Source organism: Undibacterium pigrum (assembly GCF_003201815.1).
In the GTDB taxonomy this organism is placed as follows: Bacteria; Pseudomonadota; Gammaproteobacteria; order Burkholderiales; family Burkholderiaceae_D; genus Undibacterium; species Undibacterium pigrum.
In genome coordinates this window covers 113,763-171,433 of record NZ_QJKB01000011.1, presented here as the reverse complement: position 1 = coordinate 171,433, position 57,671 = coordinate 113,763, and the positions used below count along the sequence as shown (strand labels likewise).

45 protein-coding genes (1 of these 45 only partly in view) are annotated in these 57,671 nt (G+C 51.1%); 21 read left to right on the top strand and 24 right to left on the bottom strand.

Annotated features, from left to right (window positions below):
- Nucleotides 1-7 precede the first annotated feature (7 nt).
- The 5 genes from DFR42_RS24245 to DFR42_RS24225 all read left to right on the top strand — a co-directional run bounded on the left by DFR42_RS24245 (nucleotide 8) and on the right by DFR42_RS24225 (nucleotide 6,784).
- Nucleotides 8-1,897, top strand: a complete 1,890-nt coding sequence (locus DFR42_RS24245) for a CHASE2 domain-containing protein (protein ID WP_110257630.1) — start codon at nucleotides 8-10, stop codon at nucleotides 1,895-1,897.
- Complete coding sequence (locus DFR42_RS24240; RefSeq protein WP_110257629.1) at nucleotides 1,894-3,138, top strand: tetratricopeptide repeat protein; 1,245 nt, start codon at nucleotides 1,894-1,896, stop codon at nucleotides 3,136-3,138. The genes DFR42_RS24245 and DFR42_RS24240 overlap by 4 nt, the downstream gene beginning before the upstream one ends.
- 276 nt (nucleotides 3,139-3,414) lie before the next feature.
- On the top strand, nucleotides 3,415-4,221 hold the full coding sequence (locus DFR42_RS24235; RefSeq protein ID WP_110257628.1) for a Crp/Fnr family transcriptional regulator: 807 nt from the start codon (nucleotides 3,415-3,417) through the stop codon (nucleotides 4,219-4,221).
- Nucleotides 4,222-4,274: 53 nt separating this feature from the next.
- On the top strand, nucleotides 4,275-5,798 hold the full coding sequence (locus DFR42_RS24230; protein ID WP_110257627.1) for an MBOAT family O-acyltransferase: 1,524 nt from the start codon (nucleotides 4,275-4,277) through the stop codon (nucleotides 5,796-5,798).
- An 11-nt stretch (nucleotides 5,799-5,809) separates the two neighbouring features.
- Nucleotides 5,810-6,784, top strand: coding sequence for a hypothetical protein (locus DFR42_RS24225; protein ID WP_110257626.1), 975 nt, complete (start codon nucleotides 5,810-5,812; stop codon nucleotides 6,782-6,784).
- Between the two features lie 50 nt (nucleotides 6,785-6,834).
- Here DFR42_RS24225 and DFR42_RS24220 read toward each other — a convergent pair whose 3' ends face one another.
- Nucleotides 6,835-10,203, bottom strand: coding sequence for a glycosyltransferase family 4 protein (locus DFR42_RS24220; protein WP_110257625.1), 3,369 nt, complete (start codon nucleotides 10,201-10,203; stop codon nucleotides 6,835-6,837).
- 1 nt (nucleotide 10,204) lies between these two features.
- On the bottom strand, nucleotides 10,205-11,575 hold the full coding sequence (locus tag DFR42_RS24215; RefSeq protein WP_110257624.1) for a class I SAM-dependent methyltransferase: 1,371 nt from the start codon (nucleotides 11,573-11,575) through the stop codon (nucleotides 10,205-10,207).
- 330 nt (nucleotides 11,576-11,905) lie between these two features.
- Here DFR42_RS24215 and DFR42_RS24210 point away from each other — a divergent pair, with 330 nt between their 5' ends.
- Genes DFR42_RS24210 through DFR42_RS24200 form a run of 3 tightly spaced genes read left to right on the top strand, consistent with a single transcriptional unit; the run spans nucleotide 11,906 to nucleotide 15,417 of the window.
- Complete coding sequence (locus DFR42_RS24210) at nucleotides 11,906-13,360, top strand: mannose-1-phosphate guanylyltransferase/mannose-6-phosphate isomerase (protein ID WP_110257623.1); 1,455 nt, start codon at nucleotides 11,906-11,908, stop codon at nucleotides 13,358-13,360.
- 21 nt (nucleotides 13,361-13,381) lie between these two features.
- Nucleotides 13,382-14,176: an ABC transporter permease gene (locus DFR42_RS24205; RefSeq protein ID WP_110257622.1), complete on the top strand. Its 795-nt coding sequence runs from the start codon at nucleotides 13,382-13,384 to the stop codon at nucleotides 14,174-14,176.
- The gene (locus tag DFR42_RS24200) at nucleotides 14,173-15,417 is read left to right on the top strand and encodes an ABC transporter ATP-binding protein (RefSeq protein WP_110257621.1); all 1,245 of its coding nucleotides are present in this window, start codon (nucleotides 14,173-14,175) and stop codon (nucleotides 15,415-15,417) included. Before DFR42_RS24205 ends, DFR42_RS24200 begins: the two co-directional genes overlap by 4 nt.
- A 53-nt stretch (nucleotides 15,418-15,470) precedes the next feature.
- Here the strand turns inward: DFR42_RS24200 and DFR42_RS24195 are convergent, their stop codons facing one another.
- From DFR42_RS24195 to DFR42_RS24165, 7 genes are all read right to left on the bottom strand, one after another.
- Nucleotides 15,471-16,607: a glycosyltransferase family 4 protein gene (locus DFR42_RS24195; RefSeq protein ID WP_110257620.1), complete on the bottom strand. Its 1,137-nt coding sequence runs from the start codon at nucleotides 16,605-16,607 to the stop codon at nucleotides 15,471-15,473.
- A gap of 11 nt (nucleotides 16,608-16,618) precedes the next feature.
- Nucleotides 16,619-17,809 carry a glycosyltransferase family 4 protein gene (locus DFR42_RS24190; RefSeq protein WP_110257619.1) on the bottom strand — a complete coding sequence of 397 codons (1,191 nt, stop codon included), beginning with the start codon at nucleotides 17,807-17,809 and terminating at the stop codon, nucleotides 16,619-16,621.
- Nucleotides 17,806-18,711 (bottom strand): GDP-mannose 4,6-dehydratase, encoded by a 906-nt coding sequence (locus DFR42_RS24185; RefSeq protein WP_425450902.1) that lies wholly within the window; start codon nucleotides 18,709-18,711, stop codon nucleotides 17,806-17,808. Before DFR42_RS24185 ends, DFR42_RS24190 begins: the two co-directional genes overlap by 4 nt.
- Nucleotide 18,712: 1 nt before the next feature.
- Nucleotides 18,713-19,750 (bottom strand): GDP-mannose 4,6-dehydratase, encoded by a 1,038-nt coding sequence (gene gmd / locus DFR42_RS24180; RefSeq protein ID WP_110257617.1) that lies wholly within the window; start codon nucleotides 19,748-19,750, stop codon nucleotides 18,713-18,715.
- A 279-nt stretch (nucleotides 19,751-20,029) separates the two neighbouring features.
- Nucleotides 20,030-20,698, bottom strand: a complete 669-nt coding sequence (pyrE, locus tag DFR42_RS24175; RefSeq protein WP_110257616.1) for an orotate phosphoribosyltransferase — start codon at nucleotides 20,696-20,698, stop codon at nucleotides 20,030-20,032.
- A gap of 72 nt (nucleotides 20,699-20,770) precedes the next feature.
- Nucleotides 20,771-23,803, bottom strand: coding sequence for a glycosyltransferase (locus tag DFR42_RS24170; protein WP_110257615.1), 3,033 nt, complete (start codon nucleotides 23,801-23,803; stop codon nucleotides 20,771-20,773).
- A 12-nt stretch (nucleotides 23,804-23,815) separates the two neighbouring features.
- On the bottom strand, nucleotides 23,816-24,199 hold the full coding sequence (locus tag DFR42_RS24165) for a hypothetical protein (protein WP_110257614.1): 384 nt from the start codon (nucleotides 24,197-24,199) through the stop codon (nucleotides 23,816-23,818).
- Between the two features lie 244 nt (nucleotides 24,200-24,443).
- Between DFR42_RS24165 and DFR42_RS24160 the strand changes: the two genes are divergently transcribed.
- Entirely contained in the window at nucleotides 24,444-25,217 is a 774-nt protein-coding gene (locus tag DFR42_RS24160) for an exodeoxyribonuclease III (protein WP_110257613.1), read from the top strand.
- Between the two features lie 69 nt (nucleotides 25,218-25,286).
- On the opposite strand, the gene DFR42_RS24155 is transcribed toward DFR42_RS24160, so the two are convergent.
- The 3 genes from DFR42_RS24155 to DFR42_RS24145 form a co-directional block, all read right to left on the bottom strand.
- Complete coding sequence (locus DFR42_RS24155) at nucleotides 25,287-26,978, bottom strand: bifunctional metallophosphatase/5'-nucleotidase (protein ID WP_170133661.1); 1,692 nt, start codon at nucleotides 26,976-26,978, stop codon at nucleotides 25,287-25,289.
- 77 nt (nucleotides 26,979-27,055) lie between these two features.
- Nucleotides 27,056-30,424, bottom strand: coding sequence for a TonB-dependent receptor (locus tag DFR42_RS24150; RefSeq protein ID WP_245937071.1), 3,369 nt, complete (start codon nucleotides 30,422-30,424; stop codon nucleotides 27,056-27,058).
- A gap of 509 nt (nucleotides 30,425-30,933) precedes the next feature.
- A complete protein-coding gene (locus DFR42_RS24145; protein ID WP_110257646.1) occupies nucleotides 30,934-31,836 on the bottom strand; it encodes a M48 family metallopeptidase in 903 nt (300 codons plus the stop codon).
- Nucleotides 31,837-32,190: 354 nt separating this feature from the next.
- On the opposite strand from DFR42_RS24145, the gene DFR42_RS24140 reads away from it, so the two are divergent.
- A complete protein-coding gene (locus DFR42_RS24140; RefSeq protein ID WP_110257610.1) occupies nucleotides 32,191-33,372 on the top strand; it encodes an acyltransferase family protein in 1,182 nt (393 codons plus the stop codon).
- On the opposite strand, the gene metW is transcribed toward DFR42_RS24140, so the two are convergent.
- From metW to DFR42_RS24090, 10 genes are all read right to left on the bottom strand, one after another.
- Entirely contained in the window at nucleotides 33,322-33,924 is a 603-nt protein-coding gene (gene metW / locus DFR42_RS24135) for a methionine biosynthesis protein MetW (protein ID WP_110257609.1), read from the bottom strand. The genes DFR42_RS24140 and metW overlap by 51 nt on opposite strands.
- Complete coding sequence (gene metX / locus DFR42_RS24130) at nucleotides 33,921-35,096, bottom strand: homoserine O-succinyltransferase MetX (RefSeq protein WP_245937070.1); 1,176 nt, start codon at nucleotides 35,094-35,096, stop codon at nucleotides 33,921-33,923. The genes metW and metX overlap by 4 nt, the downstream gene beginning before the upstream one ends.
- 242 nt (nucleotides 35,097-35,338) lie before the next feature.
- Entirely contained in the window at nucleotides 35,339-37,105 is a 1,767-nt protein-coding gene (ptsP, locus tag DFR42_RS24125; RefSeq protein WP_110257607.1) for a phosphoenolpyruvate--protein phosphotransferase, read from the bottom strand.
- A gap of 280 nt (nucleotides 37,106-37,385) precedes the next feature.
- Nucleotides 37,386-37,655 (bottom strand): HPr family phosphocarrier protein, encoded by a 270-nt coding sequence (locus tag DFR42_RS24120; RefSeq protein ID WP_110257606.1) that lies wholly within the window; start codon nucleotides 37,653-37,655, stop codon nucleotides 37,386-37,388.
- Between the two features lie 129 nt (nucleotides 37,656-37,784).
- Nucleotides 37,785-38,192, bottom strand: coding sequence for a PTS sugar transporter subunit IIA (locus DFR42_RS24115; RefSeq protein ID WP_110257605.1), 408 nt, complete (start codon nucleotides 38,190-38,192; stop codon nucleotides 37,785-37,787).
- An 89-nt stretch (nucleotides 38,193-38,281) separates the two neighbouring features.
- Nucleotides 38,282-39,226 (bottom strand): glutathione synthase, encoded by a 945-nt coding sequence (gene gshB / locus DFR42_RS24110; RefSeq protein ID WP_110257604.1) that lies wholly within the window; start codon nucleotides 39,224-39,226, stop codon nucleotides 38,282-38,284.
- 45 nt (nucleotides 39,227-39,271) lie between these two features.
- Nucleotides 39,272-40,570, bottom strand: a complete 1,299-nt coding sequence (gene gshA / locus DFR42_RS24105; protein ID WP_110257603.1) for a glutamate--cysteine ligase — start codon at nucleotides 40,568-40,570, stop codon at nucleotides 39,272-39,274.
- A gap of 133 nt (nucleotides 40,571-40,703) precedes the next feature.
- Nucleotides 40,704-41,006 (bottom strand): antibiotic biosynthesis monooxygenase family protein, encoded by a 303-nt coding sequence (locus DFR42_RS24100; protein WP_110257602.1) that lies wholly within the window; start codon nucleotides 41,004-41,006, stop codon nucleotides 40,704-40,706.
- Nucleotides 41,007-41,046: 40 nt separating this feature from the next.
- The gene (locus DFR42_RS24095; protein ID WP_211324406.1) at nucleotides 41,047-42,090 is read right to left on the bottom strand and encodes an AI-2E family transporter; all 1,044 of its coding nucleotides are present in this window, start codon (nucleotides 42,088-42,090) and stop codon (nucleotides 41,047-41,049) included.
- On the bottom strand, nucleotides 42,087-42,476 hold the full coding sequence (locus tag DFR42_RS24090) for an MAPEG family protein (protein ID WP_110257601.1): 390 nt from the start codon (nucleotides 42,474-42,476) through the stop codon (nucleotides 42,087-42,089). Before DFR42_RS24090 ends, DFR42_RS24095 begins: the two co-directional genes overlap by 4 nt.
- A 304-nt stretch (nucleotides 42,477-42,780) precedes the next feature.
- Here DFR42_RS24090 and DFR42_RS24085 point away from each other — a divergent pair, with 304 nt between their 5' ends.
- Both DFR42_RS24085 and DFR42_RS24080 read left to right on the top strand, forming a co-directional pair.
- Nucleotides 42,781-43,344, top strand: a complete 564-nt coding sequence (locus DFR42_RS24085) for a glycine zipper 2TM domain-containing protein (protein ID WP_110257600.1) — start codon at nucleotides 42,781-42,783, stop codon at nucleotides 43,342-43,344.
- Nucleotides 43,345-43,764: 420 nt separating this feature from the next.
- Nucleotides 43,765-45,225, top strand: coding sequence for a sensor domain-containing diguanylate cyclase (locus DFR42_RS24080; protein WP_245937069.1), 1,461 nt, complete (start codon nucleotides 43,765-43,767; stop codon nucleotides 45,223-45,225).
- On the opposite strand, the gene DFR42_RS24075 is transcribed toward DFR42_RS24080, so the two are convergent.
- Both DFR42_RS24075 and DFR42_RS24070 read right to left on the bottom strand, forming a co-directional pair.
- The gene (locus DFR42_RS24075; protein WP_110257598.1) at nucleotides 45,210-46,052 is read right to left on the bottom strand and encodes a Rossmann-like and DUF2520 domain-containing protein; all 843 of its coding nucleotides are present in this window, start codon (nucleotides 46,050-46,052) and stop codon (nucleotides 45,210-45,212) included. The two genes, DFR42_RS24080 and DFR42_RS24075, sit on opposite strands and share 16 nt — an antisense overlap.
- Nucleotides 46,053-46,055: 3 nt before the next feature.
- Nucleotides 46,056-46,757: a Crp/Fnr family transcriptional regulator gene (locus DFR42_RS24070; protein WP_110257597.1), complete on the bottom strand. Its 702-nt coding sequence runs from the start codon at nucleotides 46,755-46,757 to the stop codon at nucleotides 46,056-46,058.
- A 304-nt stretch (nucleotides 46,758-47,061) separates the two neighbouring features.
- Here DFR42_RS24070 and DFR42_RS24065 point away from each other — a divergent pair, with 304 nt between their 5' ends.
- The 9 genes from DFR42_RS24065 to DFR42_RS24025 all read left to right on the top strand — a co-directional run.
- Nucleotides 47,062-49,014, top strand: a complete 1,953-nt coding sequence (locus DFR42_RS24065; RefSeq protein WP_110257596.1) for an AMP-dependent synthetase/ligase — start codon at nucleotides 47,062-47,064, stop codon at nucleotides 49,012-49,014.
- A gap of 11 nt (nucleotides 49,015-49,025) precedes the next feature.
- A complete protein-coding gene (locus tag DFR42_RS24060; protein WP_110257595.1) occupies nucleotides 49,026-49,814 on the top strand; it encodes an ABC transporter ATP-binding protein in 789 nt (262 codons plus the stop codon).
- A 177-nt stretch (nucleotides 49,815-49,991) separates the two neighbouring features.
- Nucleotides 49,992-50,888 (top strand): branched-chain amino acid ABC transporter permease, encoded by an 897-nt coding sequence (locus tag DFR42_RS24055; protein ID WP_211324411.1) that lies wholly within the window; start codon nucleotides 49,992-49,994, stop codon nucleotides 50,886-50,888.
- Nucleotides 50,889-50,930: 42 nt separating this feature from the next.
- Nucleotides 50,931-51,989 carry a branched-chain amino acid ABC transporter permease gene (locus DFR42_RS24050; protein ID WP_110257593.1) on the top strand — a complete coding sequence of 353 codons (1,059 nt, stop codon included), beginning with the start codon at nucleotides 50,931-50,933 and terminating at the stop codon, nucleotides 51,987-51,989.
- A 130-nt stretch (nucleotides 51,990-52,119) separates the two neighbouring features.
- Nucleotides 52,120-53,421, top strand: a complete 1,302-nt coding sequence (locus DFR42_RS24045) for an ABC transporter substrate-binding protein (protein WP_110257592.1) — start codon at nucleotides 52,120-52,122, stop codon at nucleotides 53,419-53,421.
- Between the two features lie 75 nt (nucleotides 53,422-53,496).
- Nucleotides 53,497-54,357 (top strand): ABC transporter ATP-binding protein, encoded by an 861-nt coding sequence (locus DFR42_RS24040; protein WP_110257591.1) that lies wholly within the window; start codon nucleotides 53,497-53,499, stop codon nucleotides 54,355-54,357.
- Between the two features lie 169 nt (nucleotides 54,358-54,526).
- Entirely contained in the window at nucleotides 54,527-55,774 is a 1,248-nt protein-coding gene (locus tag DFR42_RS24035; RefSeq protein ID WP_110257590.1) for a phenylacetate--CoA ligase family protein, read from the top strand.
- 423 nt (nucleotides 55,775-56,197) lie between these two features.
- Nucleotides 56,198-56,656, top strand: a complete 459-nt coding sequence (locus DFR42_RS24030) for a (2Fe-2S)-binding protein (RefSeq protein ID WP_110257589.1) — start codon at nucleotides 56,198-56,200, stop codon at nucleotides 56,654-56,656.
- Nucleotides 56,657-56,667: 11 nt separating this feature from the next.
- A protein-coding gene (locus DFR42_RS24025) for a xanthine dehydrogenase family protein molybdopterin-binding subunit (RefSeq protein ID WP_110257588.1) crosses the window boundary here: on the top strand, nucleotides 56,668-57,671 show its start. Its footprint extends 1,243 nt past the window's final position; the window shows 1,004 of its 2,247 coding nt (coding positions 1-1,004); it begins with the start codon at nucleotides 56,668-56,670; its stop codon lies off the right edge, out of view.

The window sequence follows — 57,671 nt, the reverse complement described above, 5'->3', positions numbered from 1 at the left end:
AGCAAACATGAGGCACGCATTCGGGATTTTTTTGCGCACTCAGGCAAAAACTTATTTGTGGTTGCTTATTGCCGCCCTCGCGGTCAGCCTGTGTGCGGTCAATCAATGGTTACCTGAAAGCCAACGCCTGTTCTCAGGCGACGAATGGTTAAGAGACCGCTATGCACAGTTAAAGGCAAAAGACTTGCCGGAAGAGCGCTTGGCCCTGATAGACATTGATGATCATAGCATTTCTGTGCTTGGCGCTACGCCATGGCCCAGGGAGCGGATTGCTGATCTGATAGAGAAACTGATCACCGAGTTCAATGTTCGTGGTGTAGCCCTTGATATCTATTTTGAAAAACAACAGGATACCGTCGGCGACCAACGCCTGGCAATGCTGGCAGCCCATGGTCCGGTAGTGCTGGCACAGGCCTTTGATTTTAATAAGAATAAATTTACCCCGGCCCGCAATGGTCAATTGATTGGCGGCGTACCAGCCAGCACATTTACCCGGGCAGAACTGGATCATATGGCACCGGCGACTGGCTTTATAGCCAATCATACCGGCCTCAGCGATGCCAGATTTATAGGCAACATTGGCTTTGTCCCCGACCCGGATGGAACTTTACGCCGGATTCCGGTTCAGACATGCTTTAACAATCAGGTCTACGACACTTTGTCACGTGTATTGCTGCAATGCTGTTCTGGAAAAAAAACAGCCAGGACATATGCAGGCAACAGCCGTTTCTCTGATGTCGACGAAAACGGTTTCGCACGGGTAGATTACAGCCGGACACTGGCCTCCTACGAAGTTGTTCCTGCACTCAGTGTTTTGCAGGGAACTACGCCGCTGGAGTCCCTGCAAGGTAAATATATCATTATAGGTTCATCATCCCTGAGCCTGGCGGACCGCGTTCCAACACCCTTGCATGCGTCCACCAGCGGTTTTCTGGTGCATGCTCAGGCACTGACGACCATGCTTGATGAACAGGAAGGCAAGCACTACGCAAAATGGCCAGGACGCTGGATTGCGCTGTTATTCAGCATCTTGACTGCGGGAATGGCAGTATTCATGTTTCCTCGCTTTTCGGCCCTGTGGAACACCTTGATGCTGGGAATCGCTTCTTGCACCTGGGTGATACTGGCTTATCTGGTCGTTGATCACGATATGTGGTTCTCCCCGATCAGTCCTTTGGTAGCAAACTTTTTTTTATTGGCTGTAGCGGTACCATTTGGCTGGCAGACAGCTCAGCGCAAATCGCGCAGACTGCTGGGGACCCTGCAGCAGTATGTTGCCAAAGCAGTAGTGCAGGAATTATTACGCAGTGATTTAAAAGACCCGCTGGCACCGCGTCAGTTACATGTCACGACGCTGATTGCTGATATGGAAGGATATACCAGCCAGGTTGAAAATTTGCCCATGGAAGAGGCAGCCAATCTGACACGCGAGTTTCTGGAATGCCTGACCGCACCGGTCCTGGAAAAAGGTGGAACGCTGGATAAATACACCGGTGACGGTCTGGTGGCATTCTGGGGCGCACCCTTGCCAGTCGAAAATCATGCCGATCTGGCGCTGGATGCCGCCATAGAAATAGTAAAAAATGTTAGAAAATTAAGTAACCTGTACGAGTTACAAGGGAGAAAAAAGATTAGAGTCAGAATCGGAATAGAAAGCGGCATTGCCATTGCAGGAGACTTCGGCAGTTCATTCCGCAGCATTTACACAGCCGTTGGCGATAGTGTGAATACCGCCTCACGTCTTGAAGACGCCGCACGACACTTCCCGCATGACATCATCATTGGCAAAGGAACTGTAGATAGCTCTAACAGGCATAACTTCCTTCCGCTAGGTGAGCGCTTACTTAAGGGCAAAGAGAAACCAACCACGATTTATACAGTCGAGGTCATGGTATGAAGAAACAAAGCAAATATATGCGCATCCTGCCCCTGATGCTATTGCTGCTCTTCATCGGCAAAACCCATGCTGGAACGAACACGGAAGAGACCGACAGTGACAGCCTGTATTTGGGAGCCTTGAAAGCGATCAGTGAAAAACGCCATGACGAAGCGAAGGCCATACTCAGCAATTTAATAGAAAAAATCCCACAACATGCAGGCGCCTGGCTGGAACTTGCCATGTTGCAATGCGAGCTGGGGAACAAACCCGAGGCTGACCGGCTGTTTCTGAAGATGAAGCAAAGTTTGCCGCTGACTGAAGAACAATTGCAAAAACTGGATATCCTGCAACCCAAGGAATGCCTGGTGCGCTCCGCAGCAAAACATATATCCGTTTCCATGGAAGTGGGCTACGACACCAATGTCAATCAAGGTGCCAGCAATCCCAGCTTCATCTTTGGTAGTGGTAGCGAACAAAAAGAACTTATCTTATTACCTGAGTATCAACCGAAGGCGGATCGTTTCGCGACTTTGTCGGCAAATATATCCACTGAACTGGCGAAAGATGGGACGCTGGGTTTTGCACAAGTACGCGCCCGCAGTTACGATACCCTGACATCCTATAACACGCTGGCATTTGCGGCTGGCCTTGAGCGCCCCTGGAAATGGCGTGATTACAGCATCAAAGGCACGGCCATGGCCAGCATATTGAGCCTGGGGGGCACGCTGTATCAGAAACAGGAAATAGCGCAACTACGCCTGACACCGCCGGCAAAGCAATCCAGCCCGTGGCGTTTCAGTACCATAGCCGCCTATACCCATGTAGAGTATCCGACGCTGCGTAATTTTGATGGCCACACCTGGGAGCTGCGCGGCCTGGCCAGTTATGAAGCAGAAAAATTTCAGCTACAGGGCAGCATTGCCTATCTGGCGGACCGTGCCCATGCCAATCGCCTGAGTGGTCACCGCGAGGGTTATTACGGCAACCTCAATTTGAGGCGCCAACTCTCGCAGCGCACCGAGATGGAACTGGGCTGGAGCCAGCAAATTTGGCAAAGTGAAGAGATTTATTCGCCCGGTTTGATTGATGTAGCCAGGCGGCAGCAGACCCAAACCCTGAGAACTGCAGTGAACTGGTATGTGACAAATAACCATGCCTTGCAACTGGAATTTCGCGCTACAAATAACAAGGAAAACATTTCCATCCTTCAATACAATAGCAAAACCCTGCAACTCAGCTGGCAATGGCAAAATTTCTGAGTCCGGGTTAAACACTTGGCTAAAGCCCTTGTCATCCGCTGTCATTCCATGCCCCCACATACCGCAGGGATTAGCGCAAATAAGGTGAGGGAAATGAGAGGCGGGTAGAATACGCACAATCTGCACACAAATTGACAGGTGCAGAATATGCCCATAATTTGAATTTATGGCTCGCTGTCACCATCTGTCATTAGCATGGACACAGGATAAATTGAGAACGAATGACCAGTTGCTGCGCAATGGCGCAAAAACCAGTCTTCAAAATTGGATTGACCAATGACGGTATCAAATAATGAAGTTGCTGTTATCCACAACAAGACACCGAGCGCGGAGTCTCCACCACCCACGCCTGGACAACTGCAATTAAATATTCCGATTCAGACCAAGGTCCAGGTCAAGGTTAACCAGATTACGGTTAACTTGCGCAATATCCCCCTGTTGATGGGCCTCAATGATGAAGACATGAACCGGGTCAAGGCCGACATGCGCGTGCGTCATTTCAACAAGCGTGATGTGGTATTGCAAAAAGGCGGTATCGGCGACAGCCTGTTGTTCTTGTTATCCGGACAATTACAAGTTGTTGATGTGACTGAAGATGGGCGCGCCATTGGTTTGCGCATGCTCAAGGAAGGTGACTTCTTTGGTGAAATTGCCATCATCAATGGCACGCCACGCTCTGCCTCGGTGGTGGCCTTGAGCAATGTACTGGTCGGTTTCTTACCCAGCACTACGGCCCTGCATCTGTTTTCGCATTCGCCTGCCATGGCAAACATGATGTTGCGCCATCTGGCAGAAAAAATTCAGCGTGATTCAGAATTCCGTGCCTTGCTGAGCATCAGCAATACCTCCCGGCGCATCTATGCTTTCATTGCCCTGTTTAAAAAAACCATGCCGGGCAATCTCGAAGTCATAGAAAACCTGCCCACCCATCAGGACATCGCCATGATGATCAACACCAGCCGGGAAACCGTCACTCGCGCGCTCTTGCATCTGGCGCAGCAGGGGATAGTCGAAAAAGACTTGCACCGCCTCATCATACGCAAACCCGACGAACTGCAAAAACTGGCTCTGGGCGCAAGCTGAATCACTGCAAGGCCTGATACTGCCTCGCCAACTTACCAGTTCAACAGCTCACCATGCTATTTAATTCATTTGAATTCCTGTTTCTTTTCTTGCCCATTACCCTGGCAGTATGGTGGCTATGCAAAAAAACCGGGGGGCTAAGACTGGCGCTGGGCTGGCTGGTAGTAGCTTCACTGGTCTTTTATGCTGTCTGGGATGTGCGCTATCTGGCCGTACTTCTGGGTTCCATCAGCATCAATTTCTGGCTGGGTGGCCGCATACTGAAGGCAAGGCAAGATCAAAACGACAGCCTGGCCAGCCGCTGGATGAAAGCAGGCATCAGCTTCAATCTGCTGGTGCTCTGTGGCTTCAAATATACTTACTTCCTGCTGGCAAATCTGTTTGCCGTATTTCATGCAGCGCCGCCCATAGACCCTGTGGTTTTGCCGCTGGCCATCTCCTTCGTGACCTTCCAGAAAATCGCTTATCTGGTTGATTGCAGGCGCGGTGATGTGCGCAGACACAATGCCCTCGACTATCTGTTTTTTGTCTCGTTTTTCCCGCAACTCATCGCTGGTCCCATCGTTCATCATAAACCCCTGATTGCGCAAACCCGCGCAGATGAAAATCCGCTTTTCAGGCAAAAAGAAGCACTGATCACTGGTGCCACATTCCTGGCATTGGGCCTGTTCAAAAAAGCCATCCTGGCCGACAGCATGGCACGTTACGCCAGCCCGGTATTTGAACTTGCCAGACAAACCACGCCTGGCGGCGAAGCAGCCTGGCAAGCCATGCTTGCTTATAGCCTGCAATTGTATTTTGATTTCTCAGCCTATTCAGACATGGCCATAGGCCTGGCGCTGATGTTTGGCTTTAAGTTGCCGGTCAATTTTTTCTCACCTTACAAGGCGACTTCCATCATCGATTTCTGGCGGCGCTGGCATATGACCTTGTCGAGTTTCTTACGCGATTATTTGTACATACCACTGGGCGGCAATCGCCATGGCCAGTTCAAACGCTATCGCAATCTCTGGCTGACGATGCTACTGGCTGGCATATGGCATGGCGCGGGCTGGAACTTCTTTTTATGGGGTGCCCTGCATGGCAGCATGCTGTTGATCAATCATTTCTGGCACCATGTATTGCAAGGCAGTGTTGCCTTGCGTGCAGTATGGAATAAATTGCCCGCTGCCCTCACCATCGCCGTCACCTTTATCCTGGTCGCCTTCGCCTGGGTCTTGTTCAGGGCACCAGACCTGACCACTGCGGGGCACATGTATGCAGCCTTGCTGCAACCCGGCTCTGGCGCGCATCTGCCTGCCCTGCCCTGGCAAAATATCGCACACGTGGCCGAAGCCCTGCTGAGCACCTCTGTCGATGCAGGCTGGTTATGGATAGGCATAGGCATGGCCATCGTCTGGTTTTTGCCGAATACCACGCAGCTATTGAAGTACGATCCCAGCCCGAATGTTGCAGTCAGCCAGCTCAGTGACCGCAGGCAAGTGGCACTCGGCATCATCGCCGGTATATGCCTGTGGTTTGCATTGAAATGGATGGCCGTCAGGCCAGCCACAGAATTTTTGTACTTTAATTTTTAAGCGAGCAGAACATGAAAAAATTCTTGCTCGCCATGATGGGCAGTTTCCTGATACTCAGCATACTGTGGATAGTCGGCATCAAATGCCAGCTAGGTGCAGCCACTGCCAGTTCACGCTGGGTCTACGATGCCTATCAGCACAAGATTCACGCCGCGCAAGCAGTCAAATCACCACGAGTCTTGGTCGTCGCGGGTTCGAATGCCATGTTTGGCATAGACTCAGGCATGCTGGAAAATTTCTGGCAAAAACCAGTCGTCAACCTTGCAGTGAATGCAGGCCTGGGCTTGCCTTATATACTCGATGTATCGCGTCGAGTCGCCCGACCTGGTGACATCATACTCATGCCCATGGAATATGCACTTTACCTTGATGCAGGCAAAGCCAATGCACAGGTCATCGACTACGTCATGGCCAGAGACCTCGATTACTGGCGCAGCCTGACACGTCTGCAGCAATTGCAGTACGCCGCCGGGCTGGGGCCAGAACGCTGGCTACATGGCTTGCGTCAACTGCCAGACAGTCCGGTGACCAGCGGTACATATGGAGCCCATCATCTGGATGCACGGGGCGACCAGACCCACTCCAGCCCCGCCGATCGCAGCGCAGGCGATATCGCCGCGCTGAAAGCAGCCAAAGCCTGGGATTACGGCCACAGAGCGGCCACAGAAACCGGTGGCTGGAAGTGGATGGAAAACTATGCGCAATGGGCCAAGGCCAATAACATCTGCGTCATCGCCATGCCCACCGTATTACTGCACCATGCCAAATACGATAGCGATGCGGAGGACCAGCTTTTTTATAACAACTTGCCCGCACGACTCACCCAGCTGGGCCTGGAATATGTGGGGAAACCCAGGGATTTCATGTACGAAGAAAGCTGGTTTTTCGATACCGACCATCACCTGCAAGACTGGGCCAGGGAAAAACATACGGCCAGGCTGATCGCCCTGCTGCAAGCCCGCGAAAAAACTGCTTGTGGCAAGTAAAAAAAACGGCGGATGCTCATCCGCCGTTTTCTTTGACTCTGCTGATATTTTTACAAGCGACCAATCTCCATATCCAGCGCATTCGCAATACCATCTATCGTATTCAATAAACGTCGTGACAAGGCTGGCCATTGCCTGGTTGCTGTCCAGGTTTTGGCCTGTAGCGCCTTCGCCTTCATCTTTTGCGGGTCATGCAAAATTGCCGCAATACCTTCGGCAATCTCTGCCGGCTCTGTGCCTGGCAAGACATGTACCGCATCTTTTACATCATCAAAAATCGAGAGTGGCGTGACTGCCACCGGGCGCCCAGACGCCAGGCCCATGCGCACGGCAGCGCTGGATGACTCCTGCGTTTTTTGATATGGATAGACAATCAGATTAGCCTGCTGCAACCACGACTGGCTGACTTCATCTGTCAAATAATCAGACAGGAAAGTCACATGCGCGTCCAGGCCAGACTCATACATGAGACGACGGCACAAATGATATTCGCCTTCCGACAAACCTACCGGGTAAAGTGAAGTCACCAGCAATAAATGATATTGCTCACCGCCTTCCTGCTCGCGCAATAAACCAAAAGCCTTGATCAATGCCTGTATGCCCTTGTGTGGCAATAGGAAGCCATAGGCGGCAATCACGGTTTTTCCCTGCAAGTGACGTGCATCAACCCTGGCAACGGCATCATCCAGGGTAGGCATCAGACCTTGCGGGAAAAACAGCAGGTTCTCATGCACGCCATAACTCTTGAGCCGGTTCATGTCATCAATCCCATGCACGTACAAGCGATCTGCCAGTCGCAACTGACTGGTGATGGTTTTCAAGGAGATCAGGCCCTCATCACGCGGCACATCTGCCGTGGAATGAAAGAAGACATACACAGCTTTACCTGCATCCTTCACACGGCAAATCAGATCGGCCAGTGCAGTCAGTGAAAAGAAACCAAAATTATATTGAATGACGATGGCATCCAGCTGTTGCTCCTGTATGGCCAAATGGACGTATTCCAGATCTTCATCCATGCTGGCGTCCCAGGCGCGGATGACATTGTCGGCATCACGCGCAGTTCGCTCGGGGATGTGACTGCTCAGATAGACTATCCTGTCAGCAGGAATACCTGCCGTCAGGAAGGCAGAATACGAAGCCACACCACAACGCGCATTCCAGGTACTGACCCAGCCTATACGTGGCTCCTTGCGCAGCAAGGGCTGCTGTTCCAGCGCGGCAATGGCCTGCCGCGATCTATTGGCAACATCAGCCCAGGCATAATTTGCCGAAATATAGGCATGGGCCGCTGTCGTTTTGGCTGCGATCACCTCAGCCGGGCTGGCATATACTTCCTTCATCAAGGTGCTCAGATGGTCAACATCAGGGTCAGCCCAGGCAGAATGCACGGCACTGAAATGCGAAGTCGATTTAGCGAAATGGTAGTCACATAACCATACCCTGCTGTCATCGCAAAAATCCATTTGCCCGCTCCATGCCGTAGCAATCACTGGTAATTTGAGCAGCATGGCTTCAGCCACCGGCAGACCAAAACCTTCGCCACGACTTGGTGCGACCACAGCATGGCATATTTCATACAAACCGCGCATTTGTGCCTGGCTGTAATCATCCATGATGATCTGCACATGGGGGAAATTCGGATCTGCGGCCTGCAAGGCCGCAAGCTGTTGCGCCACTTCATTATGCGGATTGGGGAAAGTCTTGATGACCAGGCTGACATCATCACTATCCCTGAATGCCTGCCCATAAGCCAGCAACAAGGCATCCGGCCCCTTGCGCGGGAAGCAGGAAGACACATGCAGGAAACGGTAAGTTTTCAAGCCATCCAGTAAAGCTGCCGGAACAGGTGCAGCAGCCACTCCCAGCAGATGATCAACACCATTACCCACTGCAGCTATCGGTACACGCACACCATTGTCGCGCAAGACCTTGCCGACGAAACGCGATACCACCAGTACCAGGTCCAGCTTGCGATTGAATTCATTGACAAATTCTTGCGGAAAACCGGTTTCTTCCCAGCCATAAGAATTGACTACCCTGACCCTGGCCTGCATATCATCCAGCGTTGGCGGATAACAATTGCGCAAAGTCACATCCGGCATGACCCAGGTGTTTTTGCTGATATCTTGCATGGCCGCGATATCAGGATTCGCCGCCAGAAATTCTGTAGATGCAGGAAAGTCGCCATGTCCTTCTCGGCTACGCAAACCCAGTTGCATATCAGATGACTCTTGTTGCGATGACAGCGCGCGTGCCAATTCACGGTTCACAATCGCCAGACTATAGCTGGAATCAAAGGGGCCTTCGATCTGCCACAATGGCAGCGACGGTTCACTTGCATTTGCATGAGCAGCCGGCATAGGCACCTCCAGCGTCTGCAAGAATGCCTGCAGATTTGCCTTGATCTGTACACGTGAAAAACGCTGGATATTTTCTCGCTGTCCGGCGATGAGACTGCGACGCAAGGCAGGCTCGCTCAATACCATTTGTACATGGGCCGCACACTGTGCCGGGCTGACATTGTCATCCAGCAGAATGCCAGCCTTGCCCATGGTGTCGGTCACGCCTGCAGTGGCACGCGCAATCACAGGCACATCATGCAGCATGGCTTCTATCAGCGGCATGCCAAAACCTTCGTGCTCACTCAGGCTGACATAGGCATCGGCGCTACGGTAAAGAGCTAGCAAATCTTCTTCAGAAATTTTGCCTGTCATCAGCACTTGCCCATCGAGTTGCATGGCCGTGATGCGTGCGCGCACTTCTTCCTGATACGGCAGGCTGGTCACGCCACCCGCCAGTATCAGGCGTACCGGCTGGCTGGAAAAATGTCGCAGTTCATTGAACATTTCCAGTAATTGCAGCTGATGTTTATGCTCACATAAACGCCCGACAAATAAAATATTATGCGCGCCGCGCAAGTTATTCATCAGACTGGTGTTGTAGGCATGCTGCTGCCAGCGCGTCACATCCACCAGCAAGGGAATGGTTACGACATTGGCATAATTGGCGGCGCGCAGTTCAGAACTATTCAATTCCGAATCACCTATCGCTGCCTGGAAATCCTCTGCCCATAGGCCCAATTGCTGGCGACCGAGAATACTCAATTCTGGCAGACCATTGTCAGGCAAAAACTGGGGTGGAGTAATATTGTGATAGACCAGTACCTTGCGTGCCTTCACATCTTTCAGCCAGGCTGAATTTTCATAACCCAGGCTGTGGTGCACCAGCAAGATATCTTCACTGGAGAGTTGCAGTTCGCTGATGGACAATACTTCATCACGCACTTCATCTTGCACAAGGTCGCAATAAATATGCGATGTATATCCCATTTCCCGCAGCAGACCGCGGGTAAAGAACATGCCATTACTGACGCCATCACCCTTGCCGCAGGAGGGACTGAATTGATGTATCTGCATCTTATTTACGACCTATGACTGCGTAATCCTGAGGACCGAATAACTCCTTGTTGAGCAATGCTTCGACCTCACTGCCACCAGCCAGCATATGATCATCAGGATAAGGATGCAGGCGCAAAATCTCTGCATGAGAAAAGCCGCGCTGCCTTGCCATGAACTCTGCCACTTGCGGGACGATAGGATGCAAATGGGTAGGATCGAAATAGAAGTTACAGGAACCTACCTTGAGATTTTCCGGATTCGGGGTTTCAAAAATAATCACGCCACCAGGACACAGCGCATGGCGTGCCGCATCAAACAAGGCGACCAATTGTTCAAACGGTAAATGCTCTATGATCTGGAAGCCTGTCACTGCACCTACGCTGCCAGCAGGCTGTTCACGCAGATAGGCAATCGCATCGGCATGGCGCACTAGGAAACCTTGGTCCAGGCAAGCATTCACCATGGAGATATTCATGTCTACGCCCATGGCGGGTATGCCTTGCTCATCCAGCAGGTCCAGCCATTCGCCGCGGCCACAGCCTACGTCGATGACCATTTTGCGTTCTTCTTTGGGCTGGCTGCTGATGTGCGACAGATAAGGCAAATACACTTGCAAACGCTGCTTGATATCTTCCCGCGAACCACGGAACAAAGCCTCAAATTCAAGATAAAACTGGTCCTGATCAAAATCAGATGCTGACAAATCTGCCGCCGCTACTTTCCTGACTGGTGCCAGGTCAGACATCTCAGCACGATTCAGGTCTTTTACTTTTGCAGTCATCGCTGGCACCACATCGCTGTCCTGCACACTGGCAGTTTGCAAACCAGCACGCATCATCAGATTCACAGAGCGCAACTGACGTGCTATGTGGAGGCGGTCAAACTGCATGAGACGATTACCTACATCCAGCGCATCGAACTGGTCCATGCGTTGCTGCAGTTTAAGTGCTTCAAATTGGGCGAAGCGCTGTTTCAGCTCCTGATGTTGATGCACCTGGCTGACCAGTTGCCGGTTCAATTCATCAATCTGGCTTTGCAGATTTGCAATATCCACTTCCGTTTGAAAGCGTGTGCGTGGCAAGCGCAGCAAGGCATTACACCAGGCCAGGGCATAACCCAGGCCCGGGATGCGGCGGATTTTTTGCCTTAAACCGGCGGGCGCTACTGCTGGGATGCTATTGACTACCCCCTGACCACTATTTCCTTCAGAGTTTTGCTTCTCTGGCATGGTGTCCTGGGTCGATATTGCTTCAATTACACTGTCCGCTGGCAAATTCTCTTGTTCAGGAACTAATTTCTGCGGGACGGCATTGCGCCTGCTGTGCTGTATCAAGCTGGCCTTGTCAGCCAGTTGCTGCGCTTCGGGCTGGGATTTATTTTTTATCGCCATATAATTCGGTAGTTTTATTCATGATTGGCGGCAAATTATCAGTTTTTAGACCGCTAAAAGGGTTTGAAGTATAAATGATGATGTAAACTGCGACGAATTTATGTAGCCAGCTCATTTCCATGAAACTCCGCTCCAGCGCCATCATGTGCATTGATAAATACCAGATGCGGCCAGATGCGCAGGGGCCCAGCCAGCCAGGTTTTCTAGTGTAGCCTATTCAGTCCTTGTCTACACTGAAGCCGCTCGTGTCAGAGTTTCCTGATTAGATATTACAATTCTATTTATATTTTATAAAATCTGCCCCTGAGGGCAAAAAGAAGAAAGTTATCCATGTTATTACAGCCCGTCATTCTCTCCGGGGGTTCCGGAACCCGGTTGTGGCCGCTATCGCGTGAAAAACACCCGAAACAATTGCTTGCCCTGATAGGTGAAGAAACCATGTTGCAGGCAACTGCGACGCGTGTACGCGATTTTTCAGGAAGCATAGGCGTTGCCCAGAAAATGATCGTGGTCTGCAATGAAGAATACCGCTTCATCACGGCAGAACAATTGCGCGTGGCGGGTTTTACCGATTGCAGCCTGTTGCTGGAACCTACCGGCCGCAATACTGCCCCTGCCCTGACCCTGGCAGCCCTGTCTGCCGTCAGCAACGCTGAGGACGCCGTATTGCTGGTCATGCCGGCAGATCATGTGATTAATGACAAGCAGGGCTTCCACCTGGCCATACAGCAGGGCTTGCAACAAGCCATGGATGGGGCCATGGTCACTTTTGGCATCGTCCCTGACAGGCCGGAGACTGGTTATGGCTATATACAGACTGGCGATGCCTTGCCGGGCACCGCAGTGCTTGAATTGCAAGCCTTTGTAGAAAAGCCGGTACTTGAAGTAGCCCAGCAATATCTCGATGGCGGACGCCATCTGTGGAATAGCGGCATTTTCATGATGCGCGCCACTACCTGGCTGAAAGCCATCGCGCATTTCCACCCTGCCATGTACGCCGCCTGCCAGCAAGCCATGGATAAAGCCAGCATAGACTGCGATTTCGTCCGTGTTGACAAGGAAGCATTCCTGTCCTGCCCGTCCGATTCTATCGATTATGCGGTCATGGAAAAACTGGCCCGTGATCAGGACTTGAATATCCCCGGTTATGTCGTTCCCTTCAACGCGGGCTGGTCTGACGTCGGCGCCTGGGATGCGGTATGGCAAGTCTCGGAGAAAGATGCCAGCGGCAATACCGTCCATGGCGACGTCTTGCTGGAAGATTCGCGCAATTGCCTGGTTATTTCCGACAGCCGTCTGGTTGCCTGTCTGGGGCTGGAAGATGTGATCGTGGTTGAAACGCCGGATGCGGTGCTGGTCACCAACAAGGCCAATACCCAGAATATCAAGCGCGTCGTAACCCGCCTGAAAGACGAAAACTATACCCAGACCGATAACCACCGCAAAGTCTACCGTCCATGGGGCCATTACGACTCTGTTGATAGTGGCGAACACTTCCAGGTCAAACGCATCGTCGTCAAGCCGGGTGGCCGTCTGTCCATGCAAATGCACAACCACAGAGCTGAGCACTGGATCGTGGTAAGTGGCACCGCCCTGGTCACCCGTGGTGAAGAGGTCATGACCCTGGTGGCGAATCAATCTACCTACATCCCGCTGGGCGTCAAGCACAGGCTGGAAAACCCGGGGCAGACTGATCTGGAATTAATCGAAGTACAATCCGGTGCCTATCTTGGCGAAGACGACATCGTCCGTTTTGATGATATCTATGGTCGTGTCGCAGGCTGATCCCCGCAAAGAAAGCAAGTTTTGAAAGCTGTACTCATTTCACTCTGGCATTACCGCCATTTTATTGTATCGTCCATCAAGGCCGAGTTCTCTGGCCGTTTTGCCCGCAGCAAACTGGGGGCATTGTGGATGATTTTGAATCCCCTGGCACAGGCCACTATCTTCGCCATCGTCTTGTCTGAAGTTCTGGTCACCAAAATACCTAATATAGAAAACAAGTCTGCCTACGCGATTTACCTGATGGCTGGCATGTCGGCCTGGGGCCTGTTTGCTGAAATCATGAACCGCTGCACTACCGTGTTTATTGATTATTCAAATACCCTGAAAAAGATCTCTTTCCCCAGATTGTGTCTGCCCCTGATCGTCGGTGGCAGCGCGCTTATCAATCACTTGCTGTTGCTGGCAGCGATTGCTGTGGTTTTCCTGTTCTTTGGTCATATGCCAAGCATCGCCTGGCTGGCCCTGCCATTCGGCATGTTGCTGATCGTCATGCTGGCCTTTGGCCTGGGCATCATACTTGGTTTGCTGAATGTCTTTTCCAGGGATGTGGGCCAGGTCATGGGTATAGTCTTGCAACTGTGGTTCTGGTTCACTCCTGTGGTTTACCTGATGGACAATATGCCACCGCGTTTCATCGCGGTACTCAAGTTGAATCCCATGACGCCTATGGTCAAGATTTACCAGAATGCACTCTTGTACGGGCAATTCCCGGCTCTGGCTGACTTGCTTATCCCCACCCTGATTTCATCAGGCTTGTTCCTGTTCTCTTTCTGGATTTTCCGGCGTGCCAGCGCAGACCTGGTGGATGCATTATGAGTCAAATTGTCTTAAGCGTGAACGGTGTCGGGAAGTGCTATACCAAGTTCAGCGGCTTGTTGTCACGCCTGATGTACTGGGCTGGACTGCCAGTAAAACCGGCCTATGAATATTGGGCAAACCGTGATATCAGCTTCAATGTGCCTGCTGGTCAGGCGGTTGCCATCATAGGTCAGAATGGTGCCGGAAAAAGTACCTTGCTGAAAATGATCACTGGCACAGTCAGACCTACCACTGGTCATATATCTGTTGTTGGCCGCGTCAGCGCCATGCTGGAACTGGGGCTGGGTTTCAACCCTGAATTTTCAGGCAGGCAAAATGCCTATATGGCGGGTGGTCTGATGGGATTGAGTGGCGAGCAGCTGGACCAGCTCATGCCCGGCATAGAAAGCTTTGCTGAAATTGGCGCATTTTTTGACCAGCCCTTGCGGGTATATTCCAGCGGCATGCAAGCCAGGCTGGCCTTTGCGGTTGCCACAGCCGTGCGTCCGGATGTGCTCATCGTTGATGAAATTCTGTCTGTCGGCGACAGCTACTTTCAGCACCGCAGTTTTGACCGCATACGCCAGTTCAAGGAACAAGGTACTTCCATCATCCTGGTCACCCACGGCATGGGAGAAGTACGCAGCCTGTGCGACCATGTCATCCTGATAGACCAGGGCAGCGTACTCAAACAAGGTGCGCCTGACGAAGTCGTGGACTTTTACAATGCCATGATAGCCCGCAAGGAAAATGAAAAGTTCCGCATAGAACAGCACCGCAATGAGCAGGGCTGGCTACAGACCCGTTCTGGCACTGGCATGGCCACCGTCAGCAAGCTGAGCTTGCGCGACCAGGCCAGCGATCAGGTATTGGCAGCAGCGCATGTAGGCCAGAAAATCAAGCTGGTGGCAGAAGTGCTATTGCGTGAAGATATTCCTGAACTGGTGCTGGGACTGATGCTGCGTGACAAACAGGGCAGCATCATCTGGGGTAGTAATACCTGGTATACGAAGCAAGTACAAAATGAATTACGCAAGGGCGATGTCATTGAGTTTGTCCTGCCGTTTGAATGTCCGTTTGGCCCAGGCTCTTACTCTGTCACGACCGCACTGACCAAGGCACAGACCCATCTCGAAGAAAACTATGAATGGTCGGATAACCTGCTGGTGTTTGATGTCATCAACGTCGATCACCCCGAGTTCATCGGCAGTAACTGGCTGAGAGGTGAATTTGAAATCAGGAAATTGCGGGCAAACTAAAACTGCCTGAAGAGACGGACAAGCGCAGACTTATTGCGCTCTTATTTGCGTTCTTATTTACGTTGACGCTTGCGCTGATCTTCGTCAATCACTTCCTGATACAGGCGGGCATAATGGCCCGCCATTTTTTCGGCCGTGAATAAATCCAGGTAGCGCTGACGGGCATTCTTGCCCATCTCAGCGGCCTCTTGCTGATGGGCCAGCAGGTATTCCATGGCTTGCCTGAAGGCAGCCGGATCACTCGGCGGTACGACAAGGCCAGTCTGGCCTGCAACATTGATATACGTCGTCCCAGTGCCTATTTCGCTCGATATCATGGGCTTGCCATACATCGCACCTTCCAGCAGCGAAATACCAAATGCCTCGGAGCGCAAGTGCGAAGGAAATGCCAGCGCAAAACACAAAGTCAGCAAGGCAACCTTGTCCGGCTCTGGCAAAGCACCGAGGAAATGGACATTCTTCAATTGCAGTTTTTCTGCCTGGCGTTTCAATTCAATTTCTTCCGGCCCATCACCCACGATGACGATAGGGATATTGGTGCCAGCAGCTGCTTCCAGCAGGATGTGCAAGCCCTTGTAATAACGCAGCATGCCAACGAACAGGAAGAAATTCTCTCCCACTTTCTGACGCCATTTATCCAGCAACTCTGCTGAAGGAACAGGATAAATACTATTGTCCAGACCATAGGTAATGACCTCGGTCTTGTCCTTGTACAAACCCAGCGTAGGGCTGGTCGCCAGGTAATTGGGCGACGTGGCTACGATGCGGTTCACATCACGCAAAAACTGATGCTTGAGCGGTGCATACAGTTTCAACAGGTATTTTTGCCTGACGATATCTGAATGGTAGGTCACCACGCTGGGTGTCTTGACGCGCCCAAGGAAATGCGCGATATCCATGAAAGGCCAGGGGAAATGATAATGGACCACATCTGCCTGTTTGGCCAGCTCGACAAAGCGGGACAGTGCCGACCAGGAAAAGCCGGTAGACGCAATTTCAAAATTCAAATGTGCCCGGTGTACCTTGTGCCCTTCAAATTCTATCAGCGGGCGGTCAGTATCACGGGTCAGCGTCAGCACTTCATTTTCCACACCCAGGCGTGTCGTGCCCACCGCCATCTGGCGTATGACTTGCTCAACCCCACCAAAGGTGTCGGGGTAATAGGTGCGGTAGAAATGCAGGACTTTCACTGTGCGCGCCCCTATCCGGTCTGAACCATGCGATAAGCGGCGACTGTGTTATGCACACAGGCTTCCCAGCTCAACTCTGCTGCTCTTTGCAAACCACGTGCAATGGCAGTGGCTCGCCACTCTTCATCTTGCAAGGCCTTTTGCAAGCCCTCACGGATACTGTCCACATCACCCGGCTCAACCAGCATGGCGGCACCACCTGCCACTTCAGGCATGGAAGAGCAATTGGATGTCAGCACCGGAACGCCGCTGGCCATGGCCTCGGCAATCGGCAAACCAAAGCCTTCATACCAGGATGGGTAAGTAAACAAACGGCAACCGGCATACAAAAGCGGCAACCAGTGCTGGTCAATAAAGCCCAGATACTTCAGCCAGCCTTCGCTCTGCCCTTTGGCAATCTCATCATGAATATCATCGCTTTGCCAGCCAGCACCACCAGCCAGTACCAGCGGCCAGCGCTGGCGTATATCCTCAGGCAAGGCACGATAAGCCGCCAGTAAATTGCCAAGGTTCTTGCGCGGCTCTATGGTAGAGACAAAAAAACTATAGCCGTTGGGCTGCAAGCCAATTTGCTGCAATACCGGCGCGGTTTCCTCTGCACTATATGGATGAAACAAGTCATCCACACCCAGAGGAATGGCAACTACCTTTTCCGGCCCCAGCTTGAAGTGCTCCATGACTTCCAGGCGCGTTGCCAGCGAATCGGTCAATACCAGATTGGCACGCTCTACTGATTGCGGGATGGAAGCCAGGGCACGTTCTATTCTGGTCTTTGGGTGCCACTGTGGATAACGATAAATGGACAGATCATGCAAGGTCACCAGGCTGGGCAAATTGCATTTGGGGACAAAATAATTGGGGCTATGAAAAATCGCGTTTGACAAGCTGTTCAGGCGTTGTCCGGCCAGCACGGGCATGAGCTTGCCATACCATTGCGAGAAAAAGCGCATGCGGCCCAGTTGCTGGCGCAGTTTTGCCTTGTAACTGAAACGTACAGGCTCAAAGGACTTGAGGCTCAGGGCGGAATAATCACGCGAACCAGACAAATCATAATCTGGCAACGTGCGCCAGAAACCATCTGACAGATATCGTACTGAGTCAATATTTGCCTGTGCTGGCAAGCGTGTTGCCAGCTCCCAGGCATAGCGACCTATACCAGCCAGCGGCTGGTTGATCGCTTCTATTGACAGGACGATATTCATGTGGCGGCCTCATGTCGCAACATCCACGCCAGTGTGTCGCGCAAGGCGATGTGCGGCAAGTCACCTATGCAAGCCTGCAAGCGGCCACCATTGCCCATGAGTTTATGCACATCATTGGCACGCACGAAGGCCGGGTTGACGCGCACCTTGATTTCATAGCCAGCCAGTTCACTGGCCATTTGCAAGACATCACGCAAGCTGTAAGCCGTGCCTGAGCAGATATTGAAAGTCTCGCCGGCAGGTGCTTTTTCCAGCAAGCGGGCATAGGCCACGGCTACATTGCGTACATCAGAAAAATCCCTGGCCACATCAAGATTGCCGAGTTCGATTTCGCTGGCCTGACGGCGGTAGTGATTGATGATTTTCGGCAGCAGGAAATTTTCAGTCTGACCCACGCCGGTGTAATTGAATGGCCGGGTCACGATGATGGGCAGTTTATCCATCCACAGACGCGCCACATGCTCCATCGCCAGCTTGCTGACGGCATAGTCGTTGGCAGGTATGGCTGGCTCGTTCTCGGCCAGCACTTCAGACGTGGAATTGCCATAGATATTGGCACTGCTGGCCACCAGTACGGCGCGTGGCTTCTTATCCAATGCTGCCAGGCTTTCCAGCAAATTGCGTGTCCCGACGATATTGACGCGATAGATTTCATCAACATCACCGTGCATGACCGAGGAGATGGCCGCCAGATGGGCGACGACATCGGGTTGTATCTCTTGCAGTGCGGTGCGTAAAGCCTGTTTGTCGCACAGGTCTACTGCATAGTGGCCCTGACTTTGAATTTCAGAACCGTGGGTAGTGCCGAATACCTGGTATCCGGCCCTGCTCAATTCCTGCGCCAGATAACGCCCTGTAAAACCTTTAATACCTGTTATCAGGGCACGTGGAGTAGTCGACATTTCAGAACGATGCGCCATTCTCATTGCGGCGCAAATCGGCCTCGACCATCATCTGGCACAATTCTTCCAGCGTTGTCTTTGGTTCCCATCCCAGCACATTTTTTGCCTTGGCCGGATCACCGATCAAGAGCTCAACTTCAGCAGGACGGTAGAATTTAGGATTCACGCGTACCAGCAATTTGCCGGTTTTTGCGCAGGTCGCTGTTTCATTCTCGCCTTCGCCCGACCATTGCAGTTGTATGTCAGCGGCCTTGAAAGCCATGGTGACAAAGTCACGTACAGTTTCTGTGCGGTTGGTCGCCAGTACAAAAGTATCTGGCTTGTCCGCCTGCAGCATACGCCACATGCCTTCTACATATTCCTTGGCAAAGCCCCAGTCGCGCTTGGCATCCATATTGCCTAGTTCCAGCACATCGAGTTTGCCCAGCTTGATCTTGGCGACAGAATCAGTAATCTTGCGCGTCACGAATTCGCGGCCACGCAGCGGTGATTCATGATTGAACAAGATGCCGCTGCAGCCAAAGATGCCATAGGATTCACGATAATTGATCGTCATCCAGTGTGCATACAACTTGGCCACGCCGTACGGGCTGCGCGGATAAAATGGGGTAGATTCTATCTGTGGCACAGCTTGCACTTTGCCAAACATTTCAGAAGTCGACGCCTGATAAAAGCGGATCTCAGTATTGACAATGCGGATTGCTTCGAGCAAATTCAGGGCACCAATACCGGTAATTTCAGTTGTGGTCAGTGGCTGTTCAAACGATACACCCACAAAACTTTGTGCTGCCAGGTTGTATACTTCTGTCACACCCGTCGTTTGCAACAGGCGTATGCTCGCTGACAAATCGGTCAGATCATATTCGACCAGATGCAGTGCAGGATGAGTATCTATACCCAATTCTTCTATGCGCCAAAAATTGACTGAACTGGTACGGCGGTAAGTGCCGTAGACGGTATAGCCTTTTTCCAATAGCAATTGAGCCAGATAGGCTCCGTCCTGACCAGTAATACCAGTGATTAACGCTTTTTTACTCATTCAAGAAAACCTCTTCGCAACAGCGAACATTCAAAATTCTTCTTTTAACCAGATATTGGACCGCCAGTTTGAATTTATCTGTGACAGCGGTCACAATCTGTCTACAGTTGAACAGTATACAATGAGTGCTCGCCGCACTGCGGAAAAATAATGAAAGCGCTTGTAAAAGATAGGTTTTTTACAATAGCTTACCGCCACCCCAGTGCTTCAGCATCAGTTCTGCCTGTACGGAGCTGGGCAATACCATTCAAGGCATTGCCGCCTATGCCCTATTCCTGGCTATACCGCCCCATAACGCTGGCGATATTGCTCAACGGCATCTTTATATTGCGACAACTGCTCACCCGCCTCTGCTACCGACAGGTAATCAAATAAATCATTTAGATTGGCAATTGCCGCCACTGGCATGTCATAAGCCAGACCCACTTCCTGTGCGGCAGAATGCGCGGACAGGGCATCATCCTTGCCGGAACGCTCCATACGGTCCAGTGCAATCAATACTGCGCAAGGCGTGGCACCTGCAGCCCGTATCATTTCTACTGATTCACGCACTGAAGTGCCAGCCGAGATCACATCGTCAATAATGACAACCTTGCCAGCCAGTTTGGCACCGACGATACTGCCGCCTTCACCATGGTCCTTGGCTTCCTTGCGATTATAGGCAAAGGGCACGTTGCGTCCCTTGCGGGCCAGCGCTACCGCCGTGGCCGACGCCAGGGTAATACCCTTGTAGGCCGGGCCAAACAGCATATCAAACTCAATGCCGGAATCAATCAGGGTTTGTGCATAAAAATCAGCAATACGACCCAGATTGGCACCGTCATTGAACAGACCGGCATTAAAAAAGTAGGGGGAAGTGCGTCCTGCCTTGGTGACAAAGCTGCCAAATTTCAGCACGCCGGCATCAACCGCAAAATGTATAAATTCCTGCCTCAGATTACTTGCCATATACTTGCCTTAACATTAACTATGAAATAATGACGCGCCATGCTTATCCAAGCATAGCACGCTATAAAATGCCTATTGTGTGAGAATTGTCTGCCACCAGCTGCTTGCCAATTCATTAATATCCATGCTGCCAGTGGCAAGCGTCTTGATCTGTGCAGTATCAAGACTTAATTCCAGTACCGGTATGCCCATTTCAAGCATCAATTGCCGGACAGTGGAACTGCCTTTCTCGCTCGACTGATTCTCAGATGCCACCAGCACCTTGATATACACATCGGCAGGATGCAAATCAATTGCTTCGTCAGGATTTGATAAAGATGGCAACTCCAGCAATTGACAGGCCAGCTCATTGGCATAACGCAGCACGGATTTGGCATCTGACTTATTGTTTGATTTGCTGTCAGACTGCAGCAACTCACAACGCCAGTAAGACGGCGTAGCCACAATCAGCTGCTTCAACACCAGCGCCAATGCCTGCTGCGGCAAAGCTGCGTTCAGGGCATCAAGATCAAACAGAGCGCGGGCGCAGGCAGGCTTGGCCTGGTTGGAGACCATATTGCGCGCCAGTGACATCAAGTCAGCTTCAGCCGCCGGGCCATCCAGTGCAGCGATACGGTTCAGGCTTCGTTCAAAGCGGCTGGCGGGTGCGTTTCTGTGTGCCAGTTCGATAAAATCAAAATACTGCCGTCCTACTTTGTGCGCTACATGATACTCATGCATATACTCGACAGCCCTGGCACCCAGTTCTTTTCTGAGCTGAGAATCAGACCTGAGTTCAACCATACTAGCCAGCAGGGTGGCAACATCCACTTCATCAGCCAGCTTAATCAAGGCGTCCGCAGGCAATTCTGCCATGGCGCCATTGCCATTGATAATCGTCGGTATGCCATAGGCCATGCAATCAAGCACGGTATATGAAGACTCACCACGCGAGAGACCGCGCAGCTGCACGCCTGCATCGGCAGCATGCAAATAGGTCTGGAATAATTCAGGATCGGCAAAACCAGTGATAGTGATGCGATCTGCCAGGCCACGGTCCTTAATATCCTGCAGCAGTTGCATGCCGTATTTGCCGCCATCATTTTTGCCGACAAAGACCAGATGACAGTGATTATTTTTTGCCATCGGCGATTGCAGCCAGGCTTCCAGCACCAGATGGTTCAGCTTGGTTGGCCCCATGAGGCCAAAGGAACACATCAGGAAATCATCTTCCCCCAGGCCCAGACGCTGGCGTGCTGCGCTGCGTTCTGACTGATAAGGCAGTTTGCGCATATGGGGGATACGCGTCCAGTTCTGCGTCGCATTTTCTCCATACCATTGCCTTGCCAGCTTCATGGAAAACTCAGAATGCACGATGACAGCCTGGGCCGCATCCAGCATCTGGTAATTACATGGATACTTCCAGATGATCTGGCTCAGGTCTTCGGTATTTTTTGTTTCCAGCAAAGCTTGCAGGCCATGTGATTCATACAGGGCCTGCGCCCAGATTTGCGGACGTTCAGCCGTCATATCCAGATGCGCCAGCAAACCGCTGAGGAAGAAATCATGCAAGACCACGATACCCGGATAGCGCGCCAGCATATCCAGCATATAAGTGTGATAGGTGGAATTGCCGAGGTTATACAAGACGCGCTGATAACGGTCTGCATGCTGTTCAAACCACTGCCATGAGCGCACAGGGAAATTGGCCGCCAGCCAGGGGTCACCAATTTCTTGCTGGTCGACGATCAGTTCTATGTCGTAATACACAGCCAGTTCGGGCAAGAGTTCGGCACTGAAATCAGCAATGCCAGAACGCTCTGGTGGCAAGGGCGAGAAGTAAGCCAAACGTGGCTTGATCTGGTCTTGCAACTGGCTGACAAATACCGCCTGCTTGCTGCGCTGATATTCATGCTGCGCCTCGAATGCGGTGATGGCAGTTTTTGCCGATGCATCCCAGGAAAATTTCTTCGCCTGCTGCACCCCATGTTCACGCAAACTCTGCAAATAGTTTTCGTCTGTCAGGGCGCTCAGCATCTTGCCGGTAATGGCTTGCTCATCGTAAGGATTGAACAAGGCATCTTCACGGCCTATCACTTCTGGCAGGCTGCTGGTATTGGAAGCAATCACCGGTGCGCCGCAAGACATGGCTTCCAGCGCAGGCAGGCCAAAACCCTCATGCCAGGACGGGAAGACAAACAATGTGCAGGCGTGATACAGCAATGGCAAATCTTCATCGGCGACATAGCCAGTCAGGATCACATCATTGCTGGCCAGGCCAGCATCCGCCGCCAGTTTTTGCAAACGTATACGGTCGGCATCCTGCACACTGCAAACAATCGCCAGTTGATAATTCTTGCGTACATCGCCGGGCAATTTGGCAAAAGAGCGTATCAGTGCTTCGACATTTTTTCGCAAGTCTATGCCACCGGTGTACATGACATACGGGCGTTGCAAACCAAAGCGGTTTTTGATTTCCTGCAAGACCGCGGGATCGGGATCTTGCACATAAAACCTGTCATCGACTGCCGATGAAATATTCACGATGCGTTCAGGTGGCAGATGCAGGCATTCCAGACCTTCGCGCCTTGAGGATGCAGAAATAGCCAGCAACAAATCGGCACGCTTGAGTGCCTGGATTTTTCTCAGATACCAGGCCTTTACCTGCTCGTTTTCCAGATAGGGTTTGGCATTGATGAGAGGGATCAGATCATACAGGGTCACTGCAGTAGGCTGATACTCGCCATTCAGGCCCACGCTGGTCAGTGCATCATCGGTCAGGCCCTCAAACAGGCTGCTGACATGGACGATATCAGGCCGCCATTCTGCCAGCGCCTGTTCGCGCACCAGCTCACCGGCACGGGTGCGCCAGCGGTTGCGGTGATCGAACTCGCTGACCGGGCCAGGACTTTTCCAGTAATGGATGTGCTGTGGTGCTATCAAGTTGGCAAAGGCTTGCCTGACTGGCTCCAGGCTATCGGCAAACAAGCTATTCAATAGCAAGTGCACTTCATGCTTGCCAGCATTGCTTGCCATTGCCTGCGCCAGTGCCAGGGAATATCTGCCTATGCCGCGATGGCGGCTACCAGTGGACTGGCAAGCTTGTAAATCAATGAGAATACGCATCTGGTAACCTGTTTATTCCTGGCGAATTATTTCTGTCTGGAGCTTGTCGAAGATGATTTGTGCTTTTGCTGACAGGCGCGCATCTGTCGCTCTTCTGGATGGCGTATAAGCCTGTTTTCCAGCAGAAACCACCTGGGGAGCCAGGCGGGGTTGCAAACCCTTTCTCACCCTGAGCTCTATACCCGGGAAATATTTCAATATTCTTAATGCCAGATTCTTGATAGCAGGAACTGCCACTACCCGGCGTACCACTCGCCCTGGCAAGCTGCGCAGGCTGAATTTTGCATTTTTCAGGGAAGATATTGTTCTTGTTACATATCTGAAAGGTGCAGTCATCTTCCAGGAGCTACTGGAGTACACAGCATCAAGTTCTGCACGTAATTGCTTTTCGTTCATGATGTATCAAGAAAATGATTCAGACGCTAAAAAGAACGCAAGTATAAACCAAGCGCCTTACCAGACCCCGGCAAACTTAGAGGCTGTCGCGAAATTAAGATGGCTAGGCGTCGCCGACGCAGACAGTACTTTAGTACGGCAAGGAGGCGCAACAACGCTAGGTTAATTTCGCGACAGCCTCTGATTCAAGCTTTTGTATATCTGCTATGCTGACAGCAGTTCAAGACTCTTTCCGCAAAAAATCATGACAAAAATCATCTCCGCGAATCTGAATGGCATACGTTCTGCTGCCAAAAAAGGCTTTTTTGAATGGATGCTCAAGGAAAACCCTGATGTCGTCTGTGTACAGGAGCTGAAAGCCCAGGAAGCGGATATGACGCCGGATTTCCTCAATCCGCACAAATATCATGGTCATTTTCACTATGCCGAGAAAAAAGGTTATTCCGGCGTGGGTGTCTATAGCAAGAAAGAGCCGGATGCCGTCTATATAGGCTTTGGTAGCCCGGAATTCGATGCAGAAGGCCGCTATGTGCGCTGTGATTTTGGCAAGTTATCGGTAATCTCCTTGTATTGCCCTTCTGGTTCTTCCTCGCCTGAAAGGCAGGAAGCCAAGTTCCGTTTCATGGAATTGTTTTACCCGCATATGCAACAACTGATCGCCGAAGGCAGGGAAATCATCATCTGCGGCGACTGGAATATCGCCCACAAAGAAATCGATCTGAAAAACTGGAAGAGCAATCAAAAGAATTCTGGCTTCTTGCCAGAAGAACGCGCCTGGATGACACGCCTGTTTGATGAGCAAGGCTGGCTGGATGTCTACCGTCACTTGCATCCGGAAACCACGGGCGAAGCCTATACCTGGTGGAGTAACCGTGGCCAGGCATGGGCAAACAATGTGGGTTGGCGTATCGACTACCATGTCGCCACCGCTGGCATAGGCAAAAAAGCACATACTGCGGCAATCTACAAGGAAGCGCGCTTCTCTGACCATGCACCACTGATCATAGAATATAAATAATTTGTAATCTATTGCGCAAAAAAATGCCCGTCAATGAGACATTGACGGGCATTTTTTATATCCAGAACATCAGTCTGGCAAACGCTTCACACGGTCACGTCTGACTTCAGTCAATTTACTGCCCTGCTCCCGCACATAAGACTCAAATGCTTCAAGGTCACGGCCTATCAGCTCCTTGTCCTTGGCTTGTTTCAATACCGCAAAACCATCACCACCATCAGCAATAAAACTGTTCACGATCACGTTATATTGCTGGTTCAGGTCGAGTGGCTTGCCCTTGATTTTGACATCCTTGATACGCTCATTGATCCCGGCACGCGGGTCATAACTGTAGCTGAGAGTGTGCGACACAAACAGTTTTTTGGGATCATTCACTTCACGACCCAGCCACTGCAGTTGCAGCAGGGTCAGGATGTTGGCCCCTGTCAGTTTGACGCGCACCAGGTTATTGCCAAAGGGTTGTACTGCATACAGGTCACCATAAGAAACCGCGACCGGGCCACTGGCCTTGCCGGAAGGCAGGTCGCTGCGTATGCCGCCAGCATTCATGAAAGCCACATCGGCACCACCGGCATGTTGGCCATGATGCAGCTGGGAATCGGCGATGATATTACCGAGGGCGCTGTCAAATACACCCGCTTCGCTATTACGCGACAAGGGTGCGCTCAGGTTGACGATAGGACGCTGGCGCAAGCCTGCGGTTTGTGCCGCTACCTGATCCACCAGTTGTTTGGCTGCAGGGTCTGCCTGCAATGCTTGCTGGTCGATCAGATGATTGACCGCCACTGCATTGACGACCTGGTTGGTCTTGCGGTCTATCGTCAGAGTAGACTCGGTCAGGAAGGAACCATAACTGCGCCCCTGCACCACCAGCCTGCCATCTATCTTGCAGGTATAGCCCTGGTGTGAATGACCAGAAACGACGAGGCTGACAGCCTTGTCGAGTTTCTTGCTGATGTCGATGATAGGCCCCTGCAAACCTTCGCAACGATAGCTGGGATCAGTTTCTGCCCCTTTGTAGATTGCTCCTTCATGTATCAACACGACGATGGCGGCGACGCCCTGTTTTTGCAATTCAGGCACATAACGGTTGATGGCAGTCGCTTCATCTTCAAAGCGCAGGTGCTTGACCGCATCGCCTGCAACCAGATTGGGTACATCGGAAGTTACCGCACCAATAAAGCCTATACTGACATCACCGACCTGGCGTATCACATAAGGTGTCAACCAGGGTTTGTCGCTGCCGGCTTCATGGATATTCGCACCGAGGTAAGAAAATTTTGCGCCCTTGAAGTTTGCATAGGCGCAACCACCCGTCGGGCATTCTCCCTTGATTTTGCGCATCAGGTCAGCCGTGCCATTATCAAATTCATGGTTGCCAACTGCCGTTGCCGACAAATCCAAGCGATTCAGGGCTTCGATGACAGGTTCATCTTTCATCAGGGCAGAACCCATGGGTGATGCACCGATCAAGTCACCAGCACCAACCAATATGCTGGAACCAACAGCCGCGCGACGCTCTTTGAGCTTGGTCGCCAGGAAGGCATAACCGCCTGCCGGCACTGAGATTTTTTCACCAGGGCGTGCTAGATTATTTTTTGTGGCGACATAAGGTACAGGCTGATCTGCCTGCAGGTTGCCATGGAAATCGTTAATACTGAAAATGGTCACGTCCACCGTGCCGGATTGAGGTGGTGTTGTACTACAGGCGCTGAGCCATCCTGCAGATACCAGCAATAAGCTTTGCTTCAAGAATTTCATAGGTCGATCCAGAAGTACAAAATAAAAAAAAGCGGCAAGTGCCAGGCACTCACCGCTTCTCATTTTACTGCGCTATATCAGAACTCATACTTGACTGTCGCTTGAATAGCCCATTGAGATTCACCTTTTACCTGGCGAACATCATAGCCTTCAACTTCTTTTCTGACATTGTAAACATAACGGCCTTGAGCATCGATACCGCCAAAGTCGACGAAACTACGTGCCTGACCACCACCGCTTTGGAAACCGATTTCATTAATACGGCCCCATTTTTTATTGAGCAGGTTACCAACGTTAAACAAGTCCAGTGTGAAGACGGCCTTGTTGTTTTTGTAGCCTGGCAACTCTTGGGACAAACGCAAATCAAAGCTGTTAGTCCATGGAGAGAAGCTGCTATTACGTTTCGCTACACCACCAGCAGATTTTGCCAGATCTGGATTTGCGTTAACAAATTCCCAGAAACGTGTTTCATTTACCTTGCTGGTTGCAGTATCACCTGCAAACACAACCTGACCAGAACCAAATGCAGACGGGATGTACATCAAGTCATTACCGGCAACACCGTCACCGTTCAAATCGTTGTTGACAGTCCAGCTATATGGCTTGCCTGAACGGCCTTCATAGAACAGACCCAAAGTTGTCTTCAGGTTGGAGAAGAAGGCTTTTTGCCATGTCAGGGTTGCATTGATACGGTCTTTTACCAGATAGGCAGAATTCGCAGCAATTTTTTCGTTCGGATTAAAAATGGAACGTGCAGCCCAGTTGGAGTTGGCTACTGATGAAGTCAAAGGGCTGACTTCAGTTGCATCAGTATAGGTATAGGACAGTGCCCAGCCAAAACCTTGTTTTTGCGGACGGGACAAAGTCACAGTGGCCAGGTTACCGCCGCCTTCATCGGTTTTTGCTGCCAACAGGACGTTGTTGAAGTTAACATTGCTCAAAGCCTTGGCACGGAAACCAGTACATACGCCAGAAGTGATTGAACTACCTGTCGCTGTCCAGCAAGCCGGGTTGTAACCTTGTGGCGTGTAGAACAATTGACGACCGTCACTACCTGTTGCTGTCGGGCCACCCAGATTCAGGTGCTCATAGTAGATACCAACCTTGTTTTTGGTGTACAGATATTCAGCACTCAATACCAGGCCATACCATGGCAATTCGTGATCGATCGCCAGGTTACCCTTCCAGACAGATGGCTGTCCCAGACCAGGTTGCAAGAAATCAACGTTGGCAGCAGGTGTTGCACCAGCAAGATTAGTAGGTTGCTTGGTTGGGTCTGGATTGAACAAACCTTCGCTTGCGCAGGCAGCAAAACCGGAGTTACCGCAACCGATGATACGGGTAGAAACACCTGTGTTGGAGAATGGGTTGGACAACCAGACGTTGGCCGCTGCACCCTGGAACAGACCCAGACCACCACGTACCTGTGTTGGACGAGCAAGATCAAACGTGTAGTTGAAACCTACGCGTGGCTGTATCAGGCTCTCGCCATCAATGGTTTGGGTATTATCCAGACCAAAACCACCAGTTTGACGTACGCCAGTCGCCGCATTGCCAGCAACAACCGGAGCTGCAGCCGCTGCATTCGCCTGAGGACGCTCGCTGATTTTTGGTGTATCCAGACGAACGCCAAACATCACGGACAGGTTTTTATTGACTTTCCATGTGTCTTGCAGGAATGCGCCATAGTTTTTCAGATTGAACTTGGCAACTGCATTATCCAGAGTACCGCCAGCAACCGGAACTTGTACTGTGTAGCTGGATGGACGGCCGCGGCTGAAGTTTTCCAGAACAGCTGCTTCCACTTGCGCAGCAGTTGCTGTTGAACAGTTGATTGCGCCGAAAGTATACGTAAATGCAGCGGTGCTGTTTGTACAATTGAAAGTGTAGTTACCCGACACGTTTTGCAGGAAGGCGTTGTAGACATCATTATTGCTGTAGTCGCCACCGAATTTGATTTCGTGGTCACCCTTGATCCAGTTTGCGCCCAGATAGATATCAGAGGTTTTTGTACGCAGAATGTTATTCTGACGGCTCAATTCTGTACCGAAATTCAGGAAACGCGTACCTGTAGGAACACCAGATCCGGCATCTGCTGGCAATGCACCACTGAATGAAAGACCGATGGCAGGCAAATTCGCATTGTTTTTAGGCACACTGTCGTAATTGCGTTGCGACACTTTCAGCTCGGTCGAGAACGTTGGCGTCCAGTCTGCAAACCATTGGCCAACTGCAGTCTCTATCGTTTTGTTTTGTGTATACCAGTAAGAATTCAGCGACAAACCAGTAGCAGAGATGCCAGGGAAAATCGGTTCAGACTGTTCAGTTTTCGAATAACGGAAATTGGCGCGGTGATCGTCATTGATATTCCAGTCCAGTTTGATCAGCGAATCTTTGACATTCAGTTTAGTGCCTGCAGGAACGTCAGCAGTACCAATATCGATACCATAGCGGGACTTGGCGACAGTTTGTGCGCTGGCAATGGCTGAATTTGTGATACCGACGTTTGTTTGGGAACTACCCAAAGGACCGAAAGATGGTGCCGCACGTGTGCTATTGAGCTCTTCCAGGCTGACGAAGAAGAATAACTTGTCTTTGATGATAGGGCCGCCAATTGTCAGGCCCTTGACGTCTTCTTTGAATCCAGCAGCATCAAAATAGCTGTCATTTGTCGCGTTATAACGCCTGCCAACGAATTTGTCATCGCGGTAGACATAATAAACACTGCCCTTGAATTCATTCGTACCCGACTTGGTGACAGCATTGATGTTCGCACCTGTATAGCCTTTTTGGGTAACGTCATAGTTGGAGACGTTAACCTGTACGGATTGAATCGCATCGATGGAAATAGGTTGTTTTGCCGTTGGCAAACCATTCGATTCCAGACCGAAAGTGTCATTAATGGCGACACCGTCTATCGTGATGGAATTGAAACGGGAGTTTTGACCACCGGCAGAGATTTCGCCACGTTCTTTATCTGTTTGCGAAATACGTGCATCTGTACGGGCATAGTCGGCCAGATTACGCTGGATCGAGCCAAGTGCAGCCAGTTCGCGGGAACCGATATTGGTACCAGCACCCATATTGCCTTTATTGAACTTGTCAGAGCGTGCTGCAGAACCTGAAACTTCAACTACCTGGACAGCAGGGTCAATACCAAGGACAGCGTCAACGCTGGCGGTTTCTGCCAATTGAATAAATACGTTTTCACGTTTTTCTGTCGCGCCATTTTGCGTGATAGTGATCGTGTATGGACCACCAGTTCTCAAACCGCGTGCCGTGTAACGACCTTGTGTATCTGTAATCGTATTGTTTACTGAACCGGATTCAGTATGAACAATGGTAACTTTCGCTCCACTGACTGGCTTACCGTCAACACTTGTAACCAATCCGCTAATACCAGATGTGGTGTTTTGGGCGTATAGAGGCGCGGCTGCAAAGGCCATTGCCAAACTCAGGGTGAGCGGAGCTAGCCTGAACTTATTGTTAATCATAATTGAGACTCCAATATAGAACGAAAATTACTTCAGAATGGTAAAAATTGTTTAGCTTGAAACTTGAAACCACAAACTACGCCTACAAATCAAAAAACACTGATTCAATAACTGAAATAGCTTTTTTTATTTCTAAGCTATTTGTGATGGAATTCTGCTCAAAACTGCTTAAAACATATCGCGCAATCGATTGCTTATTTCTCAAAAAAAACAGACGGACCTTTTTACAGTACGCCTATCTCCAGGGAATATCCTTAAATTTGAGCGATTTGCGGGACGGCAAATGTCTGCCAATTAGATATTTTTATATGTGAAAATAGTCTATCACATAAAAAAATCGAACTTACAGAGTGTTACATCCAATTATGTACAGATCATGACAAAGTGGTTTTCACGGCAATATTTTGTCACAATTGTGCGACATATTGCTATAAGACCACTATTTTTGATTTGAAATAAGCTTATTTTGCCGAATATACAACGGGAGCTATCCCTTTGACATTGGTTTGATATGGCGGCAGTGCGCTGATACTGACACCTTTCGCCCGCGCATAAAGCGGCATAACTTCAGGGAAATGACGCTGGATTTCTGCGATACGGGTCTTGCCTGCCGGGTGCGTGGATAGCCATTGTGGTGGCGCACCTTTGCTGACTATACCCATTTTTTGCCACAGGGCGACACCAGCACGTGGGTCATAACCAGCTCTGGCAGCAATATCAAGGCCGACAATGTCCGCTTCAGTTTCATCTTCACGGGAGAATGCCAGCATGCCGAATTTGGCAGCTCCACCAGCCAGACCACCTGCCAGATTGGGATCATAGCCTTTGGCACCTGCCCACAATTCCACCAGTTTGACGCCGATATTGGCCGCCACTGCCTTACCGGCGCGCTCAGCACCATGCTCGCGCAGGGCATGGGCAATTTCATGGCCCATGACCATGGCAACTTCATCGTCGGTAAGTTTCAGGGTATCGAGAATACCGGAATAAAATGCGATTTTCCCGCCGGGCATGCAATAGGCATTGACCTGCTTTGAGCCTATCAGGTTGACTTCCCATTTCCATTGCTTCGCCCGCTCATTCCATTTCAGGGCATGCGGGATCAATTTGTCAGCGATGGCTCGCAGGCGTATGACTTGAGGATGATTGGCCTGCCCCAGGGCATTTTTTTGCTCAGCTGCACGCATGGTTTGTGCATATTGCGTCGCAGCCTGTCCTTCCAGAGCACCAGTCGGTGCCAATTTGCGCATGATGGACATTTCACCCACTTTGACACCTTCCTGTTGCGCATTGCTTTGCGCGTTACCAGTCAGGGTAACAGTCAACAAGCTGGAAAATAGTAAGGCGTAGTGGTTCAGTTTCATGGCGAATTTGAGCAATGGAATACGCAGAATGATAAGCCCAAATTGGGTATGTTCATCTGTATTTAAAGGCAAATGCCCTGAATTTTATTGACTGACAGTCACCAGCAGCTCTTTTCCGGCTCAACTCCGCGTACTGACAGATAACAAGCCAGCCTCTACAGACTGCTCGTCCGCAAGAGTCGTGCACGCCCTTCATTCCAACTTCTGGCAAAAAAAGAAATATTTCTGAAACTAAACAGTTTCATTTATGTCTACGCAAATATTTCCTTTAAGACAATTGACTTCCAGTACACAAGTCACTGCGTACTCGAGTCTTTTTAACGCGCATAAGCACTGACTATTGAATTGTGTCCCATGACTTTATCTTCCACCAAACTACCTCCCCTGCGTTACCAGTATCTGGATTTCCTGCGCGGCTTTGCCGCACTGCTCGTGATTTATCAACATACGGTGGATTTCGCCATGATGGCACGGCAGGATGTGATTTTGAATGCCACTGAATCCGGCATAGCCCATTTTTTCACCAGACAGCTTGGCCTGGGTGAAGCAGGGGTCTGTATTTTTTTGATGGTCAGCGGCTTTGTCGTCCCCTTCAGCCTGGCCAGTTATCCGGTCAAACCTGTCACCACTTTTGTCATACACCGGTTTTTCCGCCTGTATCCAGCGTACTGGCTGTCTGCAGTACTTGGCTTGATTTTTGTCTGGTGGCGTTTTGGCAGCGAGCATGGCGGCAATGAAATCAGCTGGCTGATGTTCTTTGCCAATCTGACGATGTTCCAGGCGTTCATAGGCATAGAAAATATCATAGGCTCTTACTGGACTCTGACACTGGAACTCTTGTTTTACATTACCTGTATTTATCTGTTCAAACGCAAGAAGCTGACTTCACTGAAAAGCATATTGATGTTTTTTGTTGGTTTACTGATCTTGCGTGAGGTGCTGCGTCATGTCCCGACCATATCAGCTTATTACTGGAATGTTTTCTCTTACCTGCGTTACACGGGCTATATGTTCTTTGGACTTTTATTCCGAGAATGGCTGTTCAAAGGGGACAAGGCTGCAGCGAAAAACGCCATCATCATACTTGCTTTGACCTTTGTCTCTTTTGCAGGCAAGGACATCCTGCGCATATGGTCATTGCAGGCGGAATATCTGAAAACACCGATGACACAGTTTGCGGCAATTGCGATCTTTGTGCTGGTTACCAGTATTTTCAAAACAGGTGGCAAGACGGGTGATTTTCTGGGCAAGATCAGTTATTCCATGTACCTGTTCCACCCGGTTATTTTTTACCCGCTTTACACTTACTGCTGGATCACTCTGCCGCCAGAGATACAAGCGCATCCGCATCTGTTTTTCTTGCTGTCGGCGATATTGACGATCATCTTTTCTTACTTCAGCTATCGCTGGATAGAAAATCCAGCGATAGCATGGGGCAAGCACATTACGCAAAGACGCAATGGCAGTCGCGAACAAAGCCAGCAATTACTTTTTGCGCAAACGGAACACGGCAAGACTGCCACGCAGATTGGGTAGCCAGGTGACTGGCTTGCCTTCATGCAGGGCGACGCATTCCAGTACATTGAGGCCTACTTCATTGGCGAGATCAGAGAAATCATGGATAGTCGCGCAGCGTACGTTAGGCGTGTCATACCATTCATAAGGCAGGGATTTTGAGACTGGCATCTTGCCGCGCAATAAGGCAGTGCGGTGTGGCCAGTAACCAAAATTGGGGAAGGAAACAATGGCTTCCTGCCCAACCCTGGCGATGTCACGCAACAAGGGTTCGACATGCTTCATCATCTGCAAGGAGTTTAAACACATGACAGTATCGAAGCTATTGTCTTCAAACATGCCAAGGCCATTTTCCATATCCTGCTGTATGACATTGACAGCGCGAGTGGCGCAGGCGAGTACCTTGTCATCGGCGATTTCTATGCCATAGCCGCTGCATTGTTTATCGCTTTGCAGATAATCCAGCATGACGCCGTCACCACAACCCACATCCAATACTTGTGCCTGCGGCTTGATCCAGTGCGCGATGAAAGCCAGGTCTGGTCGCAAGACGTTTAATTCAGAAAAATTCATGCTGCGGCTCCCAATAAATCGGCTTGCGGTTCAGTCTGTAATTCTGTATCTATGCGCTGGTAATAGGCGGCGATCAGGTTCAGGTAACGTGAGTCATCCAGCAGGAAAGCATCATGCCCGTGCGGTGCATCGATTTCTGCATAACTTACAGTGCGTTTATTGCTGACCAGGGCTTTGACAATTTCGCGGCTACGCTCTGGTGAAAAACGCCAGTCAGTCGTGAAAGAGGCAAGCAGGAACTTGGCCTTGGTTTGTGCTAGCGCCTTGGCCAGATCGCCACCGGTATGGCGGGCGGGATCAAAATAATCGAGCGCCTTGGTAATCAGCAAATAAGTATTTGCATCGAAATAATCCGAGAATTTATCCCCCTGGTAACGCAGGTAAGACTCGATTTCAAAATCTACGCCATAGCCAAACTGGTAGTCGCCGCCTTTGAGGTCACGGCCAAATTTTTCTGCCATATCGTCATCCGACAGATAGGTGATATGTCCTATCATGCGCGCCACACGAAGGCCGCGGCGCGGCACGACTTTGTGGGCATAGAAATCACCACCGTGGAAATCAGGGTCAGTCAAAATCGCCTGGCGTGCCACATCATTGAAAGCAATATTTTGTGCCGAGAGTTTGGGGGTAGATGCCACCACCACGCAATGACGCAGGCTATCCGGATACAAAATACTCCAGGCCAGCGCCTGCATGCCGCCGAGTGAGCCGCCCATGACGGCAGCAAATTGCGTAATGCCCAGGCGCTCTGCCAGCCTGGCCTGGGCATTGACCCAGTCTTCCACTGTCACGACAGGAAAATCTGCGCCATATGGTTTGCCGGTGGCAGGATTGGTATGCATGGGGCCGGTAGAACCAAAGCAGGAGCCGAGGTTGTTGACGCCAATGACAAAAAACTTATTGGTATCGACAGGTTTGCCCGGTCCTACCATATTGTCCCACCAGCCCACATTCTTGGGATCGTCTGCATATACGCCAGCCACATGGTGGGAGGCATTCAGGGCATGGCAGATCAGGACTGCATTGGATTTGGCTGCATTGAGCTGTCCATAGGTTTCCACCATCAGGGTATAGCCTGCAATTGAGGTGCCGTTTTGTAAGGCCAAGGGCTGGTCGAACTGAAACGCTTGTGGCGTGACGATGCCAACTGATCCAGGTAAGGATGACATACACTCTTCCATCGGGATTGAACCCGTTATCAAAAAACTCAGGAAGGCTAAAAGGTGGGCTGAATGTGGGAGGTAGTAAGCTGCATTCAAGCTCGCTTTAGCCGTATTTATCATTCGGGATGTTTTCCGAACCGCGCCCGCAAGCTGATTTTCAAATCGGCGCAATAGGTGAAGGATAAACCAAGTCAGGCACCGAGGTCAAACCCCAGTGCCGGTACAATGGTAATTTTAATGCACGCTTGTTAATGTAAAGTAGGCGACTGCGCGCCCATGGCCGCCAGGGTTTCCCTGATGGTTACCGAGTCATAGCTGCGCAGGATTTTTTTGACATGTCCTTGCAGAGCATCGAGACGGGTGTTCAATATCTCTTGTTTAATTTCAGGCAACAAGGCTGCCGGCATAGACAATTCACGGAACCCCATGCCTGCCAGCAAACGTGTCAGGCGTATATCCCCGGCCATACCACCGCAGATGGAGACTGGTATGCCAGCCCTGTCACCCGCCGTGATGATCATTTGCAAAAGTTGCAAAATGGCCGGGTGCAAATCATCATACAAATGGGCGACTTCATGATCTGCCCTGTCGATGGCCAGCGTGTATTGAATCAAGTCATTGGTCCCGACAGACAGGAAATCCAGTTTCTTGACAAACATCGGCAGCGACAAGGCTGCTGCCGGGATTTCTATCATGGCTCCGATGGCAATCTCTGCATCAAAGTCTTTGCCTTCCTTGCGCAACTCAGTCTTGGCCTGCTCTATCATGGCCAGGGTCTGGTCTATCTCAAAACCATGCGCCATCATGGGTATCAGTATCTTGACCTTGCCAAAAGCCGAGGCACGCAAGATGGCACGCAGTTGCGTCAAAAATAATTGCGGCTCCGCCAGGCAATAGCGTATGGCCCGCAAACCCAGTGCGGGATTGAGAATATTATGCTCGGTCGTATCCAGCGGTTTGTCAGCTCCCACATCCAGTGTGCGTATCGTCACTGGCCTGCCCTTCATGCCTTGCACTGCAGTACGGTAAGCCTCGAACTGTTCGTCTTCTGTCGGCAGCTTGTGTTGCTGGCCGCTGCTTTCCATGAACAGGAATTCTGAACGAAACAAACCCACCCCACTGGCACCGGCTTCCAGCGCGTGGGCGGCATCCTGTGGCAATTCTATGTTTGCCAGCAGCGTTATTTCTACACCATCCTGGGTAATCGCCGGTGTCTTTTTGAGTTTATGGAGTTTTTTCCTGGCCTTTGCCAGTATGGCCTGACGTTCACGGTATTGTTCCAGCACCAGGGTGCTGGGCGCAACAATGACAACACCGGCGTCACTGTCGATGATGAGCCAGTCATCCTGATCGATCAGCCTGGAAGCATTGCCCATGCCGACTACGGCGGGTATGCCGAGGCTGCGTGAGACGATGGCAGTATGGGAATTGTGACCGCCTTCATCGGTGACAAAACCGGTAAAGGCAACATCACGGAACTGCATCATGTCAGCCGGTGAAATATCCCTGGCAACGACGATCATATTGGCATTGCGTTCATCTATGCCATCCGAACGTACCGCGCTACCTGCTGTGCCTGTCAACACCTTGAGCACACGCTCTGCCACTTGCTGGATATCAGCCTTGCGCTCACGCAGGTAGTCGTCTTCGATTTCATCAAACTGGGCTGACAATTCATCAATCTGGCTGACCAGTGCCCATTCAGCATTGTAGTGGCGGGTGCGTATGATATCGAGTGGTGCTTCGGATATCATGGGATCAGACAGTATCAGTACATGAACGTCAATGAAAGCACCGAGCTCGGTCGGTGCATCGGCAGGCAAATCTGACCAGATCGCCTGTAAATCCTTGTGTACCTGGGCGATGGCTTGCTGCAGTCTTTGCACTTCTGCCTCAACTTGCTCTTGCCCTACCAGGTAATGTTGTACATCCAGTGCCGCTGGACGCAGCAAATGTGCGCGTCCGATTGCTATGCCGCGTGAAACAGGGATGCCTTGCAGTGTAAAAGATGCCATGCTTCGTCCCCCAAAATTACATTATCTCCGGGCGCTATGTCATGCCGCCCTGTCATCGTTTTAGTGTACAGAGTATAGCTATGGAAAAAATTCCAGACTGCTTAATCAGACTGCTTAATACATATAAACCCGCATACAGAACTACATAAACAAGTGCTGCCTGATTTTGCTACTTCCATCAAAGGGAGACACGGTAGCTGAATAGAGTAAGAACGACAATCAGAAATATGTTGCCATTTGTTTCGACTGCGCAGCAGTCAGGCACATATTTCCGTAACGACTATTCACCTTCACCAAACTTGTCATTGATCAGGGCCTGGATGGCGTCAAAACAGGCTTGTTCATCTGCACCATCAGTCTCCAGCAAAACTTTACTCCCCTTGCCCGCTGCCAGCATCATGACACCCATGATGGACTTGCCATTGACGCGGCGGCTATTGCGTGTCAGCCATACTTCAGCCTTGAATTTGCTGGCGGTTTGCGTAAATTTTGCGGATGCACGTGCATGCAAACCCAGCTTGTTGATGATTTCAATTTCTTGTTGGATCATGCTTCACTTTCTTTCTTCTGTTTATAGAACTTACGCAAAATTGTTCCAGCAAGGCGCAGCGACGAAGGCAGTACTTTAGTACGACTAGGCGCTGTAACGCAGCTGGGGCAGTTTTGCGTAAGTTCCCCCTTAACCTGGTGATAAACGCACTCTGTTATCAAGTCTGATCGCGCCATTCTGGCCACCAGCCAGCGCCATCTCCACCACAACATCAAGTACGTCACTACGATAAGTTATCGCCCGCAAGAGCATGGGCAGGCTGATACCGGCAATGATGGCCACCCGATCAGGGTCACCGAGTTGTCTGCAGCAATTCGATGGCGTGCCACCCATGACATCAGTGATCACCAGCACGCCGGAACCATCATCCAGACGCAGCACGGCTTCACGGGCGAGGCGGTTGACTTCATCAATGTTCTGGTCGGCAATAACATCTATCGCTTCAAAGCGCTCAGGCATGCCACGAAATACATGGGCGGCAGCCTGCATGAAAGCCGTGCCCAGGGGTGCATGCGTCATTAAAAGTATGCCAACCATCGTTCTCTAACTCTCTTGTGACGGCCAGCGCTGGCCGCCCTCTTTCATTTATTAAAACTGCAAATTATGCTGCAAAATTAAGTACGGACTCAGGATGCAATTGCGGTTTCCAGTGCATCAATAAACATGCCAGCAACATTGAAGCCTTTTTGCTGGGTAATTTCCTGGAAACAGGTAGGGCTGGTCACATTGACTTCCGTCAGGTTCGCGCCAATAACATCTAATCCTACCAGCAACAGGCCTCTTTGATAAAGTTCGGGTGCCAAAGTCTGCGCAATCTCAAGATCGCGGGCAGACAATTCCTGCGCCACACCTATGCCGCCAGCAGCCAGATTACCCCTGACTTCACCGTTTTGCGGAATACGCGCCAGTGCAAACGGTACAACCTTGCCACCGATCAGCAGTATCCTTTTGTCACCATGGACAATTTCAGGAATATAGCGCTGCACCATAATGGTACGGCTACCATTCACCGTCAGCGTCTCGATGACAGAACCCAGGTTCATGCCATCGTCACGGATACGGAAAATACCGGTGCCACCCATGCCATCAAGTGGCTTGAGGATAATGTCCTGATGTTCTTTATGGAAAGCGCGGATACGTTGCTCATCGCGCGTCACAAGTGTCGGTGCCGTGAACTGGCTGAACTGGGCGATACTGAGCTTTTCATTATGATCGCGGATGGCTGCCGGTTTATTGAAGACCCGCGCGCCCTGCTGCTCTGCCAGTTCCAGCAAATAAGTCGCGTAGATATATTCCATATCAAATGGCGGATCTTTGCGCTGCAGGACGGCATCAAAAGCACTCAGTGGCAAAGATTCAGGCTCTGACAATCTGAACCAGTCCTCGCTATCCCCGGTCAGTGTGATGCGGCTGATGTTGGCAATCACCTTGCCGCTTTCCAGCGCCATATCATCCGGACCAAAGGCATAAATCGCATAACCACGCTTGTCTGCCTCCACCATCATGGCGTAAGTGGAATCCTTATACGTCTTGAAGTGAGACAGCGGGTCGGTCAGGAAGGCGATTTTCATAAATATGCTCAGTATTCTTGGCTAGGTAACAATCTGATTAATGATTTAATAAACCTCAGGATTTGGATCAGTCTTTTCCAGCTCCAGTGACGCTGCCAGCAAAGCCAGGCGCGCTACGACACCATACATGTAAAATCGATTTGGTGCAGCGGTGCCTGGTTTTGCCTTCATGTCAGGCACTGCATGTTGCTGGGCAAAGGCCAAAGGCACAAAGTGCATGCCAGGCGCATTGAGGTTTTCATCAACACCACGGTCTTCATGCACGCGGTAGAAACCACCAACGACATAGCGGTCTATCATATACACCACAGGCTCGGCCACGGATTCATTGATTTGCTCGAAAGAGTACACTCCTTCCTGCACGATGACATCCCTGACTTCCATGCCATCCTTGATGACCGACATCTTGTTGCGCTGCTTGCGATTGAGATCACGCACTTCGCTGGAATCATGCACGGTCATGATACCCATGCCATAAGTACCGGCATCGGCCTTGACGATGACGAAGGGTTTTTCCTTGATGCCGTATTCCTTGTATTTCTTGCGTATCTTGGCGAGTATGGTATCCACCGCGGCCACCAGCGTATCTTCACCACTGCGGTCATGGAAATTGATGTCCTTGCACTTGGTAAAGAAGGGATTCAGCATCCACGGATCGATATCCACCATCTTGGCGAATTTCTTGACCACTTCATCATAGGCATGGAAGTGATTGCTCTTGCGGCGCAAGGCCCAGCCTGCATGCAGTGGCGGCAGCAGGGTCTGTTCATTGAGTTCTTCGAGTATCGCCGGTATGCCTGCCGACAAATCATTGTTCAGCAGGATGGTGCAAGGGTCGAAATTCTTCAGGCCCAGGCGGCGGCCATTGGCGGAGCGCTCCAGCGGCTCCAGTATCAGCTGGCTGCCATCTGGCAAATCGATGGGTGTTGGTTCGGTAATATCTGCGGACAGCGAACCCAGACGCACGTTCAAACCAGTCTGGCGGAAAATCTGCATCATGCGGGCAATGTTTTGCAGGTAAAACACATTGCGGGTATGGCTCTCAGGGATGACCAGGAGATTTTTAGCATCCGGGCAATATTTCTCTATCGCCGCCATCGCTGCCTGCACTGCCAGTGGCAACATTTCTGATGCCAGGTTATTAAAACCGCCGGGGAATAAATTGGTATCGACAGGCGCCAGCTTGAAACCTGCATTGCGCAAATCGACAGAACAATAAAATGGCGGGGTATGTTCCTGCCATTCAAGACGGAACCAGCGTTCTATCGCAGGTGTCGCTTCTAATATCTTTTTTTCAAGATCGAGCAGGGGGCCGTTGAGAGCGGTGACGAGATGCGGAACCATAATGACCTTTTGGAGAGCAAGCTGTTGCCAAAATTGAACGCCGACCTCAGCGCCACAGGCAAATCATGACTTGATAAGCTTGGGATGAAATCCCGGTAATCAAGTCGGAATTATCCCAGGCTACACAAAAAAATCACTCAGACTTGGCTAAAAGATCAAAATGCTCGACCACAGGGGCGCTGGCAAAATAAGGGCCGACAATCGCACGCCAGTCGGCAAATGCTGGAGATTCACGAAAATCCACGGTATGGTTTTCCAGCGTAGCCCAATAGATCATGAGCAGGTAACGCTCCGGCGACTCTATACCCTTTTGCACCTTGAAACCCAGGAAACCCTTGGCATGACGTATCACTTCGTCAAGGCCACGCTGTATGGCAACATCAAATTCGGCTTGTTTGCCAGCTTGTATCCGTATATCTGCTAACTCCAGAATCATTTTTAAGCCTTTTATGTTGGAAATTTACTACTATGTTTCATTAAACCAAACCGCGGTCACTCAGTTCTTTCTTGATATATGCATAAAACACCGGGGCGGCAACCACACCAGGGACACCAAACAGGGTTTCCATGACCAGGATGGCGGTCAGCAATTCCCAGGCCCGGGCATTTACTTGTGCGCCAATAATGCGCGCATTTAAAAAGTATTCTGCCTTATGAATGACGATCATGAATACCAGCGAAGCTACGGCCACATTCAGGGATTGTGACAAACCAACAATCACGATGACGGTATTGGAAATGATATTACCCGCCACAGGTATCAGACCTGCCAGGAAGGTAATCGCGATCATGGTCTTGGTCAGTGGCAGGTGTATGCCAGCCATGGGCAGGATGGCAGCCAGATAAATTGCAGTAAACACGGTATTGATCAGGGAAATCTGCACCTGGGCAAACACGATTTTATGGAAAATCTGGCCCAGGTTACTGATTCTTTGCAGCATGGCAGCAGCAAAGGGTTTGTGGTTGCTGTCGCCAGTGACGTCACGCAGGGCAACCATGCTGCCTATGATCATGCCCAGCAACAGGTGTACGATCATATGGCCTGCTTCAGGCACTATCTGCTTCGCCTCACCGGCATGTTCACGCAACCAGTGGGTCATCATTTCTCTTAAGGCTTCCACATCTTCCGGCAGGTTAGTGCTTACCCACTCTGGCAATTGATGGCGTGAAGCTTCAATAATATCCGCCAGCCTTTGCAGCAGGTTTTGCAGGTTACCAGCATCGCTGCGCAAGAAGGCATGGATGCCCCAGCCTGCCAGTATCAGGCCAGTAATCAGGAAAATGGATAAAAACACCACGGCAATCATGCGTGGCTGCTTGTGCCGGAAGCGCAGGGCAATCGCCGGTGCCAGTACATGGATGATGGAAAATACCAGCAATCCTGAGAACAGGGCCAACAGCAATCCTGCCTTCAATACCATTAACAGGGAGATGCCCATCAGGATATACGAGGCATACACAGAAGGTGTCAACGCGGAGTTGACGGAATTGACACTACTGCCAAGAATTTTGCCTTTCATTTCAACACCCCGCTCAAGCCCAGCATCGCACCCAGCACCAGCGCGACTGCTGCCAGAACAGAAATCAGGAAACCCATGGATCGCTTGCCTGCATCCTGCAGATAAGCCAGCGCATACATAATTCGTCCCATCAGCCACACCAGACCCAGCAAAGCCGCAGGCATATCCCCGGCCCAGACTGCACATAACCACAGGGCTGGCAAAAAGAATACCATTTGCTCTACGGTGTTTGCCTGCACCCGCATAGCGCGCAAGAATTCAGGCGGCCCATCCATGGCAGGTGCCTTGACCTGGAGCTTGACCCGCAGACGTCCGACTACCATTACATTCCAGAAATACATGCAGAGTACGGCAAGCGTCAGCCAGGATGTCCATTGCAAGTGCATAAGTTCTCCAGTAGAGATGAAAGGCATAAGGGGCTCAAGGAACGTAAATGAGGCCGATTATGTAAAGTACAAGTAAAACGCGAGCCAGGTACAGGAATAGAGTACCAAAAGTATAGTGAAACAGACACTTACATTTTCATGTCTTCTATTTTCGCCGCACAGGCGTTATATACACATTATCACAGGACACATAGAGAAATACGCAGATCCGGGCCATGTGCTTACATTGCATATAAAACAATGCAATCGAGTTGACTGGCCCAGGTGATGTTTATCACATGATCCACATCAAAAGAGGTAAAAAATGAAATTTTCATTCTCAACAATTTCCAAGGCAGCACCTGTACTGGCTTTGCTGGCTGCTGCCGTTGCCGTCCCTGCTGCCCACGCGGCTGACTTTGACGACTATGCCCGCGTCGTCAGCGTTACCCCTCAGGTTGAACAAGTGAACGTGCCGCGCCAGGAATGCCGTACTGAATATGAAACCAGCCAGCGTAATTATCCACGCCAGCAACAGGCTGAGCGCAGTAATGGCGGTGCCATCATCGGTGGTCTGGCTGGTGGTTTGCTGGGTAGCCAGGTTGGCGGCGGCAATGGCCGTATCGCTGCTGCTGCCGTCGGTGCTGTAACTGGTGCCATCGTGGGTGACCGCGTTGAGAACAATGGCAATAACGGCAACAATTACAATAGCCAGCCTGTCTATGAAAGCCGCCCTGTGCGTCAGTGCCGCAATATCGACAGCTGGGAAACCCGTACCAATGGCTACGCCGTGACATATGAGTACCATAACCGTACTTATACCTCGGTCATGCCGTATGACCCGGGTTCACGTCTGCGTATTCATGTGTCTTTGACGCCACGCCCTTAAAACCTGCTTACGATCTTAAGCGCGAGCGCAACAGTAGCTTTGCGGGGCTCATGCGCTGCTCAAAATGCTCATGTACTCAAGTACATTCCGCTTTTTGCGCTGCGTTTTTGTTACCCTTACCCCGCTGACGCCCGCTCGCTACAGATCGTAAACAGGTTTAATCTGCTATTGTTAATGTATTAGTGCCGCTAAATACCACTATTTAGCGGCATTTTTTATTTCCCATCTGTGAATTAAATCACAACCCCCCTTAAAAATCGCACACGCTGCATGAAACATCATGCAATATCATCTGATTGTGCTCAAAACTACTGCAAGACACAGTCGTTTGACTCGAAAATGACCAGAATCAGCATAGGTTTATAGTATTATCTTGCGGCAAACCTCACGCTCATGCTCCGTCTATCATTCATGCAAAAAATGTTAAAAAAATACGGTCTGCTGGTATGGCTATCCCTGATCCTGATTGCAGGTTTTGTGTCCACGACCGTGGCATCTTTTGTCGTTTCCCGCGATGCCATACAACAAGGCATCTCCGAGCAAACCCTGCCCATCACCGGTGACAATGTCTATTCTGAAATCCAGAAAGACATATTGCGCCCTGTATTTGTCTCGTCCCAGATGGCGCATGATACTTTTTTGCGCGACTGGATCATCAATGGTGAAGAAGACAAAGACCAGATCGTCAAGTACCTGAAAGAAATCAAGCAAAAGAACCATGCGATTTCCAGCTTCCTGATATCTGACCAGACCCGCAATTATTATCATGCTGACGGCGTGCTGAAAACCATCAGCGATACCGAGCCACGTGACCAGTGGTTTTTCCGGGTGCGTAGCCTGAAAAGCGATTATGAAACCAATGTCGATATCGACATGGCCAATCGCGACACCATGACCATCTTCATCAATTACCGTATTCTTGATTATTCAGGCAAGTTCATCGGCGTCACCGGCATAGGCCTGACGCTCGATACCATGAAGAACCTGATAGACAGTTACCAGACCCGTTTCCGCAGGAATATTTTTTTCGTCGACCAGAAAGGCAATATTGCCCTGGCAGGCAATAATATGAAAAAGATACGCAGTAACCTGAGCGCCATGCCGGGCCTGGGTAGCCTGGCACCGCAAATCCTGGCGAATCGCAAGAGTGAATCACAGCACCTTGAATACAAGAACGGCACAGAAACCATACTCGTCAATGCACGTTTCATCCCTGAGCTGGGCTGGCATTTGCTGGTAGAGCAGGAAATGGGAAATGAGATCAAGCCCCTGCAAAATGTCTTCCTGATCAATATCGCCATCAGTGCAGGCATTACCCTGGTCATACTGGCGATCTTGCTACTGACTGTCAGGCGCTACCAGAGAAGGCTGGAAAAGTCTGCATCGACAGATACCCTGACCAATTTGCTGAACCGCCAGGCCTTTGATTTTGTCTTCCAGCAGGCGCTGCTTGATAGCGAACGCTCACGCCAGCCCATGTGCGTGGTCTTGCTGGATATAGATTTCTTCAAGAAGGTCAATGACAAGCAAGGCCATCTGGTAGGCGACCATGTGCTCAAGGAAATTGCTCTGATATCCAAGCGCTCATTGCGTGAAAGCGACATCATTTGCCGCTGGGGCGGTGAAGAATTTTTGATCTTGCTGAAAAACTGCACGCTGGAAAAAGCCACTTCGATCGCTGAGAACCTGCGCAACACCATCGCCAATAATGACTTCTCGCGCACCACTGACCTGACACGCACCCGCTTGTCGATTACCGTCAGCATGGGCGTGGCAGAATGCAAGGACAAGGAAAGCGAAGCCAGCGTATTTGAACGTGCCGACCTGGCCCTGTATCAGGCCAAGGAAAATGGCCGTAACAGTGTCTACTTCTCCGAGTGAGAATCAGATATGCGTGCAGCCGCCAAATCTACGGTCGGCTGCGTAAATACCCGGTACAAGTCACCTGCCTGCTGGTCCCATTCACTGAGCCTGCTTTGCTGTAGGACGACGGTCTGCATGTCGCCGCGCGCAATAGGGCCAGTCAGTGCTGCCTGCGTGCCCAGGGCGAAGACATTTTCCAGAGTCTGTCTTGCCAGCGGTGCCGCCATCTTTTGCGCGACTTCTGCAGGTATGCCCGCCGCCTGGTAAGTACGCAAAGCGACTTCCATCAGGGTCACCAGATAATTGCTGGCAAACACAGAACCTGCGTGATACAGCAATTTATTCTCAGCCTGGATGATGACCGTCTCTGCACCTATGGCCTGCAAGGCAGGCACCAATACAGCCAGCGCAGCCTCATCACCTTCCAGACTGCATATCGTGCCGACAAATTGTTCTGCCAGCAAATCAACATTGGCAAAACTGCGCACTGGATGGACACTGGCAACAGTTGCGCCTGCCATTCTGGCGGCCTGCAATTCTGTCGATGCCTTGGCACCGCTGCAATGAAAGATGACGCTGCCATCCTTCAGCAAACCGGCATCTGCCAGTTGCTGGCAAACACTGGTAATCTGGTCATCGCTGACTGTCAGCATGGTCACATCGGCTGGCTGCAATTGTGCGATGGCATCGACTGCCCGCCCAGCACCCAGCCAGGCTACGGCAGTGCTGGCACTTGCCATGCTGCGGTTCAATACCTGCTGTATGGCAAATTGCTGCTGACGCAGGAAATTTTTGGCCAGCACCTTGCCTACCTTGCCTACACCTATGATATTCAGGGTCTTCATGCTTCATTCTTCCGGGAAGCGGCGCAGGCCTTCAAGATCAAGTATGGTGATGCCACCATAATCCACGCTCAGCAAGTTTTTCTTTTCCAGCAATTGCAGGGCCTGATTGGCGCGCTGGCGCGATACGCTGGAGATATAACCTATTTCTTCCTGCGATATCTGGATCTGCATGCTACTACCAGCTTTCAAGCCAGGGTTCAGGTAAGGGTGGAACATGGCTGCCAGGCAACGGGCAACGCGGGTATCAGGGTCGAGCATGCGGTCATATTCCACCAGCGAGATAAACAGGCCCAGGCGTTCATTCAACTGATGCAAGAGAAAGCGGTTAAACGGAATGCTGTTATCCAGCAAATAGCTAAAGGTAGTGCGCGGCATATAGGCGACACGGGTATCACGCAGGGCCACCACATCATAGCGACGCGGCTCGGTCTTCAGCAGCGAGCCTTCACCAAACCAGCCACCTGCCAGCATGCAACTGAAGGTTACCGTCTTGCCATCCGGCGAGATACTGCTCATCTTCAAAAAGCCATCGATGACACCCATCCAGTAATCTACCGTATCCCCCTTGCGACAGACATAGCCACCGGCGGGGATGAAACGTTCAACGACTTCATCTTCCACCTTTTGCATATGTTCCGGAGCCAGCATGCTGGCCCAGATGGACTTGGCAAACCGCTCTTTAGGGTCGCTGATTTTTTTTGTCATATTTGTGCAACGCACCACAGATAATTGCTTCAATTTTTCAGATTGTCAGTCGAATGACAACCACCGGCCCCTGAAGGGTCTACTATCGCTTCAACAAAAAGAATTACGGAGACATTGTAAGCGAGTTGACCATTGCAGCGAAGACTGCAGGCACTCAAAGGCAACGCATTGCAGCTTGCCACTACAATACCTACCGTAAATTTGTCCTCTCAGCTGCATGTAAGCCAGGCGTAAGCATGTTGTAAGAGGGGATCAGGACACTCACAATAAATAAGCCCCAAACAACAGGCTAAGTGGTGGAGACATGAATCAAAAAGAAGCAGCGAATTCGACTTTTCCCAGGTTGTTATTGCAGCATGGGAAAACACGGCCGCAACATCCGGCCTTCCGGGAAAAAGACCTGGGTATCTGGCAAACCTGGAACTGGCAGCAAGTCAATGCAGAAGTGCGCGCCCTCGCCTGCGGCCTGGCCGCACAGGGTTTCAAACGCGGCATGAACCTCGCCATCATCGGTGACAACCGCCCACGCCTGTACTGGGCCATGGCCGCCGCGCAATGCCTGGGCGGCATACCTGTGCCGCTGTATCAGGATGCACCGGCTGCCGACATGGCCTATGTGCTGGAAAATGCCGAGATCGTCTTTGCGATTGTCGAAGACCAGGAGCAGGTTGATAAGCTGCTCGAAATCAAGCAACAGTATGCAGGCATACAGCATATCGCTTTTGATGACGACCGCGGCATGCGTCATTACCATCAGCCGGAACTGACATCCTACGCAGCCCTGCAAGAACTGGGACGTGCTTACGATATCGCCCATCCCGATTTTTTCATGAAAGAAGTAGAGCTTGGCCAGCCAGATGACACCGCTGTCATGCTGTACACCTCAGGTACCACAGGCAAGCCCAAGGGCGTCTGCCAGTCGCACCGTTCTTTCATGACGGCTGCGGTAGGCGGCATGGAATTCGACCAGCTCACAGCGCAGGAAGATATCCTGTCTTATCTGCCCATGGCCTGGGTAGGTGATCATTTGTTTTCCTTCGCCCAGGCCATGGCCGCTGGCTTTACCGTGAATTGCCCGGAGTCCAGTGAAACCGTGATGACAGACTTGCGCGAAGTTGGCCCCACCTATTATTTCGCCCCGCCACGCGTGTTTGAAAACATGCTGACCACGGTCATGATACGCATGGAAGATGCGGGCAGCATCAAGCGCAAACTGTTTGCCCATTTCATGGACCTGGCACGCCGTGTTGGTTCTGACATACTTGATGGCAAAGCCGTCAGCGGCATGGACCGCCTGCAATATGCACTAGGCAATCTGTTGATTTATGGCCCGCTGAAAAACGTGCTGGGTTTATCACGAGTGCGCGTCGCCTACACTGCCGGTGCTGCTATCGGCCCTGATCTGTTCCGCTTTTATCGTTCCATCGGTGTCAACCTCAAGCAGCTATATGGTTCCACTGAAACCTGTGCCTATGTCTGCCTGCAACCTGATGGCAAGATCAAGTTTGACAGCGTAGGTGCGGCGGCACCTGGTGTTGAAGTCAAGCTCGCGCCGAATGGTGAAGTGCTGGTCAGGTCAGATGCGATGCTGACTGGTTACTACAAACGCCCCGATGCAACGGCAGAAGTCATGGATGAGCAAGGTTATTTCCATACCGGTGACGCAGGCATCTTTGACCAGGATGGTCATCTGAAAATCATTGACCGCGCAGCCGATGTAGGCAAGATGAAGCAGGGCGATATCTTCGCGCCCAACTATATAGAAAACAAACTCAAGTTCTTCCCCTTCATCAAGGAAGCCGTGGCCTTTGGTCATGAGCGCGATACAGTTTGTGCCTTCATCAATATTGATATGGAAGCTGTCGGCAACTGGTCAGAAAGACGTGGCATAGCCTACTCTGGTTATACCGACCTGGCAGCCAAGGCCGAGACTTATCAATTGATATTGTCGTGCATAGAAAAAGTAAATGCTGATCTCGCCAGCGAAGACTTGATGGCAGGTACGCAGATACACCGCTTCCTGGTACTGCACAAGGAACTCGATCCCGATGATGATGAACTGACCCGCACTCGCAAAGTAAGACGCAAATTCATTGCGGAAAAATATGCGGTGCTGATAGACGCCCTGTATTCAGACAAACGTTCGCAATTCATAGAAACCCTGGTCAAGTTTGAAGATGGCCGCCAGGGCAAGGTCAGTGCCGATTTGCATATCAGCGATGTCAAAACATTTTCTGCCCAAAAGCTGGCTGCATAAGGAATATATAAATGGCAGACAACAGAAAAATCGGTGAAGTCATCCTGGACTTGCAAGGCATCTCGCTGGCCTTTGGCGGCGTCAAGGCCTTGACGAATATTTCCTTCAACGTCAGGGAACATGAAATACGCGCCATCATAGGCCCTAACGGTGCAGGCAAAAGTTCGATGCTGAATGTCATCAATGGCGTGTACCGTCCGCAGCAAGGCGACATTACTTACCGCGGCCAGCATCGCAAGGACATGAATACCTATGCGGCAGCCAAGAGTGGCATCGCCAGGACTTTCCAGAACATCGCCCTGTTCAAAGGCATGAGCGTGCTCGACAACATCATGACAGGCCGCAACCTGAAAATGAAAAGCAATTTCCTCATGCAGGCCTTGTACTGGGGCCCTGCACAAAAAGAAGAAATTGCCCACCGTGAAAAGGTGGAAGAGATTATCGACTTCCTGGAAATCCAGCATATACGCAAGATACCGGTAGGCCGACTTTCCTACGGCTTGCAAAAACGTGTGGAACTGGGACGTGCGCTGGCAGCCGAGCCTGAAATTTTATTGCTCGATGAACCCATGGCGGGCATGAACGTCGAAGAAAAACAGGACATGAGCCGCTTCATCCTCGATGTCAATGACCAGCTCGGCACCACCATCGTTTTGATTGAACATGATATGGGCGTGGTCATGGATATTTCTGACCGCGTGGTCGTGCTTGATTACGGCAAGAAAATCGGTGATGGCACGCCTGCGGAAGTGCTGGCGAATCAGGAAGTGATTAATGCCTATCTTGGTGTTGCACATTAAAGATGCGAAACCTTAAAACCACTAACCACAGAGGCACAGAGACACAGAGGAAAAACCAGAGAAAATCTGTTCTTGTTTTTCTCTTGCCTTTCTCTGTGTCTCAGTGTCTCTGTGTTGAGAGGTCTTTTTGTTCAACATTCATGTTTGCTTAACGTAAGCTGAGAGCTATAAATGAATATCAGTTTTTTCTTTGAAGTGTTTATCGGTGGCTTGTTGTCCGGTGTGATGTATGCGCTGGTCGCGCTGGGTTTTGTGTTGATCTACAAAGCCTCAGGCGTCTTCAATTTTGCGCAGGGTGCAATGGTATTTTTTGCCGCACTGACCTGCGTAGGCCTGACCGAGAAGTTTGAAATGTCGCTATGGCTGGCGATACCACTGACCATGCTGGTGATGGTGGCACTGGGGCTGGCAATCGAGCGGGTAGTGTTGCGCCCACTGGTCAACCAGCCTGAGATTACCTTGTTCATGGCAACCATAGGCCTGACCTTTTTCATCGAAGGCCTGGCGCAATTATTGTGGGGCTCGCAACCACACAAACTGACATTGCCTATCGACGATGTGCCCATAGAATATTTCATGGAGAAATTCAATATCCTGGTATCGCAATTCGATGTGATTGCTGCGTTGATCTGCGCACTGCTGGTGACTGGCCTGGCTCTGCTGTTTTCCAAAACCAAGATAGGCCGCGCCTTGCGTGCAGTGGCAGATGATCACCAGGCGGCGCTGGCTGTTGGTATTCCACTGCAACAGATCTGGGGCATAGTCTGGGCGGTTGCCGGTTTTGTCGCCCTGGTTGCTGGCTTGCTGTGGGGTGCGCGTAATGGTGTGCAGTTTGCGCTGACCTTTGTTGCGCTGAAAGCCTTGCCTGTATTGATCTTGGGTGGTTTCACTTCTGTCCCCGGTGCGATTGTTGGCGGCCTCATCATAGGCGCATCTGAAAAACTGGCAGAAGTGTATATAGGACCGCTGGTTGGCGGCGGCATAGAGGGCTGGTTCCCGTATGTGCTGGCACTGCTGTTCCTGCTGGTCAGGCCAGAAGGTTTGTTTGGTGAAAAAATCATACGCAGGATTTAATTGTCCTGTAGTTCAGCAAAATTAGCAGAGTAGAGGAACAACATGTTCTACCGTGAAGCAGGTCAGTTTAAAACGAGTTACCAGGCAGATAGCCAGATTTTTCCTATAAGGCAAGACCGTATAGGTATTGCCATCGTCTTGCTTGCGGCATTTTTCGTCGTGCCTAACGTCGCAAGTAATTATGCATTTTCAGCCATCTTCATCCCCTTCCTGATTTTCTCGCTGGCAGCACTGGGCCTGAATATCCTGACTGGTTATGCGGGTCAATTGTCGCTAGGTTCAGCGGCCTTCATGGCGGTGGGCGCTTTTGCCTCTTATAACTTTGTCTTGCGCATACCCGGCATCCCGGTCTTGCTGGCTTTTGTGCTTGGTGGCCTGTCGGCAGCCATGGTGGGTATTGCCTTTGGTTTGCCCTCATTGCGCATACGCGGTTTTTACCTGGCGGCAGCAACGCTGGCAACGCAATTCTTTGTGGTCTGGTGCCTGACCAAGATACAGTGGTTTACCAATTACAGTTCTTCCGGCGTCATCACGGCGCAAGAAATGGTGATACTTGGCATGGCTATCAATACACCGGTTAAAAAGTATTTGCTGACGCTGACAGTCGTCTGTGTCATGTCCATGCTGGCCAAGAATATGGTGCGTTCCAACGTGGGCCGCTCATGGATGGCTGTGCGTGACATGGACGTAGCGGCAGAAGTCATCGGTTTTCGACTCATGCGTACCAAGTTACTGGCCTTTGCAGTATCTTCATTTTACTGTGGCATCGCAGGTGCCCTGTATGCCTACGCCTACCTCGGCACGGTAGAGCCAGAAGCCTATAACCTTGACCTGTCTTTCCGCATCCTGTTCATGATCATCATCGGTGGTGTAGGTTCTATACTCGGCTCTTTCCTTGGTTCGGCTTTCATCATCCTGCTGCCTATCGTGCTGAACCTGATTGCCCATGGCCTGTCCTTGCCGACCAACGTGGCATCCAATCTGGAACTGATGGTATTTGGCGCACTGATTATTTTCTTCCTGATTGTAGAACCACATGGCCTGGCGAGGTTGTGGCAAATAACAAAAGAGAAGCTGCGCCTCTGGCCTTTCCCGCATTAAGCGATTACAAGTAGATTAGTACCGAGAGTAAAGAGAGTTCATAATAAAGATGCTTCAGTTTTGTAAGAAATTTGTACAAAAAGCCAGAAAAGCATCAGGCAATATCCATCCAAAACCACAAGGAGACAATATGAAACTGCTTAAATCCCTGCTGATGGCCTCGGCAATCCTGGGTGCTGTCAATGCGGCCCAGGCGAATGATCAATTCATTCCCATTCTGTCATATCGCGTAGGCCCGTATGCGGCTGGCGGTTCGGGCTTTTACGGCGGCGCCATCGATTACTTCAATCTGGTGAATGCCAAGGGCGGCTTGAATGGCGTCAAGATTTCCTGGGAAGAATGCGAGACTGAATACAATGCCTCGCGCGGTGTCGAATGCTATGAGCGTCTGAAAAAAACCCAGGGCGGTGCCTCACTGGTAGAACCGCTTTCTACCGGTATTGCCTACGGCATTCTTGACCGTGTTGCTGAAGATAAAATTCCTTTGACAACGCTGGGCTATGGCCGGTCTGACGCAGCCAATGGCAAAGTCTTCCCTTATGTTTTCCCGCTGATCACCAGTTACTGGAACCAGGCTGCGGCCATGACCAAATACCTGGGCGATAAATCTGGTGGCATGGACAAACTCAAGGGCAAGAAAATCGTTCATCTGTATCACGACTCTGCCTTCGGTAAAGAACCTATCCCGGTACTGGATGCACAGGCCAAGCAATATGGTTTCGAGCTTATCAAGATCCCGGTTGCCCATCCTGGCAATGAACAGCAATCGCAATGGCTGCAAATCCGCCAGGCCAATCCTGACTATGTGATCCTGTGGGGCTGGGGCGTCATGAATGCAGTGGCGATCAAGACTGCACAACGCAATGGCTATTCACGCGAAAAAATGCTGGGCGTCTGGTGGGCAGGTTCAGAAGAAGATGCAATTCCAGCTGGCGATGCTGCAAAAGGCTATACCGCGATGACTTTCAATACGCCTGGCAATTATCCTGTACTGGATGAAATCCGCAGCAAGGTGTATGCGGCTGGCAAAGGTAATCTCGGCGATAAAACCCGTGTCGGTACTGTGTATCACATGCGTGGTGTAACTGCCGCTATCCTGTGGACAGAAGCCATTTTGAAAGCACAGGAAAAATTCGGCAAGGGCAAGCTCATGACTTCCGAGCAAATCCGCTGGGGTTTTGAAAACCTGAATGTGGATGAAGCACGTCAAAAAGCTTTGGGAGCAATGGGCATGTTCCCACCTGTAAAAACTTCTTGCGAAGATCATGAAGGTTCCGGCGCAGTCAAGGTACAGCAATGGACAGGTGACAAATGGAAAGCCATCACGCCTAACTGGGTGACCGGTGACAAGGCTTTGACACGCGCCATGCTGGAAGAGTCATCCAACAAATATGCGGCTGAGAAAAAAATCACACCCGCCTGTTTGAAGTAAGCGGTAAGCAGTAACCAGCGGAGGCCAGACTGTGCCTCCGCCCCCCCTTTGTACAAATCATTGCAGATCAAGATCATGAGCGTTCATAGCATTACGGCAGAAGCGGCAACGGCGGCAACGGCAGCAGCGACCGACATCGCCTATCTCAGCGTCAATAATATCGAAGTCATCTACGATCATGTGATCCTGGTGTTGAAAGGTATTTCCCTGCAAGTACCGCAAGGGAAGATCGTTGCCTTGCTGGGTGCCAATGGGGCGGGTAAATCAACCACGCTGAAAGCGATATCGACACTGCTGCGTAACGAGCGCGGCGATATCACCAAGGGCGATATTACTTTCCGCGGCCAGCGCGTCGATCACCTGACGCCAAATGAACTGGTCAAGCGTGGCCTGTCGCAAGTCATGGAAGGCCGCCATTGTTTTGGGCATTTAACGGTAGAAGAAAACCTGCTGACCGGTGCCTACACGCGCAGCCTGTCGCGCAGTGAACTCAAGGCCGAGCTGGAGAAGGTGTATCACTACTTCCCGCGCCTGCGTGAACGCCGCAATTCACAAGCCGGTTATACCTCAGGTGGTGAACAACAGATGTGCGCGATAGGCCGCGCCCTGATGGCCAAACCGTCGATGATCTTGCTGGATGAACCATCGATGGGCATAGCACCACAACTGGTGGAAGAAATTTTTGAAATCGTCAAAAGTCTTAATGTGCAGGAAAAAGTCTCTTTCCTGCTGGCCGAACAAAACACCAATGTCGCCCTGCGTTATGCCGACTTTGGCTACATCCTGGAAAACGGCAGGGTCGTCATGGAAGGCGAGGCAAAGGACCTCAGCAGCAATGAAGACGTCAAGGAATTTTATCTTGGTGTCTCAGGCGCAGGCCGCAAGAGTTTCAAGGATATGAAATTTTATCGCCGACGCAAGCGTTGGCTGGCATAAACAACAAAAAATATTCAGCAACACAGATGCAAAAACAGGACTTACGCAAAATTGTCCCAGCAAGGCGCAGCGACGAAGACAGTACGAATGGTACGGCTAGGAGCTGCAACGCTGCTGGGGCGGTTTTGCGTAAGTCCTAACGACAAATCAACCACTATAGAGCATGCTCATGAGTGACTATCTGGACGCCCTGGAAACCCGCAATCCACAAAGCCGCGAACAAGCGCTGATGAACAAGCTGCCGCAATTGATTGCCCATGCCCAGACTGCAGAAGGCTGGGGCAGGATATTGCAAGGCGTGGATGCGCATGACATCAAGAGCCGCAGTGCACTGGCGCAATTGCCGGTGACACGCAAATCCGATCTCAAGGATTTGCAAAAAGCCTTGCCACCGTTTGGTGGCCTCAATACCACCCCAGCGCGGCAGATGGGACATATCTTCATGTCGCCCGGCCCCATCTTTGACCCGGAAGGACGCGGCCAGGACTGGTGGCGCTTCGCCCGCCCCATGCATGCAATAGGCTTGCGGGCTGGTCATCTCTTGCAAAACTGTTTTTCCTATCATTTCACGCCTGCCGCCTTCATGGTGGAGAGCGCCGCTGCCCGCATAGGTTGCGCCGTCATCCCGGCCGGTATAGGCCAGACGGAAATGCAGGTACAGGCCATGGCAGAACTGCGGCCTGATGCCTATATAGGTACGCCCAGTTTCCTGAAAATCATCCTGGAAAAAGCCCTGGACATGGGCGCCGATATTTCCAGCGTACAGCGCGCCATCGTCGGTGCCGAAGCACTGCCACCTTCCTTGCGCAAATGGCTGCAGGAACATGGCGTAGCCCAGGTATTGCAAATCTATGCATCTGCCGACATAGGCAATATTGCCTATGAAAGCGTGACCGATGGCCAGGTCAATCCCGGCATGATACTGGATGAAGACCTGATACTCGAAATCGTCCGTCCTGGCACGGGTGACCTGGTGGCAGAAGGTGAAGTTGGCGAAGTTATCATCACTTCCTTCAACCCTGACTACCCGCTGATACGTTTTGGTACTGGCGATATGTCGGCGATACTGCCTGGCATTTCGCCCTGTGGCCGTACCAATCAGCGCATCAAGGGCTGGATGGGGCGAGCAGACCAAACGACCAAGGTCAAGGGCATGTTTGTCCATCCTTCGCAAGTCGCCGAAGTGGTCAAGCGTCATCCTGAAATCAGCAAGGCCAGGCTGGTGGTGACTGGCGAAATGGCGAACGATGTCATGAGCCTGCATTGTGAAACTGTGACTGGCAATTCCACCTTGCAAGCCGCGATTGTCGACAGCCTGCGCGATGTCACCAAATTGCGTGGCGATGTGCAGTTTGTTGCGGTCGGCAGCCTGGCAAACGATGGCAAGGTAATAGACGACGCCCGCAAATACGAATAAATAGGACTTACGCAAAACCGCCCCAGCTGCGTTGCAGCTCCCGTGTTTAGCAAGATTCGGTACTAAAGTACTGTCTTCGTCGCTACGGTGTAGTCGGGGTTTCAGACAATGTATTGTCTGCCGACGGAACGAACCTCCCTTGCCAGGGAGGTTTTATTGGCGGTAGCCTTGCTGGGACAATTTTGCGTAAGTCCTAAGAAAAATTCTGCTCGACCACATTACTCAATAAGTGCAAATAAAACCACGGAAAACAAAGCTTTTCCGTGGTTTTTTCGTCTCTCGCACCCAAACGCTAAAAATATTCTATAGTAGTTAAGTAAACCAAATATGGATGGGTCTGTTTGCCAGACTTGTCCACTCTGTTTTCCCCGTTTTTTTCCTGTTCCGCCCCTGCAACCACCTCACCGGATGGAGAACTATTCCATGACTGCACTGAATATCAATAGCAAAGAACACCAGCTAGATGCTGACCCATCCACGCCAGTGCTATGGGCGCTACGTGACTCACTGGGCCTGACAGGCACCAAGTTTGGCTGCGGTGCGGCATTGTGTGGTGCCTGTACCGTGCATTTGAATGGCCAGGCAATACGCTCTTGCGTTACACCGATTTCAGCCGCCGCTGGCCAAAAAATCACCACGATCGAAGCCATGAGCCAGGACAAGGTCGGCAAGGCCGTGCAGGCTGCCTGGATCAAACATGATGTTGCTCAATGCGGTTACTGTCAAAGCGGGCAGATCATGAGCGCCACTGCATTGTTGAAAACCAACAAGAAACCCAGCGATGCAGATATCGACGGCGCCATGGCAGGCAATATCTGCCGATGTGGTACCTATGTGCGCATCCGTGCTGCCATCCATGATGCTGCATCCACTCTGGCCTGAGGAGAATAGCCATGCATTTTGAAGCCCGCCTTGATGAGATGCCACGCCATCTGCTGTCGCTACTGCAATCTGCTACACCTGAAACCGCACCTGCTGGCCTGAGCCGCCGCAGCTTTTTGAAGATGGCCACAGCCAGCGGTTTTGCCCTGGGTTGCTATCCCATGCTGGCAACAGCGCAGGATGCTGCCGCCAAAGCACCCGCTGGTTTGAAGCCTACTGAACAACCTGGCGCATTCGTACAGATAGCCAAGGATGGCACAGTCACTGTCACCTTCAACCGCCTGGAATTTGGCCAGGGTGTGCAAACCAGCCTGCCCCTGATACTGGCCGAAGAACTCGATGCCGACTGGTCCAGGGTCAAAAGCGCGAATGGCAATAACCACCCTGCCTATGTCGACCCGGCGTTTGGCATGCATTTGACGGGGGGCTCGAACTCCATCGCCCACTCCTATACGCAATACCGCGAACTTGGTGCTCGCACCCGTGCCATGCTGATACAGGCTGCGGCCAACCAGTGGCAAGTTGATCCTGCCAGCCTGCGTACTGAAAATGGCAATGTCATCGGCCCCGGTGGCAAGAAACTGGGCTATGGCGACTTGGCAGATGCTGCCATGAAATTGCCAGTGCCAGAAAAAGTCACGCTGAAAGACCCGAAAAACTTCCGCCTGATAGGCAAACCCACAGGACGCCTTGATGCCAAAGCCAAGTCCACAGGCACCCAGGATTTTGGTATTGATACCCACCTGCCCGGCATGCTGACTGCGGTAGTCGCACGGCCACCGGTATTTGGTGCCAGGGTCAAGACTATTGATGACACGGCGGCAAAAGCCATCAAGGGTGTCAAGGCAGTGCTGCGCGTGCCTACCGACCGGGGTGGCGAAGGCGTGGCGATTATTGCGACTGGTTACTGGCCAGCCAAACAGGCCCGCGATGCCCTCAAGCTGGAATGGGATACTGATGGCGTAGAAAAAGTGGACTCCGCCAAAATGCTGGCCAGCTATAAAGAGCTGGCGAA

Coding starts and splice junctions, on each gene's coding strand:
- DFR42_RS24245 (WP_110257630.1), top strand. CDS start 8: ATGAGGCACGCATTCGGGATTTTTTTGCGCACTCAGGCAAAAACTTAT.
- DFR42_RS24240 (WP_110257629.1), top strand. CDS start 1,894: ATGAAGAAACAAAGCAAATATATGCGCATCCTGCCCCTGATGCTATTG.
- DFR42_RS24235 (WP_110257628.1), top strand. CDS start 3,415: ATGACGGTATCAAATAATGAAGTTGCTGTTATCCACAACAAGACACCG.
- DFR42_RS24230 (WP_110257627.1), top strand. CDS start 4,275: ATGCTATTTAATTCATTTGAATTCCTGTTTCTTTTCTTGCCCATTACC.
- DFR42_RS24225 (WP_110257626.1), top strand. CDS start 5,810: ATGAAAAAATTCTTGCTCGCCATGATGGGCAGTTTCCTGATACTCAGC.
- DFR42_RS24220 (WP_110257625.1), bottom strand. CDS start 10,203: ATGCAGATACATCAATTCAGTCCCTCCTGCGGCAAGGGTGATGGCGTC.
- DFR42_RS24215 (WP_110257624.1), bottom strand. CDS start 11,575: ATGGCGATAAAAAATAAATCCCAGCCCGAAGCGCAGCAACTGGCTGAC.
- DFR42_RS24210 (WP_110257623.1), top strand. CDS start 11,906: ATGTTATTACAGCCCGTCATTCTCTCCGGGGGTTCCGGAACCCGGTTG.
- DFR42_RS24200 (WP_110257621.1), top strand. CDS start 14,173: ATGAGTCAAATTGTCTTAAGCGTGAACGGTGTCGGGAAGTGCTATACC.
- DFR42_RS24190 (WP_110257619.1), bottom strand. CDS start 17,809: ATGAATATCGTCCTGTCAATAGAAGCGATCAACCAGCCGCTGGCTGGT.
- DFR42_RS24185 (WP_425450902.1), bottom strand. CDS start 18,711: ATGTCGACTACTCCACGTGCCCTGATAACAGGTATTAAAGGTTTTACA.
- gmd (WP_110257617.1), bottom strand. CDS start 19,750: ATGAGTAAAAAAGCGTTAATCACTGGTATTACTGGTCAGGACGGAGCC.
- pyrE (WP_110257616.1), bottom strand. CDS start 20,698: ATGGCAAGTAATCTGAGGCAGGAATTTATACATTTTGCGGTTGATGCC.
- DFR42_RS24170 (WP_110257615.1), bottom strand. CDS start 23,803: ATGCGTATTCTCATTGATTTACAAGCTTGCCAGTCCACTGGTAGCCGC.
- DFR42_RS24165 (WP_110257614.1), bottom strand. CDS start 24,199: ATGAACGAAAAGCAATTACGTGCAGAACTTGATGCTGTGTACTCCAGT.
- DFR42_RS24160 (WP_110257613.1), top strand. CDS start 24,444: ATGACAAAAATCATCTCCGCGAATCTGAATGGCATACGTTCTGCTGCC.
- DFR42_RS24155 (WP_170133661.1), bottom strand. CDS start 26,978: ATGAAATTCTTGAAGCAAAGCTTATTGCTGGTATCTGCAGGATGGCTC.
- DFR42_RS24150 (WP_245937071.1), bottom strand. CDS start 30,424: ATGGCCTTTGCAGCCGCGCCTCTATACGCCCAAAACACCACATCTGGT.
- DFR42_RS24145 (WP_110257646.1), bottom strand. CDS start 31,836: ATGAAACTGAACCACTACGCCTTACTATTTTCCAGCTTGTTGACTGTT.
- DFR42_RS24140 (WP_110257610.1), top strand. CDS start 32,191: ATGACTTTATCTTCCACCAAACTACCTCCCCTGCGTTACCAGTATCTG.
- metW (WP_110257609.1), bottom strand. CDS start 33,924: ATGAATTTTTCTGAATTAAACGTCTTGCGACCAGACCTGGCTTTCATC.
- metX (WP_245937070.1), bottom strand. CDS start 35,096: ATGTCATCCTTACCTGGATCAGTTGGCATCGTCACGCCACAAGCGTTT.
- ptsP (WP_110257607.1), bottom strand. CDS start 37,105: ATGGCATCTTTTACACTGCAAGGCATCCCTGTTTCACGCGGCATAGCA.
- DFR42_RS24120 (WP_110257606.1), bottom strand. CDS start 37,655: ATGATCCAACAAGAAATTGAAATCATCAACAAGCTGGGTTTGCATGCA.
- DFR42_RS24115 (WP_110257605.1), bottom strand. CDS start 38,192: ATGGTTGGCATACTTTTAATGACGCATGCACCCCTGGGCACGGCTTTC.
- gshB (WP_110257604.1), bottom strand. CDS start 39,226: ATGAAAATCGCCTTCCTGACCGACCCGCTGTCTCACTTCAAGACGTAT.
- gshA (WP_110257603.1), bottom strand. CDS start 40,570: ATGGTTCCGCATCTCGTCACCGCTCTCAACGGCCCCCTGCTCGATCTT.
- DFR42_RS24100 (WP_110257602.1), bottom strand. CDS start 41,006: ATGATTCTGGAGTTAGCAGATATACGGATACAAGCTGGCAAACAAGCC.
- DFR42_RS24095 (WP_211324406.1), bottom strand. CDS start 42,090: ATGAAAGGCAAAATTCTTGGCAGTAGTGTCAATTCCGTCAACTCCGCG.
- DFR42_RS24090 (WP_110257601.1), bottom strand. CDS start 42,476: ATGCACTTGCAATGGACATCCTGGCTGACGCTTGCCGTACTCTGCATG.
- DFR42_RS24085 (WP_110257600.1), top strand. CDS start 42,781: ATGAAATTTTCATTCTCAACAATTTCCAAGGCAGCACCTGTACTGGCT.
- DFR42_RS24080 (WP_245937069.1), top strand. CDS start 43,765: ATGTTAAAAAAATACGGTCTGCTGGTATGGCTATCCCTGATCCTGATT.
- DFR42_RS24075 (WP_110257598.1), bottom strand. CDS start 46,052: ATGAAGACCCTGAATATCATAGGTGTAGGCAAGGTAGGCAAGGTGCTG.
- DFR42_RS24070 (WP_110257597.1), bottom strand. CDS start 46,757: ATGACAAAAAAAATCAGCGACCCTAAAGAGCGGTTTGCCAAGTCCATC.
- DFR42_RS24065 (WP_110257596.1), top strand. CDS start 47,062: ATGAATCAAAAAGAAGCAGCGAATTCGACTTTTCCCAGGTTGTTATTG.
- DFR42_RS24060 (WP_110257595.1), top strand. CDS start 49,026: ATGGCAGACAACAGAAAAATCGGTGAAGTCATCCTGGACTTGCAAGGC.
- DFR42_RS24050 (WP_110257593.1), top strand. CDS start 50,931: ATGTTCTACCGTGAAGCAGGTCAGTTTAAAACGAGTTACCAGGCAGAT.
- DFR42_RS24045 (WP_110257592.1), top strand. CDS start 52,120: ATGAAACTGCTTAAATCCCTGCTGATGGCCTCGGCAATCCTGGGTGCT.
- DFR42_RS24040 (WP_110257591.1), top strand. CDS start 53,497: ATGAGCGTTCATAGCATTACGGCAGAAGCGGCAACGGCGGCAACGGCA.
- DFR42_RS24035 (WP_110257590.1), top strand. CDS start 54,527: ATGAGTGACTATCTGGACGCCCTGGAAACCCGCAATCCACAAAGCCGC.
- DFR42_RS24030 (WP_110257589.1), top strand. CDS start 56,198: ATGACTGCACTGAATATCAATAGCAAAGAACACCAGCTAGATGCTGAC.